Below are 55,964 nucleotides of genomic sequence, written 5' to 3' on the forward strand. Positions count from 1 at the left end.
ATCGGCGGCTCGGCGTGCTCGGGGAGATCGGGGAGAAGCGCGTAGACGCGGCCGCCGATCACGCTCACGAGCGCGCTCCGCCGGTACGCGGCGGTGTGCACGGTGATCAGGTGCACCAATTCGGCGCGCCGCAGCTGCCGGTCGCTCGCCGCCCGGTCGCGGGGCAGCGAAAACGCCAGCACCATGGCCGGTTTCCCGGGATCCGCGCCGATGTCGTCGGCCACGGACTCGGCGTCGAGACGGCCGTCGAGCAGCCCGGCCAGCAGGTCCTCGCGCAGCCGCAGTTCCGGGCTGGGCAGCGTGCGATGCCGGATCAGCTGGGGTGCGAGCGCCCGGCTCGCGCCGAGCAGCGCGACCTCCGCGCTTTCGGTGAGCGGATGCGCGCCCTCCTGGACCCAGATCGTGCCCAGTGCCTGCGAACCGGCGTGGATGCCTGCCGCGATCCGCCGCCGGATGCCGAGATCGGGCCGCTCCTCGATGCGGACGATCCCCTCCCCGGCGCGAAGCCGCTGGTAGACACCCCATTCGCGCAGCATCGCGAGGTAGCGCTCCGGACCCTCGCGGCCGAGGATCGAGAGCCTGCGCAGCTCGTCCACCTCGTCACCCGCCCGCGAGTAGGCCAGTACCCGGCTCGCGGTGTCCTCGATGCTGACCAGGCCGCCGGTCAGCGTCGCGATCGTCTGCGCGAGCGCGAACAGATCACCCAGCACCTCGCCGCTGTCGGCCTCGCCGCCCGCACGGGCCGCGTCGACGACGCCCCTGGCCAGCGCTTCGACCTGCTCCCAGCGTGCCTCGTGGCCGACCTCGATCAGCGCGATCCCGGCGTCGGCCGCGACGTTCACCACCGCCGAGCCGTTCTTGATCGCCACGGCGGCCGCGCCGGAGCGGCCCGCCGCCCGGATCGCCCCCGCCGCCGACCGGCCACGCGCCCCGATCACCAGCACGAGGTCACCCGGATGGGCGTCCGGCGGGTCTTCCGGGTCGTGGATGACGACGTCCTCCACCGCCACGCCGAGTCCGCCCGGCGCCGCGAGCACCCTGACCAGCGGTTCTCCGAGCGTGGCCAGGACGTGCCGCAGCGAGGCGACGGTGGTCGGTTGGGTAGTCGCTGTCATCACCGATTAAGCCGATCGGACAAGACGGTCACCCTGATTCTAGCCAGCCGGACAAGCCGTTGCGGAGACGTCCGGTCTACCGTTCGAGGGAGACCTCTAACCGGCGAAGTGAAGTCAGGAGCAGTCAGTGGACGCCGTGACCCAGACCCCCGCCCCGAAGAACGAGCCGGTGCTGAACTACGCACCGGGCAGCGCCGAGCGCGCTGAACTCGAGGGCGCGCTCAAGTCGCTGGGCGGCGCCGACCCCATCGACATCACCGCGACGATCGGCGGTGAGCAGCGCAAGGGCGGCGGCGAGAAGATCGAGGTCGTCCAGCCGCACAACCACCAGGCGGTGCTGGGCGTCATCCACAGCGCGACCGCGCAGGACACCCACGACGCGATCGCCGCCGCCAAGGCCGCCGCCCCCGGCTGGCGCGCGCTCTCCTTCGACGACCGTGCCGCGATCATCCTGCGCGCCGCCGACCTGCTGGCCGGTCCGTGGCGGGCCAAGCTGAACGCCGCCACCATGCTGGGCCAGTCGAAGACCGCCTTCCAGGCCGAGATCGACTCCGCCTGCGAGCTGATCGACTTCTGGCGCTTCAACGTCGCCTTCGGCCGCCAGATCCTCGCCGAGCAGCCGACCAGCTCACCCGGGATCTGGAACCGGATGGAGCACCGCCCGCTCGAGGGCTTCGTGTACGCGATCACGCCGTTCAACTTCACCGCGATCTCCGGCAACCTGCCGACCGCGCCCGCGCTGATGGGCAACGTCGTGCTGTGGAAGCCGTCGCCGACGCAGAGCTACGCCGCGCACATGCTCATGCGGCTGCTCGAAGAAGCGGGGATGCCGCCGGGCGTCATCAACCTGCTGCCGGGTGACGGCAAGGCCGTCTCCGAGGTCGCCCTGACCCACCGCGACCTGGCCGGGATCCACTTCACCGGGTCCACCGCGACCTTCCAGCACCTGTGGGGCACCGTCGGCGCCAACATCGGCGGCTACCGGACCTACCCGCGCCTGGTCGGCGAGACCGGCGGCAAGGACTTCGTGCTCGCGCACGCCTCGGCCGACGTCGACATCCTGCGCACCGCCCTGATCCGCGGCGCCTTCGAGTACCAGGGCCAGAAGTGCTCTGCCGCCTCGCGCGCCTACATCCCGCGCTCGGTCTGGAGGCGCCTGAAGGACGACCTGGTCTCCGAGACCGAGGCCATCACCTACGGCGACGTCACCGACCTGAGCAACTTCGGCGGCGCCGTGATCGACCGCCGCGCCTTCGACAAGCACGCCGCCGTGCTGGCCAGTGCCGCGGAGGACGCCGAGGTCGACGTCATCGCCGGTGGCACCGCGGACGACAGTGTCGGCTACTTCGTGCGCCCGACCATCCTCGTCTCGGACAACCCGGAGCACGAGATCTTCCGCACCGAGTACTTCGGCCCGATCCTCGCGATCCACGTCTACGACGACAACACCGACGACGCGTTCGACAAGGTGCTGAAGCTGGTCGACGAGACCGCCGCTTACGCGCTCACCGGCGCTGTCATCGCCAACGACCGCACGGCCGTCGCGAAGGCGTCCGAGGCGCTGCGCTTCGCCGCCGGCAACTTCTATGTCAACGACAAGCCGACCGGCGCGGTCGTCGGCCAGCAGCCGTTCGGCGGCGGTCGCGCGTCCGGCACCAACGACAAGGCCGGTTCGGTGTTCAACCTGCTCCGCTGGACGAGCCCGCGCTCGATCAAGGAGACGTTCGTTCCCCCGACCGGCGTCCGTTACCCCCACCAGGGCTGAGATCTCCAGGAGTCCGTGATGTTGCGTGCCCCGCTGCTCGCCGCCGCCCGATCCCGGCGGATGCGGAAGCTGGTCGAGGTCGTCCCCGCCACCCGATCGGTGGTGAGCCGGTTCGTCGCCGGTGCCGGGACGTCCGACGCCGCCCGGGTGGTTCGCGAACTGGCCGATGACGGCCTTCGGGTGACCCTCGACCACCTCGGTGAGGACACCACCGATGCCGAACAGGCCGCGACGACCGTTCGCGCCTACGAAGAGCTGCTGTCCGCGCTGGCGGCGGACGGCCTCGCGTTCGGCGCCGACGTCTCGGTGAAGCTGTCCGCGGTCGGCCAGTTCCTGCCGTCCGACGGCGAGAAGGTCGCGCTGGAGAACGCCCGCAAGATCTGCGCGGCGGCCGAAGCGGTCGGTGCCACGGTCACCCTCGACATGGAGGACCACACCACCACCGACTCGACGCTGGGCATCCTGCGGGAGCTGCGCACCGAGTACCCGTGGGTGGGCGCGGTGCTGCAGGCCTACCTGCGGCGGACCGAACAGGACTGCCGCGACCTCGCCGGGGAAGGCTCCCGCGTCCGGCTGTGCAAGGGCGCGTACGCCGAACCCGAGGAGGTCGCGTTCCAGGACAAGTCCGAAGTGGACAAGTCCTACGTGCGCTGTCTGAAGATCCTCATGCGGGGCAAGGGTTATCCGATGGTCGCCTCCCACGACCCGCGGATGATCGCGATCGCCGAGAAGCTCGCCATGGACGCGGGCCGCCAGGCGGACGACCACGAATTCCAGATGCTGTACGGGATCCGTCCCGACGAGCAGCGCCGGATCGCGGGCGACGGGAAGACGATGCGCGTCTACGTGCCCTACGGCGACGAATGGTACGGCTATTTCATGCGCAGGCTGGCGGAACGCCCGGCGAACCTGGCGTTCTTCCTGCGCGGACTCGCCACCCGGGGCTGACCCGGCCCCCGGTGGCGCTGGTCCGCTGTAAGACAAAGGGCCCCTTCCCGGCGAAACCCGCCGGGAAGGGGCCCTTCTCCATGCTCGTCAGGCTTCCTGGGCCTCTTCCTTGAGCTTGTCCATGTCGATGTCGCGTGCCTGCTGGATCAGGTCTTCGAGCGTCTTCTCCGGCAGCGCGCCGGGCTGCGAGTAGATGACCGTCTTGTCGCGGATCACCGCGAGGGTGGGGATCGAGCGCACGTCGAAGGCGGCGGCCAGCTGCTGCTCGGCTTCGGTGTCGACGCTGGCGAAAACGATGTCGTCGTGGTTGCCCGACACCTTCTCGTAGGTCGGTGCGAACTGGCGGCACGGCATGCACCAGCCCGCCCAGAAGTCGATGATCACGAAGTCGTTCTCGGACACGACCTGATCGAAGTTGGCGGCGGTCAGCTCCACTGTGCTCATGCCGGGCGTAACGAAACAGGCGTGGCGCACATTCCCGTGATTGCGCGTAGCGTCTCGGATGGAGCAACCAGGTTTCGCAGGAGGCGCAGATGGCCGACGGTGACATCCTCAGCCGGATCGACGAGCTGGTCAGCGAGGAGCACGAACTCCGTTCACGGGCGATCGGAACCGGGCTGAGCTCGGATGACCGGGCCCGGCTGGCGGGCGTAGAGCAGCAGCTGGACCAGTGCTGGGACCTGCTGCGGCAGCGGCGGGCGCGCGTCGAGTTCGACGAAGACCCGGAGCAGGCCGCGGCGCGGCCGATCTCCGAGGTGGAGTCCTACCGGCAGTAGTGGTTCAGCGCCGGGCTGCCCTCTCGTGCGCGCCATGAAAGGTCCTTTCCTTGCAAATTTTGCAAGGAAAGGACCTTTCATGGCGCGTGTGGGGAGTGGGCCAGGCCGCCGCTTCGGGCGCGTGAGATGAAGGGGCCTTTCCTTGCGAAAGTTGCGATGAAAGCGTCCTTCATCTCACGGCGGCCAGGACTGGATGGCGCGCGAGGAGGGTCAGGCCGGGCAGAGTGTGCCGTCGACCGGGATCTTCCCGTCGATCAGGAAGGCGCGTGTCGCGTCGGTGACGCAGGGGGACAGCGGCAGTGCCCCGTGTCCGGCGCCCTGCCAGGTGATGGTCACCGCGCTCGGCATCTGGTCGGCGGCCCGGCCGGTGCCCTGCTCCGGGGTGACCGGGTCGGTCGCGGTGCCCGCGACGAGGATCGGCGGAGCGCCGGGCGCACCGGCGGGCGGGAGCGGTTCGCGGCGGACGGGCCACGGGCTGCACCACGCCAGCTGTCGCGCGGCGAAGACGCCGAACTGGGGGTACTTGTCGCGCAGGGTCGTGGTCACCCGGGTGAGTTCTTCGGCCGAGAGCCGGGTCGCGCTGTCGTTGCACTTGGTCGCGAGCGTGCCGTCCAGCCGGGTCGGCCGGGCGCGGGAGTCCTTCAGCACCGGCTCGGCGAACGCGGCCAGCGGGGTGACGTCGCCGGTCTGCGCGGTCTTGAGCGCCTCGGCGAGCTCCACCCAGCGCGAGCGCTGGGCGAGCCCGGCATGGACGGCGTATATCGCGATCCCGGACGTGACCTCCACGCCGTCGGTGGTCGTCGCGGGAGCGCCGCGGAGCCGGTCCGCGACGGCGGTCACGGCCGCGCGGGCGTCGCCGATCGGGCAGCCCCTGGCGATGCAGTCGGCACCGAAGGCGTCGAGGGTGGCCTGGGCGCTCGCGGCGACGGACTCCTGGACGGCGGCCGCGTCGGCGGCCGGGTCGGGCAGCCCGTCGAGCATGACCCGGCCGACCTGCGCCGGGAACCGCACGGCGTACTCGGCGAGGACCTTCGACCCGTCACCGCGCCCCAGCGCGTGCAGTTTGTCCATCCCCAGCTGTTCCCGCAGTTCTTCGAGGTCGCCGGCCGCCCGCCAGCTGTCCATCGCGACCTGCGAGTCGTCCAGTTCGATCGCGCACTGCTGACCGGCCTTGCGCGCCGCGTCGACCACCGGTTCGAGGTCACCGGCGGCCGGATCGGCGCCGAGGAGCTCGGCGCGGATCTCTCCCGGGATGCACTGCACGGGCATGGACGCGCCCGTCCCGCGCCGGTCGACGCCGATCAGGGAGAACTTCCGCAGATACTCGGGCGGCAGCGCCGCGGCGAGCCGCGCGGCGTAGAGCGACCCCGGCTCCCCGTCGACGTCGTTGACCACGACCAGCGGGATGGGCCCGTCCCCGGTCTTGACCACCGACAGCCGCGAGAGCCCGCGCCCGGGCAGGTCCGGCGCGTCGAGCGTGGTGGGCACCCTGGCGCAGGAAAACTTCAGCGTGTCCGGCACGGACGGCAGGCCCAGCCGCTGCCGGGTCGCCTCGTCGCAGCCGTCCCATTTGATCGACGGCGACCGCGGCTCGGTCAGCGGTGGCAGCGGCACCTGCTGCGGCGCCGTCGAGGAGCCGGGCGTGGTCTTGCCGTCGTTGTCGATCACCGCCGGGCGCACCGACGGCCCGGCCGTGCAGCCCGCGAGCACGGCCGCGACGGCCGTCATGAGGATCAGCCGTGGCCTGCGGCGGACGGTGCTGGCGGGGCGCACGGGCTGGTCCTCACTTTCGGGCATGACAAAAGCTCGTAGGTGAGCTTCGCAGGTGGTGTGTCAGGCGCCGGTTAACGGGTCCGCTTGACCTCGCCGCGGAACACCGCGTCCAGGTCGTACCGGGCGACCTCGTCGAGCTGGGCGTAGGTGCAGGACTCCGGCTCGCGGTCGGGACGCCAGCGTTTGAACTGCGCGGTGTGGCGGAACCGCGACGGATATCCGCCTTCCGTGTGCTCGTAGCCGACCTCGACCACCTTTTCCAGCTTCAGCGGCACCCAGGGGGCTTCTTTGGCCTTCCATCGGGTGATCCCGCCGGGGATCCGCTGCTTCTCCCGGACGTTCTCCCCCAGCCAGGGGTGATCGGCCCCGTCGGTGATCAGCGGCGCCAGTTCCTCGGCCAGTTCACGCCGCCGGGTGACCGGGAACGACCCGACGACGCCGGGGTGGTGCAGCACGCCGTCTTCGTCGTACAGCCCGAGCAGGAACGAGCCGACCATCTCGCCCGGTTCGCCGTCGACGTGCCAGCGCAGTCCCGCCAGCACGCAGTCGGCGGTGCGCGAATGCTTGTACTTCAGCAGCACGCGTTTGCCGGGGCTGTACGGCTCGTCGAGCGGTTTGCCGATGACGCCGTCGAGGCCCGCGCCCTCGAACAGCTCGAACCAGTGCCGCGCGACCGCCGGATCCGACGTGGCCGGGGTCAGGTGGATGCCGTCCGAGGCCAGCTTTTCCAGACGTTCCCGCCGCTTCGACGTCGGTTCGTCCAGATAGGACTCGTCGCCGAGCGCCAGCAGGTCGAACGCGACGAACTCCGCCGGGGTCTCGTCCGCCAGCAGCTTGATCCGGCTTTCGGCGGGGTGGATCCGGTCGGTGAGCGCGTCGAAGTCCAGCTTCCCGTCCCGGCCGACCACCAGCTCGCCGTCGAGCACGATCCGTTCCGGCAGCGTCGCTTTCAGCCGCTCGATGACCTCGGGGAAGTACCGGTTGAGCGGCTTCTCCGACCGTGACTGCAAGGTCAGCTCGTCACCGTCGCGGAACACGAGGCAGCGGTAGCCGTCCCACTTCGGCTCGAACAGCAGACCGCCGGAATCGGGGATGGCTTTCGCCGGTTTGGCGAGCATCGGTTTGAGCGGCGGTGTCAAGGGCAGCGACATGACGGCCATTCTTGCCGCATCGGCGTGGTCAGCGCACCCGTTGCGGTGCTCCCGTGTCGAGTTCGAGCCGGACGGCGGTCGGCAGCACCTCGACCCCGAGCGAGTCCCGGGCGCGGGCCAGCACGGTGCGGTCGAGGTCCTCCCAGACCCGTTTGAGGTCGGTGCCCTCGGTCAGCCAGAGCGTGATCCGCAGCGCCGGGTCCTCGCCGTCGCCGACCGCGCGGACCCGGGCCCGCGCGACGCCGTCGACCGTTTCGGCGTCGGAACGGACGGCTTCGGAGATGGCGGAGGAGGTCACCACCAGGTCGTCGTCGAGTTCGAGGTCGGGACGGCCCTCCGGGCGCAGCGACCGGAAGAACCACCACAGTCCCAGCCACAGCAGAAGCGCCCCGAGCACCAGCGCGCCGACGCGGGCGGGAAGCGCGTTCTGCGTGAGCCAGTCGAGCGCGATCGGATCGACGAGCGGCCGGTCGGCGCGGTGCGTGCCGAGCCATCCCGCGCCGACCACGAGCACCGCGGCGCCGCCCAGCAGCGCGAGAAGTCCGATGAGGACGGTCAGGGTGCGTTCCGTGCCGGTGGACCGGCCGAGTGCCCTGGCGGAGACCGAACGGCTCATCGGCGGTCCTTCGGGGAGTCGACGACGACGGACACCTTCGGCCGTCGCACCAGTGGTATTTCGTCGAGCAGACCGGAAACCGTTTCCAGCAGCCGCGGCCGCAGCTCGCCTTCGGTCTCCAGCCTGCTGGTCGCGCGGACGCGGATCTTCTTGGCGGTGGCGATGACCTTGGCACCGGCGACGTTGTCCTGCGCGCGCACGGTCACCCCCACCAGCCTCGCCAGTGAACGCGGCGAGGTGATCACGCTGACCTCGTTCGCCGGATCGGTCAGCCGGACGGCGCGCCGCCCGGCCGAAGCCGCCGCGATGATCAGCAGGAGCCCCACCACGGCGACGATGATCGCGGTGAGCCGCACCGGGGAACCGCTCCAGGACAGTTCCGCGAGCCGGTCGCGCCAGTGGTCCCACGGCACGAACAGCGGCCCCCGCCCCGGCCGCCACCAGCCCCAGCCGACCTCCAACGCCAGCAGGACCCCGGCGGCGGCCAGCGCCAGCCCGATCAGGGCGGACAGCAGGCGGACGAACAAACGCATGCCTTGGCTCCTTCTAGCGGACGCGGGGCGCGATGTCGGGCAGGAGCGCGGAGACCGTCACGGAGATGTCGCGGACCCGGTACGAGGTGATCCGCTCGACCTCCTCGGAGACCCGGGCGCGCAGATCGCCGACGATGCGCCGCACCGGCGCCGGGTAGTTCAGCGCCACGTCGAGGACGAGATCGACGTCGTTGCCCTCACCGCCGACCTTCGCGCTCGCGCCGTGCGTGCCCAGCCCGAGTCCGGCGATCCGCCGTTCCGCCCGCGTGGTCCCGTCGACCTGGTCCGCGGCGTGCTGCGCGATCTTGCGGACCACGGCGGGGGCGATGGTGAGGGTGCCGCGATCCTCGGGGTCGGGCGGGACGGTCATTTGTCGCGGCCCCGGCCGAACAGATCGCCGAGGTCGAGTTCGCCGTCGAGGACCCGGCCGAGGACGAGACCGATGACGCCGACGGCCAAGGTCACCAGGAACGCGGTGAAGCCCTGTGTCGCGGCGAGGCCGAGGATGAGCCCGGCGAGCAGGCCGGTCTGGGTGCCGGTCATCATTCGACCCGCGAGGTCTCGGTCTCGCCGCCGTTCTCGTCGGGCAGGTGGATGTCGTTGACCGCGATGTTGACCTCGATGACCTCGAGGCCGGTGATCTGCTCGACCTGCCCGATCACGTTGCGGCGCACCGCACGCGCGACGTCCACGATGCGTGCGCCGTACTCGACGACGACGTCGAGGTCGATCGCCGCCTGCTTCTCGCCGACCTCGACCGTGACACCGGAGGTGGTGACCGTGCCGGAGCCGGGGATGCGCTCGCGGATCGCGCCGAAGGCCCGCGAAACACCGCCGCCCAGCGCGTGGATCCCGGTCACCTCACGGGTGGCGAGTCCGGCCACCTTCTGCACCACCACCGACGAGATGGTGGTCTTGCCGGCGGCTCCTTCCTCGTTGAGGGTCGATCCCGCCCCGACACCCGCCAACGCGGTCCCGGGCTTGCTCGCGCTCGGCTGCGCCATGAAGTTCGCTCCTTCTCGCACCTGCGCCCCGCGGCCTGCGCGCGCGGCGTTCCCTACGCTCTCACCGACCAGGACACGCGCGCATGCCGAGTCGTCCCGCGGTGTCACCCAAATGGGGTAATCCGAACCGGGGTTCGTCCGTCCGCGCGTGAGCTCAGTCGGGATGCACGTCGACGACGTGGATGTTGACCGTGGGCGGAGCCGAGCCCAGCTGGCCGGTCAAGGCCTCGGTGACCCGGCGGCGCAACAGGTCCGCGGCCGCCGCTTCGACGCCGAACCGGACCGTCACCAATACCTGGAGCACGTCGTCTTCGAGCGCGACGGCCGAGACGTGCACCCCGCCGAGGTCGCGCCCGATCTCCGCGGCGAGTTTCCTGGTCATCAGCACCAGGGCCCGCTCCGACACCTGGGTCTTCCCGCCCGCGGACGGCAGGTCGAGCGGCGGCGTGGTCCGTCCGCCGCGGACGCCGCCGACCGAGCGGAGCACCCGTTCGACGAGTCCTGGCGGCGTCGGCACCGGACGGCTCGCGACGGCGCGCACCTGCTCCCACCGGGGGTCGTCGCGCGGATCCTGGGTCATCACCGTTCCCCGGGTCGGAAGTTGTCGCCGAGTTTCGCCAGCAGCGCCACCCTGGCGCGGTGCAAACGGGCGCGCAGGGCGGGCACGCCGACCTCGAGGACCTCGGCGACCTCCTCGTAGGTCAACCCCTCGAATTCTCGCAGAATCAGCGGGATCCGCTGACCGACGTCGAGTTCGGCGATCGCGCGCAGCACCGCGCCGACCTGTTCGGCGCTCACCACGTGACCCTCCGGGCCCGGCACGACACCCGCGTCGCCCTCGTCGAGCGGCACGGTCGGTTTCCGGCGCCGGACCTGGCCGAGCGCGCCGTTGGTGGTCACCCGGTACAGCCAGGTGGACACCGCGGATTCGTGGCGGAAGCCCGGCAGCGCGCGCCACGCGGAAAGCCAGGCCTCCTGGACGACGTCTTCGGCCTCCGCCGAGCTGCCGGTGATCCGCAGCGCCACCCGGTACATCCTGGCCGTGTGCCGCCGCACCAAGGTGTCGAAGGCACCGTGGTCCCCGGCGGCGGCCCTGACCGCCAGTTCCTTGTCCGGAACCGGCGCGGGCTCGCTCACCCGCCCTCCCGGCGGCGGTAACGCAGCATGGTGAAACCGTCCTCGAACAGCACCGACGCGAGGTCCATCCGGCGTGGTTCCGGGGTGGGCCCGCCATCGGAAATCCGGCGCGCGCCGGCGCCAGCCAGCAGGGGAGCGACGGTGAGACACAACTGGTCGACGAGATCGGCCGCGATCAGGTCGCCGAACAGTTTCGGCCCGCCCTCACAGTCGACGCGGTACAGCCCGCGTTTCCCGAGGAGTCCGAGCGCGTACCGCAGATCGACGTCGTCGGTCCCGGCGACGAGCACGTCCGCGCCCGCGCGTTCCAGCGCGGCACGGCGACCCGTGGGCGCCTGCTCGGTGGTGAGGACGATCGGCGGCACTTTCGTGTCGGTGAACAGCGGCCCCGCGGGGTCGAGATCACCCGACCGGGTCACCACCGCGATCGGCGGGACCTCCGACAAACCGCGCGAAAGCCGGCGGGCGGCCCGTTCGGCGTTGATCCGCGCGCCGCGGTAACCCTCGGCGCGCACCGTGCCCGCGCCGACCAGGATGACGTCGGAAAGCAACCTTCCGAGCAGGAAGACGCGCTTGTCGGCGGGGTGCGAAAGCCCTTCGGACAGCTCGTCGACCGCGGCCGCGCCGTCGGCGGAGCTGACGAAGTTGACCTGGACCCAGGGACGGGTCAGGTCCTCGGGATATCCGTAGAGCCGCTCCAGGTCGGCGTCGGAGACGGGTTCCGCCGGTGTCGTTGGCCACAAAAGCTGCACCCGGCTATCCCAACACGCGCCCGACGGCACCGCTGAGCGGGGGATACGCCCGTTCAGGGAGGGTGAACGGCCACCGCCGGTGCCGTTACTCTCGGCGCATGCCCGCCCGCCTGATCGATCGCCGTCCGGAGCTGTCCGCCGACGAGCTGATCACCGCGCTCGTCCCGCCGCCCCGGTTCGACGCGGTCCGGTTCTCCACCTACGTGCCCGATCCGCACGAGCCGAGCCAGGCCGAGGCCGTGGACACCTGCGGCGCGTTCGCGAAACGCGTGGCGGAAGCCGCGGGCCGGAAGCCGAAGTCGAAGCTGCGCGCGTTGTTCGGCGGCGGGGACGAGGAGCCGTCCGGGCCGATGGGGCTCTATCTCGACGGCGGCTTCGGTGTCGGCAAGACCCACCTGCTCGCCTCGACGTGGCACGAGACTCCGTCGCCCAAGGCGTACGGGACCTTCGTGGAGCTGACCCACCTGGTCGGCGCACTGGGGTTCGCCGAGGCGGTGCGGCGGCTGTCCGAACACCGGTTCCTGGCGATCGACGAGTTCGAACTCGACGACCCCGGCGACACCATGCTCGTCACCCGGCTGCTGCAGGAGCTGATCTCGGCGGGCGTCTTCGTGGCGGCGACCTCCAACACGCTGCCGGACAAACTCGGCGAGGGCCGGTTCGCCGCGGCGGACTTCCTGCGCGAGATCCAGTCGCTGTCCGCCCGGTTCGGCGTCTGCCGGGTCGACGGCCCGGACTACCGCCACCGCGGTCTTCCGGACGCGCCGCCGCCCGCGACTCCCGAGGAACTGGAGTCGTCGGCCGGCGCCCATCCCGAGTCCACTGTGGACGATTTCGACGCGTTGTGCGACCACCTCGCCGGGTTGCACCCTTCGCGATACGGCAGGCTTCTCGACGGCGTGACCCGCGTGCACCTGCGCGACATCCACCCGGTTCCCGACCAGAACGTCGGACTGCGGCTGGTCGCCTTCGCCGACCGGCTCTACGACCGCGCGATCCCGCTGGTGGTCTCGGGCGAGCCGGTGCCGCTGTTGTTCACCGAGGAGATGGTGAACGGCGGCTACCGCAAGAAGTACCTGCGCGCGGTCAGCCGTCTGACCGCACTGGCGCGCGACGCCGTGCAGCCCAGGTGAGCAGCACCCAGGTCGCGCAGACGGTCGCGATGGCGAACAGTGCGCCGCCCACGACGTCGGTCAGGTAGTGGTAGCCGAGGCCGATCATGCCGATCGTGACCCCGACGAGCACCACCGCGCCCACGATCGCGATGACGGCCGTCGCGAGCCCGGGCCGGGCGAGCAGGACGAGCGCGGTCAGCACCGCGACCAGCGCGACGGTGTGCCCGCTGGGATAAGCGAGATAGGTGTTCTTCCAGCGGTCGAAAAGCGGTTTGAGCACCCAAGTGTTGGCGGCGATGGCGACGAGCGGGCCCACGATGGTCAGCGCCGCTTCGGGCTTGCGCCGTCCGAACAGGCACAGGACGGCGGCGAGGAGCGCGACCGGGATCAGCACGGCGGCCTCGGTCGGCAGGACGAGTAGCCGCAGAAGACCGGTGTCGGCGCCGAAGGTGCGCTCCACCCACTTGACGGCGAGGTCGTCCGGACCGGAAAGGCCTTCGCCGGACACCAGGAAGCCGAGTACGGCCATGATCGCGGCGCAAGTCACCGCGATGAGCCCGTACGGCGCTCTTCCGCTCATCCGGCGAGATTACGTGACAGGTGATCCGTCACCATGCAGGGACGGCGCACGAGGACGAAGGGGGCTTTCGATGCGGATCAGTGTGGTCGGCGGCGGCGTGATCGGGCTGAGCTGCGCGCACCGGCTCGCCGGGGCCGGGCACGACGTCACGGTGCTCACCGAGGCCCGGCCGGAGGAGACGACGTCGGCGGTCGCCGGTGGCGTGCTCTTCCCGCCGCCGGCGGCGAACTCCGGCCGGGTCGATCGCTGGACCGTGGCGAGTGTGCGGGAATACCGCTCGCTCGGCGCACCCGGTGTCCGCGTGATCCGGGGGACCTACTTCGTCCCGCGTGAGGCGCCGGTGCCGTCGTGGGCGTTCTCGATGCCGGACCTCGACCACGAACCCGGACGGCTCACCTTCACGACCGCGGTGATCGACACCCCGGTCTACCTCGCCTGGCTCGCCGGACGGGTCGCCGCCCTGGGGGCGCGCACCGAGTTCCGCACCGTCGCGCGGCTCGACGACCTCGACGCGGATCTGGTGGTGAACGCGGCCGGGCTCGGCGGCGGGCGGCTGGCGGGGGACAGCACCGTGGTGCCGGTCGGCGGCCACGTCGTCCATCTCGCCGATCCGGGGCTGACCGAGTGGATCGTCGACAGCTCCTCGCCGGTGCCGCGGCACGTGATCCCGCACGGACGGCACGTCGTCTGCGGCGGCACCCAGGAACCCGGACGCGCCGACGTCACGCCGGACCCCGGGGTCACCGCGGACATCGTGCGGCGGTGCCGGGAACTCGTGCCCGAACTGGCGGACGCGCCGGTATTGGGCGCGAAGGTGGGCTTGCGGCCGTTCCGGCCCGAGGTCCGGCTGGACCGCGAGGGCGACGTCGTCCACTGCTACGGGCACGGGGGCGCCGGGATCACACTGGCCTGGGGCTGCGCCGACGACGTCTTGAGCCTGGTGTGACCCCGCATTGAGAGGACTAAACGCGGGTGGTCAGAGGGCGGCGAAGGCGGCGAAGTCCGCTTCGGTCTGATCCGCGTACCGCACCGCGTAGGCCCCGATCGCCTCATCGAGGTCTTCGTCGTCCTCGAAGTATCCCGCCAGCAGCCGCGGATGCAGCGACCGCGCGTGCGCCCGCGCCAGCAACGCGCCCGCCAGCCGGCCGTAGTCGTCGAGGTGGTCCTTCTTCAGTTCCGCGGGATCGATGTCGCCCTTGAGGTTCCGGAACTGCCGCACGATGTACGGCAAGCCGTCGATGGTCGTCCAGCCGAGCAGGATGTCGGTCTCGGCCTGCACGAGCCGCGCCCCTTCGACGATCCGGCGGCCCTCGTGGTCCGGCGAAGCCAGCCCGAGATAGGGCGACAGTGCCGACGGGTTGGCCTGTTTCACTTGCAGGACAAGGTCTTCGCCGGAGTTGCCGTGCAGCAGCGCGACGTAGCTCCGCAATCCGACACTGCCGGTGCCGACCACCCGGAAGGCCACATCGGACACCCGGTACCGCGAGATCAGCGTCCGCCGCGACTCGCGCAGTGTGTCCACATAGGACACCAGTCCGGTGAGCACGGCTTCCGCCGTCGCGTCGTCGACGTGCGTGAGGACCGGCGGGTCTTCGACGAACCGGTGCCGTTCGAGACCGGTCCGGTGATCGTCGATGCGCCGGGTCCACTTCGCGGTGACCTTCGCGCTGGTGTTCTTCCGCGCCTTCTCGGCCGCTTCCTCGAAGTCGTCGATCAGGTCGTGCGCCTTGACCGCGCTCAGCACCGAGGCGTCCGGCAGCGCGTTCCACGACCGCAGGAACGGCAGTGCCGCGAGGCCCCGGATGGTGCGCCGGTAGGACTTCACCGCGTCCTCGGCGGCTTCGCGGCAGCCTGACTCGCCGATGCCGCCCTCGCGTCCGGCCAGTACGAGACTCGCGGCGAGGCGTTTGAGGTCCCATTCCCACGGGCCGGGCACGGACTCGTCGAAGTCGTTGATGTCCATCACGATCTGGCCCTCGGGCGTGCCGTAAAGCCCGAAATTCGCCGCGTGCGCGTCTCCGCAGAGCTGCGCCGTCAGCCCGGACGCGGGCGTCCCCGCCAGATCGGCGGCCATCAGCCCGGCCGCGCCCCGGTAGAAGGTGAACGGCGACGCGAGCATGCGCTCGCGCCGCAGTTCCACCAGTTCGGGCAGGCGGCCTTCGTTGCTCCGCGCGAAGAACTCCGCCACGGTAGGCCGGTCGGCGCCCGCCGCCGAGTGGTCGTGCGCGGACGTCGGCGCCTTGTCCCGCAGCGCCTTACCCCTCGCGGACCAGTCCTCCGGCGACACCGTTTCGGTGCCGACCAGCGGCCGCTCGACCCACTCCCGCTCGTCTCCCATGGACAGCCAACGTACCGGCCGCCCGAAAGGTTCACCGGGTCCCGACGACCTCCGTGATCGCGTCGATACCGCGGTCGAGTTCCTCGCGGGTGATCACCAGCGGCGGCGCGATCCGCAGCGTGTGGTCGTGCGTCTCCTTGCACAGCACGCCGCGTTCGGCCAGCTCGGTGGACGCCTCCCGGCCGGTCGGGCCGCCGGGCGCGATGTCGACGCCCGCCCACAGCCCGCGACCGCGGACCTCGGCCAGTCCGTCGCCGACCAGTTCCCCGAGCCGCGCGTGCAGGTGGGCGCCCAGTTCTCGCGAGCGCTCCTGGAACTCGCCGGTCTTCAGCAGCCCGACCACGGCCCGCCCGATCGCGCAGGCGACCGGGTTCCCGCCGAAGGTGGAGCCGTGCTCACCCGGCCGCAGCACCCCCAGCACGTCCTGGCCGCCGACGACCGCCGACACCGGCATGATCCCGCCGCCGAGCGCCTTGCCCAGGGTGTAGACGTCGGCGCGCACGCCTTCGTGGTCGAGCGCGAGGACGGTGCCGGTGCGCGCGAGACCGGACTGGATCTCGTCGGCGATCAGCAGCACGTTGTGCTCGTCGCAGAGCCGCCGCGCTTCGGCGAAGTAGCCGGCGGGCGGCACGATCACGCCCGCCTCACCCTGCACCGGCTCCAGCAGGATCGCGGCGGTGCGCTCGGTGATGGCGTCCCGCAGCGCGTTCGCGTCGCCGTACTTGACGGTGACGAAGCCCGGGGTGAACGGGCCGAAGTCGGCGCGCGCGGTCTCGTCGGTGGAGAAGGACACGATGGTCGTCGTGCGGCCGTGGAAGTTCGACCCGGCGACGATGATTTCGGCGGTCCCGTCGGGGACGCCCTTGACCCGGTAGGCCCACTTCCGGGCGATCTTCACCGCGGACTCGACGGCTTCCGCGCCGGAGTTCATCGGCAGCGTCATCTCGGTGCCGGTCAGCTCCGCGAGTTCCCGGCAGAAGAGCCCGAGCTGGTCGTGGTGGAAGGCGCGCGAGGTCAGCGTGACCCGGCCGAACTGCTCGACCGCGGCGGCGATGAGCCCGGGGTGGCGGTGCCCGAAGTTCAGCGCGGAGTAGCCGGAAAGGAAGTCGAGGTAGGTCTTGCCCTCGACGTCGGTGACCGAAGCGCCTTCGGCGGTGGCGATCACCACGGGCAGGGGGTGGTAGTTGTGCGTGCTCCACTGCTCGTCGAGCGCGATGAAGTCGGCGGTCGTCATGCGTTCAGGTTAGAGGGCCGTCCGTCCGCTTTCATCCGGGAAACGTTGCTTTGACCCGTTATTCGTTGCGTATCGACTCCGTTGAGTGGCGAAATCGTGCGCACGAGTACTCGATCACCACAGGCGGGACGGCCGGAGCGCGGTTATCGTCGCCGGATGGCGAAAAAGGACCGCGTCTCCGTCCGTGACGCGCTGAGGATCGGCAAGGGGACCGAGCGGCACCATCCGGGCTCGTTCCCGATCGGGCCGCGCAAGAAGCCGAAGGCGCTCAAGGACCTCGTCGACTCCGGCGACAGGCTCGCCAAGCTGCAGGAGGCCCTGTACGCGGAGGGCGTCGGCGGCGGCAACCGCAGCGTCCTGCTGGTGTTGCAGGGGATGGACACGTCGGGCAAGGGCGGCACCGTCGGGCACGTCCTCGGCCTGGTCAACCCGATGGGTGTGCGGTACGCGGGGTTCAAGAAGCCGACCGCGGCCGAGGCGCGCCACCACTACCTGTGGCGGATCCGCGAACAGCTCCCCGTGCCGGGGCAGGTCGGCGTCTTCGACCGCTCCCACTACGAGGACATCCTGGTCCCGCGCGTGCGGAAGCTGATCCCCGCCGCGGAATGGCGCAAGCGCTACGCCGAGATCAACGAGTTCGAACAGGAACTGACCGGCGCGGGCACGACGATCGTGAAGGTGTTCCTCGACATCTCACCGGAAGAGCAGCTCAGACGGCTCAAGGCGAGGCTGGAGACCCCGGCGAAGTGGTGGAAGTACAACCCCGCCGACCTGGACGCGCGCGCACAGTGGAACGACTACCAGAAGGCCTACGCCGACATCTTCGCCAACACCTCCACCCCGGCGGCGCCCTGGTACGCCGTCCCCGCCGACCACAAGTGGTACCGCAACTGGCTGGTCGCGCGGCTGCTGATCGAAACGATCGAGGAGATGGCCCCGAAGTTCCCCCCGGCGAACTTCGATCCCGGTGCGGAACTGAAGAAGCTGGAAGGCGTTGGCGTACCGGGATGAGTGTCTGAGAGAGTGCGGACGTGACCGACACCAGCCTCGAAGATCTCCCGTTCCTCCGCCGCCAGGCCCGCACCCAGCGCTTCACCCTCGGCGCGCCGAAAGAGTTCAAGGTCGCCCCGGACGCTTCCCGCATCCTGTTCCTGCGGACGGAGTCCGGCACCGACCCGCGGCACAGCCTGTGGTCGTTCGACGTCGCTTCGGGCGAAGAGACGAAGCTGGTCGACGCGGCCGAACTGCTGCCCGGTGAAGAGGACCTGCCCGCCGAGGAACGCGCCCGTCGCGAGCGCAGCCGTGAGACCGGCGGCGGTGTGGTCGGCTACGCGGTCGACGACGCCTTCACCGTCGCCGCGTTCTCGCTGTCGGGCAAGCTCCACACCCTCGACCTGACGACCGGCGCGGTGTCCGTACTGGTGGCGGGTTCGGTCGTCGACCCGCGGCCGAGTCCGGACGGCAGCCGGGTCGCCTACGTCCGTGACCGGCGCCTGCGGGTGATCGACCGGGCCACCGGCGAGGACACCCTGGTCGTGGAGGAAGAGGGCGAAGACGTCGCCTGGGGTCTCGCGGAGTTCATCGCGGCCGAGGAGATGGGCCGCACCCGGGGCTATTGGTGGTCCCCGGACGGGAAGAGCCTGCTGGTCGAGCGGTCCGACCGGGCGGCCGTGCCGCGCTGGACGATCGCCGACCCGGCCAACCCGCAGTCGGCGGCCAACGTCGTGGCGTACCCGGCGGCGGGGACGCAGAACGCCGACGTGACGCTGGCGATCATCGGGCTCGACGGCTCGCGGGTCGACGTCGCGAAGACCGAATGGGAGTACCTGGCCGCGGTGCATTGGTCGGCGGCGGGCAAGCCGCTGCTGTCGGTCCAGTCGCGAGACCAGCGCCGGCTCGAGATCCAGGCCGTCGACCCGGCGGACGGTTCGGTCGAGGTACTGCACACCGAGACCGACGAGCGGTGGGTCGAGCTCGTCGCGGGCGTTCCGGCGTGGACGACCGACGGGCGCCTGGTGCGCGAGAGCGCCGCCGACGGCGACCACCGGCTGATCGTCGACGGGGCCGCGGTCACCCCGCCGGGACTGCAGGTGCGCCAGATCCTGCACGTCGGCGACGAGGTGCTGTTCAGCGCGTCGGAGGCCGATCCGACACAGATCCACGTCTTCCGCACCGAAGGCGGCGAGCTCCGGCGTCTGTCCACTGAGGACGGTGTGCACGTCGGCGCCGGAACCGCTTCGCTGGCCGTGCTCTCCTCGTGGACCCTGGAGCGCAGCGGGCCGGTGGTGACCGTCGTGTCCGGTGAGAAGACGGTGGCGCGGATCGGTTCCTACACCGTGGATCCCGACGTCGTGCCGAATCTGACCTGGCTGACGCTGGGGGAGCGGGGCCTGCGCGCCGCGTTGCTGCTGCCGACCGGATACGAGGAGAGCGAGGGCAAGCTGCCGGTGCTGCTCGACCCGTACGGCGGCCCGCACGCCCAGCGCGTCCTGCAGACCCGCAACGCGTTCCTGACTCCGCAATGGCTGGCCGACCAGGGCTTCGCGGTGCTGGTCGCCGACGGGCGGGGCACTCCCGGCCGGGGCGCGGCGTGGGAGAAGGAGATCGCGGGCAAACTCGCCGACGTCACCCTCGCCGATCAGGTCGACGCCCTGCGGGCGGCGGCCGCGCTCCATCCGGAACTGGACACCGAGCGGGTCGCGATCCGCGGCTGGTCCTACGGCGGCTACCTGTCCGCGCTGGCCGTCCTGCGCCGCCCCGACGTCTTCCACGCCGGTGTCGCGGGCGCCCCGGTGACCGACTGGTCGCTGTACGACACGCACTACACCGAGCGCTATCTCGGGCTGCCGCAGGAGGAAACGGCATCGTATGAGCACAACTCGCTGATCGCCGACGCCGGTGACCTGTCCAGGGCGCTGCTGATCGTGCATGGCCTCGCCGACGACAACGTTTTCGTCGCCCACTCGTTGCGCCTGTCGTCGGCGCTGCTGGCCAAGGGACGCCCGCACGTGTTCCTGCCGCTGGCCGGCGCGACGCATATGACGCCGCAAGCCGAAGAGGTGGCGGAGAACCTGATGCGCACGCAGGTGGACTGGATCGTGCGCGAGCTGTCCGGTGACGCGGCGAAGAGCGAGGAGAACGCATGAAACGGTGGGGCATCACCATTCCGCTGACCGGGGTGCCGCTCGCGGCGCACCAGGAGCTGGTCGAGCAGCTGCCGGACCTCGGCTACACCGACGCGTGGTCGGCCGAGACGGCGGGCACCGACGCCTTCACCCCGCTGGTGCTGGCTTCACAGTGGGCGCCGCAGCTGCGGTTGGGCACCGCGATCGTCCCGGTGTACACCCGAGGACCCGGTCTGCTGGCGATGAGCGCGGCCACCGTCGCGGAACTGGCGCCCGGCCGGTTCGTCCTCGGCATCGGGGCTTCGTCGCCGGTGATCGTGAAGAACTGGAACGCCGCCGAGTTCGAGGCCCCGTTCGCGCGCTCACGGGACACCTTGCGGTTCCTGCGCTCGGCGCTGGCGGGGGAGAAGGTCACCGAGGAGTACGAGTCCTTCTCCGTCAGCAAGTTCCGGCTGGAGCGCCCCGCCGACCCGCCGCCGTCGATCATGCTCGCCGCGCTGCGGCCGGGCATGCTGCGGCTGGCCGCGCGAGAGGCCGACGGCGCCATCACCAACTGGCTCGCGGCCTCCGACGTGCCCAAGGTGCGCGAGGAGATCGGGCCGGACACCGAACTGGCCGCGCGGATCTTCGTCTGCCCCACCGAGGACAAGGCCGCCGCGCGCGGGCTCGGCCGGATGCTCATCTCGAGCTACCTGACCGTGCCGGTGTACGCGGCGTTCCACGACTGGCTCGGCCGGGGCGAGGCGCTCGCGCCGATGCACGAGGCGTGGGCAGCCGGTGATCGCCAGAAGGCCAACCAGGTCATCCCGGACGAGGTCGTCGACGACCTGATCGTCCACGGCAGCCTCGATTCCTGCCGCGAGCAGGTGCAGTCCTATGTGGACAACGGGCTGACGACGCCGATCATCGCGCTGCTGCCGACGGGTGAGGATCCGTTCGCTCAGGTTCGGGGACTGGCGCCTCGGTCTTGACTTGGGTCACCGAATGCTATGAAAGGACCTTTCCTTGCAAATTTCGCAAGGAAAGGTCCTTTCATAGCGCGCGCGGGGATACTCAGGCGACCTTGAAAAGCTCCTCGTACCGCGAAGCCATCATGTGCGAACCCTTGATCTCCGAGGTCGTCGCCGCGTCCAGGATCCCCACCTCCTCCGCGTAGGTCGCGCCACCGGCAGGACCGAGCGGCAGCGAGATCATCGGCCCGCCGGGCGTGTGGGTCCGCAGCTCGCCGCCCTCGACCAGCGCCCGGATGTTGGCGACCACGACCTCCGCGTGGTCACCGGCCACCTTCGCCAGTTTCCCCTCGGGCAGCGCGGTGATGTCGCCGAGCGCGAACACCCGTTCCTGTCCGGGAAGTCGCAGGTCGGCGGTCACGGCCACCTGTCCGTTCGCCTGCCGGGCGGCGGCGAGGTCGCCGTCGAGGTACGCCGTGTGCGGCGCGCCTCCGAAGCACTGGAACCACAGGTCGGCGGTCACCTCGCCGCCGGTGGTCAGCGCGGCGGTGAACGTCTTGGCCTGTCCGGGTTCCGAGACCGGTGACTCGGTCAGCGAAGTGCCGAGCAGGAGTTCGACGCCCAGTTCGTCGAGCTGACGGCGGATTTCGGCGCGGAAGTCGGCCGGGAAGCCCGGCAGGATCTCCTCGGCCGGGTCGACGATCGTCACGGCCTTCTCCGGCCAGACCGCCTTGATCTCGCCGGCCAGTTCGAGTCCCACCGGCCCCGCGCCGAGCAGCAGGACCTTCTCCGCGCCCGCGAGTTCTTCCCGCGTGGCATGGATTTTCGCCTTCGCCGAAGCGCTGTCCCGGAAATCGATCTTCGCCGGGAACGGGTACGCCGAACCGGTCGCCAGCACGATGTAGTCCGGGGTGAGCCGTTCGCCCGACGCGAGCGTGATGCCGCGCTGGTCCACGCTCACCGCGCGGTCGCGGATCACCCGTCCGCGTTCGAGGAGCCGGTCATAGGAGTAGAAGAGCCGGTCCGTCCACTCGGGATCGACGAGCCCGCGCAGCGCGGCGACGTGGTGGACGAAGTCCTCGCGCGGCTCGACGAGGACGACGTCGGTGCACGAGTCCAGTTCCTTGGCGACGGTGATTCCGCCGTATCCCCCGCCGATGACGGCCACGGTCGTGGTCATGAGCTCCCCTAGTTCGTAGTGCGGAATGTTGGTACTGCGAACTACAGTAGTTCGTACTCCGAACGATCGTCAAGTAGGCTTCGGGCATGAGCACGGCCGAAGACCTCGGATTCGCGACAGCGCTGGTCCGCCTCTCGCATCTGGTGCAGCGGGCGTTCATCGACGTCGGCCGCTCGCACGACCTCACCCCGCAGCAGGCGCAGCTGCTCTGTGTGCTGGCGCAGGGGGAGAAGGGCGTCGGGATGACCGAACTCGGCCGAATGCTGAATCTGGAGAAGTCCAGCGTCACCGGCCTGGTGGACCGGGTGCAGCGGCGCGCTCTCGTCGAGCGGGTCGCGGACGCCGGCGACCGCCGCGCGCTGAAGATCACGCTGACCGAGGAGGGCCTCCGGCTCGCGAACGCCGCGCACGAAGGCGTCGTGGAGAAGCTGGAGGAGATGGCTTCCGAGCTGCCGGTCGACCAGCGTGAAGCGGTCGCCGCGGCCGCGTGGCGGATGGCGCCCGAAGGCTGACTCAGTGCCAGAGGGCGGTGGCCAGCGCCAGTCCGGCCGTCGCGGCGCCGATCCCGGCGACCACGGTGACGCCGACGTTCAGGACGGCGCGCAGCCGCGCCGTCGCGGTGAACAGGCGCAGCGTTTCGTACCCGAAGGTCGAGAATGTCGTGAGCCCGCCGCAGAACCCGACGGCCAGTAGCGAGCGGACCGTATCCGGCTGGCCACCGTGCAGCGCCCAGCCGGTGAGGAAGCCGAGGACCGCCGAGCCCGCGACGTTGACCGCCAGTGTGCCCCACGGGAACGCGCCGCCCAGCCACGCTCGCGTCCGCAGATCGGTCAGGTAACGCAGGATCGCGCCGGCGCCACCACCGAGCGCGACGAAAAGAACGGTCATTTCACCACCGCACGGGTGATTGCGTGCCCGGCGTAGACCGCGATCAGTGCGGCGGCCACGGTACCGAGTGCGTAGGCCAACCCGGTGAACGGATGCCCGGTCGTCACAAGATCGAGTGTTTCCGTCGCGTAGGTCGAAAACGTGGTGTAACCGCCCAGGATCCCGACTCCGAGGAACGGGCGCAGCAGCCGGCGCGGGGCGGCCGTCGCGGTCAGCAGTGCCATCAGGACGCCGATCAGCAGGCAGCCGGAAACGTTGATGGCGAAGGTCGAAAGCGCGAATTGACCCCGGGAATGGGGGAGCGCGACCGACAGGCCGTAGCGCGTCAGGCTGCCCAGCGCGCCACCCGCGCCGATGGCCACGAGCACGTCCCAGCGCGGGCGCGGGACGGATGCCGGATCAGCCATGGATGGGAGCTTAGAACCGCTGTCCGGGTGAACCGGCGCCACGGTGTCGAAGATCGCTCGCAAGACCGTTTTTCCCTGCTGAGCGGTGATTTTTCGCCTGACGTGTCGTAGGCTTGGCGGCGCTCCAGACCGATTTTCGGTCCGTCCGCTCGGCTAAGCGAAGGTGGCAGGATGGCACAGGAACAGTCAGGTACGCAGGCTCCCGACAGCGGTTTGCTGCTGGAGGTGGAGAAGATCCCGACGGCGGTGGATCGCGGGAAGGCCAACGGCGCCGCCGCGGACAACGACGGCAACGACGGCTGAGTGCCCGAAACGCCGACGCTGGCTGACCTCGTGGCTCCGCTCGGGGTCAGCCAGTTCTTCCACGAAGTCCAGGGCCAGACCTACCGCCGTTTCGAAGGCCGCGCGGGCCGGTTCGCCGACCTGCTGCCGTGGCCGGCGCTGAACGCGATCCTCCGGCAGCACCGCCTGGAGTTCCCGCGGCTGCGCCTGGCGCTCGACGGGACGCCGGTCCCCATGGAGAGCTACACCGATCTCGTCCCCACCCGCCGCAGTGGCACCGTCCCCCGCCTGCGGGCCGCTCCGTTCACCGAGCAGCTCCGCGGCGGCGCGACGATGGTGCTCGACGCCATCCAGGAACTCAGCGACCCGATCGGTGACCTCGCCAGGCGTCTCGAACACGACCTCCGCGAGAGTGTGCAGGTCAACCTGTACGCCGGCTGGGGCGTCACCCACGGCTTCGACGTGCACTGGGACGATCACGACGCGTTCATCATCCAGGTCGCCGGCCGCAAACGCTGGCGGATGCACGGTCCGACCAGGCCCGCCCCGCTGCACCGCGACGTCGAACAGCCGGAGCGGCCCGGCGAGCCGATCGACGACTTCATCCTCGAAGACGGCGACGTCCTCTATGTCCCGCGCGGGCACTGGCACGACGTCACCGCGGTGGGGGAGATGTCGCTGCATCTCACGCTCGGTTTCAGCCCGGCGACCGGGATCGATCTGGTCTCCTGGCTCGCCGACAAACTGCGGGCGAGCACCGTGTTCCGCCAGGACCTCCCGAGGTTCGGGACGGCGGAGGACCGGGCCGCCCGCGCCGCCGCACTGCGCGAAGAACTGGAAGCCGCGCTGACCGAGGGCGTCGTCGGCCGGTTCCTCGCCGACCGCGACGCGTCGGCCCCGGCGCATCCGCGAGTGGGGCTGCCCTGGGCGGCGACCGCCGGCCTGCTGCCCGACGGCGACGAGACGGAGGTCCGGTTCCTCGTCCCGAGGGCGGTCCTCGAAGAAGGCGACGGCCGGGTGACGCTGCTGGCGGACGGTAAACGGTTCGTCTTCGCCGTCGCCGCCGCCCCGGTGCTGAAGGCATTGCTCGACGGCACTCCTCAGGCGGTCAAACGACTCGCCGAACTGTCGGAACTCGATCGGGGGACCGTGCGTGCCTTCCTCGGAGAGCTCACGGCGCAGGGGCTCCTCTCGGTCGGTTGAAAGTCACAAGGGACGAGAAGTGTGAAGGGTGGGTCGGCGGGGTAAGCTAAGGCATGCCTAAGGTCAAGTCCGGAGAGGTCAGCCGATGACCGCTCAGCTCTCGGACACCGCAGCGCCGCCCGCCGCTTTGCCGGGCTGCGCGACCGTCGCGCGCATGCTCGGCGCGAGCCCCGCCGGCACCGCCGCCGACATGCGCTGCTGGCTGCTGATCGAGCAGCCGGGCCCGTGGACGGCGGACGCGCTGGAAAAGCTCCTCGACGAGGCATTCCCCGCCGAGCGGCGTGAGCTGCTCGAGAACTTGAGACGCTCGCACGGCCTCCGTCCGCTGCTGATCCGCCGTCCCGGCAAGCACCAGCGCGATCCGGAGCGCCCTCGTTCGGTGTACGTCGGCGGCGGGGAACCAGGCAACCGCTGGCTGGAGCGGCTGGAGATCCGCGACCTGAGCGAACTGGCCGAACTGGACCTTCAAGCGGTCGCGGACGGCGCCGGCGGCCTCGGCACACGGGTGCGCGGGCCGCTGTTCCTGGTCTGCACGCACGGCACCAAGGACATGTGCTGCGCCGTGCTCGGCCGCCCGCTGGCCTCAACGCTCGACACCAACCACCCCGGCCGGGCCTGGGAGGTCAGTCACGTCGGCGGCGACCGCTGGGCGGGCAACCTCCTCGTGGTACCCGACGGTTTCCTGCACGGCCAGCTCAATCCGGCCGAAGCGGCGCTGGTCGCCAAGTCCGCGCTGCGCGGGCAGGTCGAACCGGAGCAGCTGCGCGGCCGGACGTCCGCGCCCACGGCGTGGTCGCAGTTCGCGGAGATCGCGATCCGGCGGCAGACGAGTCTGTCCGGTTTGGACGACGTGGTCGCCGTCCGGGAGGAGCCACTGCCCGAATCCGACGCGCGAGTGGTCACCGTGCGCGGCGGTGACGACTTCTACTCGGTGACGGTGCGCCGCCGGTCGGCGCCACCGCGCGGGGAGAGCCGGTGCGCCGGGCTCGTCCAGCCCGCCGGGTACGTCACGGAGAACATCGCGCAACTCTGACCCGCGTTTAGTCCTCTAAATGCGGTAGTTGCGTGTGCAAGTACCGCGTTCAGAGGACTAAACGCGGGAAAGATCACCCTCGTTCGAACACCTGTTTGACACCCGTCTAGAACGTGTGTTCGACTGGCCGGGTGCGATGGGATCGACAGCGGGCGGACGGCGGCGAGCCGGTCCTGCCCGGAATGGGCGGGCTGGGGCGGCCGGTGCGCGCACCCGAATTCGACGGCGTCACCTTCCACGAGGTGCACGCCAAATCCGTGCTGAACAAGGTGCCGGAGGGCTCGGGTGTGCCGTTCGGCTGGACGGTCAACCCCTACCGCGGCTGCTCCCACGCGTGTACGTACTGCCTCGAAGGCGGAACGCCGGTCCTGATGGCCGACGGCCGCACGAAACCGTTGGCGGAACTGGCGCCCGGCGACGAGATCTACGGGACACGCGGACGCGGCGCGGGACGCCGGCTGGTGCCGACGACCGTCCTCGCGCACTGGTCGACACTCAAACCGGCCTACCGCCTGACCCTCGACGACGGCACGTCCATCGTGGCCAGTGGCGACCACCGGTTCCTCACCGGACGCGGGTGGAAGCACGTCACGGGCACCCGGTGGGGCGCGGCGCAGCGGCCGCATCTGATCGGGGGCACCGAACTCGTCGGGGTCGGGAAGCTCGCCCGCACCCCGGACGACACCATCGGATACCGCGCCGGGTACCTCTGCGGGATGCTGCGGTCCGGCGGTTTCTCGGCCGAAAAGGACGCCGCCGACCGCGCGCTCAAGTATCTCCCCGATTTCGGGGCGTCGGTCGGTTTCGTCCAGGTGCCGCCGTCGCCGGATTCCCATTGGCAGCGCGGCTTCCTGGCCGGGTTGTTCGACCTCGCCGGTGGATACCGGCACGGCGCGCTGCGGGTCACCCACGACGAACAGGACATCGTCTCGACCTTCTGTGCCGCTCTCGGCAACTTCGGTTTCCGTTACGTGAAGTCCGAAAACGTCAAGTTCCGTCCGTTGTGGACGGTGCAGCTGCTCGGCGGGCCGTCGGAGGAGATGCGGTTCTTCCACCTCACCGATCCCGCGGTCGGCTGGAAACGGTCGCTCGACGGCCTCGCGATCGGCCGGACCAGGCGGAAGGTCGCGTCCATCGAGGCACTCGGCATCGAGCTCCCGCTGTTCGACATCACCACCGGCACCGGCGACTTCATCGCCGACGGCATGGTCACGCACAACTGCTTCGCCCGGAACACCCACACGTACCTGGATCTCGACGCCGGACGCGATTTCGACACCCAGGTGATCGTGAAGGTCAACGCGCCCGAAGTGCTGGCCGCGCAGCTACGGCGGCCGAGCTGGACACGCGAGCACGTCGCCATGGGCACCAACACCGATCCCTATCAGCGTGCCGAAGGCCGGTACCGGCTGATGCCGCGCATCATCACCGCACTCGCGGACTCGGGCACGCCACTGTCCATCCTGACCAAGGGGACCGTGCTGGCCAGGGATCTGCCCTTGCTGGAATCGGTGTCGAAGGAGGTGCCCACCGGGCTGGCGATCTCGCTCGCGCTGCTGGACGAGGAGCTGCAACACCGCCTCGAACCGGGGACGCCGAGCCCTCGGGCCCGGCTCGACCTGATCCGCAAGGCGCGGGACGCCGGGCTCCCGTGTTCGGTGCTGGTCGCCCCCGTGCTGCCCTACCTGACCGACTCGGTGGAGGCGCTCGACGCCTTGTTCACACGGCTGGCCGACGCCGGCGCCACCCGGGTCACCGTCCTCCCGTTGCATCTGCGGCCGGGCGCGCGGGAATGGTTCGCGCGCTGGCTGGGCCGGGAACATCCGGAGCTGGTGCCGAAATACCGCGAGCTGTACGCGCGCGGTGCTTATCTCCCGAAGTCCTATCGGGAGCGGCTGGGGACGCGGGTCGGCCCGTTGCTGCGCCGTCACGGCTTCGGTTCCCGCGCGGACGACGACGAACGCGGTCCGGTGACGGTGCCCGTGCAGCGCGCCGCGGAGGCCGCCGTCCCGGAGGTGGAGCAACTGAAACTGCTGTGAGGCGACCGCCGATGGCCCGCGGCGGACGACTCTCGATCCCCCTTGGGGAACTTCTTACGCAGCAACGGATTCGGCCGTTCGGCTCAGTCGCTTGGCGGAAGACCGTTTCGTGCTTAATCTCGGAGGGAGGAAGGCGAGGAGGTGCCTGTTGACCACCCGGACGGATCGCACCGCCGCTGTTCGCATCGCCTGGGCCGCGACCAAGCTGACCAGGGCGGGCAGGCACCCCATCGCCATCGGCAGACTCGCCGCGACCGTCGGCTTCGATCCCGGTGAGGCACACCGGCTGATGGAGCTGATGGGCTTCGACATCCGCGACGGCCTGGTCATCATGGACCGCGGCTCGCGTCCCGGCACGGCGGATCGCGCGGGTTCGGATCGCTACCGCGTCGACCTGTTCCTGCTGGCCATCGCCACGGGCGAACCCGTGCACGCGGACGCGACCTGCCCGGCGACGGGCGCGCGCGTGCGCGTGCACTTCACGCGTGACAGGGTGCTGAGCGTCGATCCGCCGCACGCCGTCGTCGCCGCGTCGAGACTGCCCGGAATCGACCTCACCCTCGGTCCGGACTACGTCGAGGCGCTGGTCTGCACGCAGTTCTTCGCCTCGAAGGAGGCGGCCGCGGGCTGGTTGCTGGAGAACATCGACGGCCGGGTCCTGTCCGTGCCCGACTATCTGGCGCATACGCGGCGGATGGTCGCCGCGCTGGAGTCCTGGCCGACGATCTGAGAACACCTGGTCGCGAGGCATCAGGGGCGATTCGTTAGCCTTTGACGTCGGCGAAAAGCCGTCGAATCGCAGAAACGTGATGCCGAAGGAGAGCACCCGCAGTGCTTCGCACCCACAAAGCCGGCACCTTGCGTGCCGAGCACGCCGGTCAGACGGTCACCCTCACCGGATGGGTGGCTCGGCGGCGCGATCACGGCGGCGTCATCTTCATCGATCTTCGTGACGCCAGCGGCGTGAGCCAGGTCGTCTTCCGCGAGGGCGAGATGGCCGAGCGCGCGCACCAGCTGCGCTCCGAGTACTGCGTCCGTATCACCGGTGAGGTGTCGAAGCGCCCCGAGGGCAACGCCAACACCGAGATCCCCACCGGTGAGATCGAGGTGCTGGCCACCGAACTCGAGGTGCTGTCCGAGGCCGCCGTGCTGCCGTTCCCGATCGACGACCGGGTCGACGTCGGCGAGGAGGTCCGCCTCAAGCACCGCTACCTCGACCTGCGCCGCAGCGGTCCCGCCGCGGCGATGCGGCTGCGCAGCGAGGTCAACCGGGCCGCTCGCGAGGTCCTGCACGCGCAGGACTTCGTCGAGGTCGAGACCCCGACCATGACGCGCTCCACCCCCGAGGGCGCCCGCGACTTCCTGGTCCCGGCCCGCCTCAAGCCCGGCTCCTGGTACGCGCTCCCGCAGTCCCCGCAGCTGTTCAAGCAGCTGCTCATGGTCGGCGGGCTCGAGCGGTACTACCAGATCGCGCGCTGCTACCGGGACGAGGACTTCCGTGCCGACCGCCAGCCGGAGTTCACCCAGCTCGACATCGAGATGAGCTTCGTCGAGCAGGACGACGTCATCGCGCTCGGCGAGGACATCGTGGCGGCGCTGTGGAAGCTGGTCGGCGCCGAGATCCCCCGGCCGTTCCAGCGCATCACCTACGCCGAGGCGATGGAGAAGTACGGTTCGGACAAGCCGGACCTGCGTTTCGACCTCCAGCTCACCGACATGACGGCGTTCTTCGCCGACACCCCGTTCCGCGTGTTCCAGGCGCCGTACGTCGGCGCCGTCGTGATGGCGGGCGGGGCCGACCAGCCGCGCCGCACCCTCGACGCCTGGCAGGACTTCGCCAAGCAGCGCGGTCACCGCGGCCTCGCCTACATCCTGGTGAACGAGGACGGCACGCTCGGCGGGCCGGTCGCGAAGAACCTGTCGGAGAAGGAGCGCGAGACCGTCGCCGAAGCCGCCGGTGCCAAGCCCGGTGACTGCGTCTTCTTCGCCGCGGGCAAGCCCGCCGACGCGCGTTCGCTGCTCGGCGCCACGCGGCTGGAGATCGGCAACCGCCTCGGCCTGATCGACGAGAACGCCTGGTCGTTCGTGTGGGTCGTCGACTTCCCGATGTTCATCTCCGCCGAGGAATCCGACGACGTCGCCGTCGGCAGCGGCAAGTGGAAGGCCCTGCACCACGCCTTCACCTCGCCGACCCCGGAGTGGATCGGCAAGCTCGCCGACGACCCCGGCGGCGCGCTGGCCTACGCCTACGACATCGTCTGCAACGGCAACGAGATCGGCGGCGGCTCGATCCGTATCCACCAGCAGGAACTGCAGAAGCAGGTCTTCGAGCTGATGGGCCTGACCGAAGAGGAGGCGCAGGAGAAGTTCGGCTTCCTGCTCGACGCCTTCGCCTTCGGCCCGCCGCCGCACGGCGGTATCGCCTTCGGCTGGGACCGGATCGTCATGCTGCTGGCCAAGGCCGAATCGCTGCGTGACGTGATCGCGTTCCCGAAGACCGGCGGCGGGTTCGACCCGCTGACCGCCGCACCGGCGCCCATCACGCCGGAGCAGCGCAAGGAGGCGGGCATCGACGCCAAGCCCGCGCCGCCCGCGAAGAACTGATGCTCCATCTCAGGGCCGTGTGCCCGCCGGACCGGACCGAAGAAGCGGTCAAGATCCTGCGGGCACACGCCGGGACCGCGCACCTCGTGGTGCATCACGGGGTGGCGGTCGAACCCGAGGGCGACCTGATCGAGGCGGACATCGCCCGCGAGGCGACCGACGAGATCATCGAATCGCTGTGCGGACTCGACCTCGACCACACCGGTGGCATCACACTGGAAGCGCTGGACACCGCGGTGTCCGACGCCGCGGACAAGGCCGAGGAGGCCGCGCCGGGCGAGGGCGCGGACGCGGTGGTGTGGCAGGAACTCGTCGGCCGCACCGGCGAGGAGTCCCGGCTCACCTGGACCTTCCAGGCGTTCCTGACCATCGCGTGCCTGCTGGCCGCGGTCGGGGTGATCACCAACTCGTCGGTCACCATCGTCGGCGCGATGGTCGTCGGGCCGGAATTCGGCCCGTTGGCGGCGATCGCGGTCGGGCTGGTGCTGCGCCGGGGAGACCTGGTGAAGCAGGGCGGGGTCGCGCTGCTCGGCGGCTTCCCGATCGCCATGGTGGTCACACTCGGTGTCGTGGTGGTGGGAAACGTGACCGGTGTGCTCGAGGTGGACAAGCTCGCGAACAACCACGAAGCGGACTTCGTTTACCAGGTGGGAATCGCGTCACTCATCATCGCGCTGCTGGCCGGCGCGGCGGGGATGCTTTCCATGACGTCGGCCAAATCCGCCGCGCTGGTCGGCGTGTTCATCTCGGTGACCACCGTCCCGGCGGCCGGGTACGCGGTCGTCGCCGCGGTTGCCGGTCAGTGGGACCGGTGTCTTTATTCGGCCGGTCAACTGCTGGTCAATCTCATCGGAATCGTTGCAGCTGCGGCCATTGTGCTGACCTTGCGCCGTCGCGGGCAACGATCGAGGGTGACGGAACGTCCGCTTTCACGCGGATGAGTCCCGGATCGCGTCACTGCGCGCGATTGCCCGGATCTCAGTGGTCATGGTTGCTCAGTCACGAGTAGGGTCGGTGGCAATGACAGTCGATACCTCCTCTGCCGATGATTCGACAGTCGGAGCCGAAACTTTGGCCGTCGCGGCGGCGGTCGCCGCCGGCGAGTCGGTTCTTTCACGCCGATTCGGCAGCGCGATCACCCTCGTCGCCCCCGAGGACCTCGCCGGCAGTGGTCCGGCGACGGTGGTGCGGGCGCGGGTGGCGACGTCACCGTTCGCGCTGCCGCGGACCTTGGTCATCAAGCACTATCCCGATCCACCCGAACCCGGCCGTCCCGATCCGTTCGCGCAGGAGGCGGTCAGCTACCAGCTGTTCACCGCGCTCGCGCCCGAGGACCGGATGTGCCCGGAACTGCTGGCACACGACGGCCGCGATCGCGTTCTGGTGCTCGAGGATCTCGGCGGCGTCCCGACGCTGCACGACAAGCTCCACGCCCGTGACGCGCGCGGCGCCGAACGCGCGCTGCTGTCCTGGGCCCGGTCCCTGGGCAGGCTGCACGCGAGCACCGCGAGCCGCGAGGCCGATTTCAACGCGCTGCTGCGCCGTCTCGGTGGCCCGGCGAAGCACGAGGACGTGCCGCTGCCCGCGGTCTGCGCGCAACTGCCGGATCTGCTCGAGGAACTGCTCGACGTCGAGACGCCGGAGCCGGTGCAACGGCGGGTGATGAAGGTCGCCGAGCGGGCCGGTTCGCCGTCCTTTCGCGCGTTCAGCCCGGTCGACCTCAGCCCGGACAACAACCTCGTGACCAGCGACGGAGTGCGTTTCCTCGACTTCGAACGCGGCCGCGTGCGCAGCACGCTGATCGACGCGGCGTACCTGCGGCTGCCGTTCGCGTCCTGCGCGGACGCGCTGGCCCTGCCGCCGGGGATGAGCGAGGCGATGATCGCCGCCTGGCGGTCCGAGGTCGTCTCGGTCTGGCCCTCCCTCGCCGACGAGGACGCGCTGGCCGAGCACCTGATGGACGGTCAGCTGCTGCTGTTGTGGTTCCTCACCTGGGAGATCCTCCCGGAGCTCGACCTGAGCAGGCACGCGACGCCCATCAGCCGGGAGGCCGCGCTGGTGACCTGGTGGCGGGAGCTGGCCAAGCATTCGCTGCGTGCCCGCCTGACGGACATCTCCGAGCACGCCACCCGGGTGGCCGCGGCACTCGGGGCCCGGCTGGGGCCGCACGCGGACCTCGCGTTCTACCCCGCGTTCCGGTAACCCGCACGCACGGACTTTTCGCTCGCGCGTCCTCGTCGCGTTACCCAGGCATCACCGCCGGTGAGTCTGCGTGGCCGATGGTGGCTACCGTGACCGTGATCAGTGTCGAAGTCACTCCGAGTCCCGAACCCGACCACTCCCTTCTTCCTCCCGTCACCGGCGTGCCCCGGTCCGCTCGCAGACTGGTCGTGCTCGGCGATTCCACCGCCGTGGGCCTGGGTGACCCGTTGCCGAACCGAGGTGGCTGGCGCGGGGTCGGCCGCTCGTCGCCGAGGCGCTGGGCGTCGATCCGGACGGCTACCTGAACCCCTCCTTCACCGGAGCCCGCATGAGCTGCGTGCTGACGAAGCAGCTTCCCGCGGCCGTGGCGCATCGCCCGGACGTCGCGCTGGTGGTGGCGGGGATGAACGACACGCTGCGGCCCGATTTCAACGCCGGGAAGATCGCCGCGGACCTCACCGAGGTGATCCGCTCGCTGGCCGCCGTCGGCACCACCGTGGTGCCGGTGCGCTACCACGACCACGGCAAGGTGTTCCGGCTCCCGCCGTCACTGCGGCGGGCGCTGAGCGAGCGGGTGGCCGAACTGAACGCCGCCATCGCCGGGGCCGTCGAGCGCGAGGGGGTGCCTTGTCTCGACCTCGAACTGCTGCCCGGCGCCTACGACCTCGCCGCGTGGAGCGTCGACCGGCTGCACCCCTCGGAACTCGGGCACCGGATGCTGGCGACCGGATTCACCGAACGGCTCGCCGAGGCCGGGTTCGCGGTGCCGCGGCCGGTCAGCCTGACCTGCTCGGGAGGCGTGGAACCGAGCACCGCCGGCCATGTCGGCTGGCTGGTGCTGAAGGGGGTGCCGTGGGTGTGGCGGCGCGGACGCGAGTTCGTGCCGTACGCGGCCGTCATCATGTGGCACGCGTTCCGGGAGCGGCTGCGCTGACCTGTGGCGAACAATGTCGGTGGCAACGGCTACCGTCGACACCGTGGCACAGGACGAACTCTTCACCGTGAACCCCGACCTCGGGCCGCCTCCGGAGCAAGCCGAGCCGAGGGAGGTCGCCGTCCCGGCCGGTGCGCCGCTGGCCGTGCGGATGCGGCCGCGGTCGCTCGGTGAGGTCGTCGGTCAGCAGCACCTGCTGCGCGAGGGGGCGCCGCTGAGGCGGCTCGTCGAGGGCGCGGCTCCGGCTTCCGTGCTGCTCTACGGCCCGCCGGGAACCGGCAAGACCACGCTGGCGAACCTCGTGTCGGCCGCGACCGGGCGCCGGTTCGTGGCGATGTCGGCGCTCTCGGCAGGGGTGAAGGAGGTGCGCGGGGTCATCGAAGAGGCCCGGCGCCGCCGGAACTACAACGCCGAGAACACGGTGCTCTTCATCGACGAGGTCCATCGGTTCTCCAAGACGCAGCAGGACGCCCTGCTCGGCGCCGTCGAAGACCGGACGGTCCTGCTGGTGGCGGCCACCACGGAGAACCCGTCGTTCTCGGTGGTTTCCCCGCTGCTCTCGCGATCGCTGGTACTGCAGCTGCGGCCGCTGACCGACGACGACATCGTCGCGTTGATCGAGCGCGCGCTGGTCGACGAACGCGGCCTCGGCGGCGAACTCACGTTGACCGAAGACGCGCGGGCGCATCTGGTGCGGCTGGCCTCCGGTGACGCGCGGCGCGCGTTGACCGCGCTGGAGGCCGCCGCGGACGCGGCGAGCGCGACCGAGGCCAAGACGATCGATCTCGCCATCGTCGAGTCCACAGTGGACAAGGCGGCGGTACGCTACGACCGGGACGGCGATCAGCACTACGACGTCATCAGCGCGTTCATCAAATCGATCCGCGGGTCCGATGTGGACGCGGCGTTGCACTACCTGGCGCGGATGATCGAAGCGGGGGAGGACCCGCGGTTCCTGGCGCGGCGGCTGGTGGTGCACGCGAGCGAGGACATCGGCATGGCCGACCCGACGGCGTTGCAATCGGCCGTCGCCGCGGCGCACGCGGTGCAATTCATCGGGATGCCGGAAGGCCGTCTCGCGCTGGCGCAGGCGACCGTGCACCTGGCGACGGCACCGAAGTCGAACGCGGTCATCACCGGGATCGACGCCGCGCTCAGCGACGTCCGGTCCGGGCGGATCGGGACGGTACCGCCGCATCTGCGCGACGGGCATTACGCGGGCGCGGAGAAACTCGGGAACGCGAAGGGCTACCGGTACCCGCACAATGTGCCGGAAGGTGTTCTGCCGCAACAGTATCCGCCGGACGAGCTGGTCGGGCGGGACTACTACGAGCCGACCCAGCGTGGAGCGGAGCGGACCTTGTACGAGCGGGTGCCGAAGCTGCGGCGGACCATCCGGGGAGAGCGCTGAGGTTCGGCGCGCCAGGCGCAATGAAGGGCCTTTCATCCGGAGGTTCCGAGGTTGTGAGTGGCGATTCGGGTTATCGGGGGGTAAGCCGGATATGGCGCGTCCTGGCGTGGATCCGGAACTGCTACCGGAAGCCGAGACGATGGCAGAGTGTCCACAAAGGACGCCTTTGGGCGGGCTGGTGGCCGACTTGAGCGGTATGCGTGGGCCCCAAGTAGTGTCTATTGAGCGATAAAACAAACGGGCGTGTCTCGGCGTGGGTTCAGACTGGCTGACCCGCGCCTTGCCGGGAGTCTCATGATTGTCGCCAGTCGGCGAAGGCCTCTTCTTCTACCTTGAGGGCAGGACAAGGGCCGAGGGTATCGACTGGGTGGATTTCGGGACGTTGGATGACCGGAAATCCACACACCCCTCACCCTGAGTGGCAACTAACGCTCTCGTCGATCCGACACGTTCGCCCTTCCCTCAGTAACCCTTATTGCCGCTCACGACCCCGCGAAACCGCACATGCAGGGCAGGCGGACGACGTTGACCGTCCGGACCCTGCGCGACGACGGCGCGGAGATCGACCGGTTCACCGTCCGCCGCGCCGCCGGTCTCCACTTCAAGCCGGAGTACATGAAGGTCCCCTTCCTTGCGCTAGGCGCAAGGAAGGGGACCTTCATGTACTTGACCGCGCTGTCGGGGTCTGTCAGGCGGATGCCCAGAGCGCGGGCACGTTCGGCGGTTCCCAGCCTGGCAGGGACCGATGGCCCTGGCGGCAGACGTAGGACGCGCCGTTGTAGGTCACCTTGGCGCCGGTGGCGTAATCCACGTTCGGCGCCCAGGCGCCCGACGGGACCGAGGTGGTCGTCGTCGGGGTGGTGGTGGTCGTCCGGGTCGTCGTGGTCGGACTGGTCGTCGTCGTGGGTGAGGGGGTCGTGGTGCCGGTGGTGGGTGTCGTGGTCGTCGTCGGCGGGGCGCCACCGCCACGCGGGTGGTCCGACGTGATCGCGTACGTCGTCCCGCCGAAGGTGAAGGTGAAGTTCGACGGTGACGCGATCGGCATGTAGTAGTTCAGCCGGATCTCGACCGTGGCCCCCGGCGCGATGGTCTGCCAGCTCGGCACGGTCACCGCGACATGCTGGAAGTCCCCTTTCAGACCGCCGACGTTGGGCCCGCTGTGGCCCTTGCTCGTGACGGCGAGGCCGAAGCCGGATTGATCGGACATGCTGCCGGGCGCGCTCGTGCCGTAGTCGAACTCGATCTTCGTGCCACCGGGGATGGTGGTGGTCGAATTGTTGGTCACGCGCATCCGCGGGGTGATCGGGTAGTTCGCGTCGCCCAGCGCGAACCCGGTCAGGTTGACGTTCACGTCGAGCACCGACGAGGGAGCCGCGCGCGAGGACTTGGTGTTGCCGTAAGGGGCCGCGCCGCGCAAGCCGTCGTTGATCTTCGTGATCAGCGTGTCGCCCATGAAGTACTGGCCCTTGGCGTTGTCGAACGCGTAGTCACCCGCCAGTTCCCAGATCATGATGCCGCCGATGCCCTTGTCGGCCACGTACTTGGCCTTCGTGGCGAGCGAGGCTTCGTCCTCGGTGGACAGGAACACCTTCTTGTCGTTGTTCCACAGCCACGGCGTCACCATCGTGTTGTCGTAGAACCGGTTGTAGGTGCCCGAGATCCGGTCCGTCGGGTCGGTCTTGGGAGTGAGCCCGTACGCCTCCAGGTAATCCGGGGTGATCTCGTTCTCGAGGTTCTTGGCGTGCCACATGGGGTTCGCGCCCGCCGGTACCTCGCCGCCCGCCAGGCCGAGGTCGTGCCAGAGGTTGTCGATGCCGATGGCGCCGTTACCGCATGGCACGGTCGAGCCGACCTGGGATCCGGTGCCCGGTGGACATTGTTTCTGATCCGGCAGGGGCGCCTTGCCCCACAAGCCGTTCGTCCCGCCGGACACGCCTTGCCAGCCACGGGTGTAGAACCCGACCCCGATGTTGATCCGGCCGGCCTGCATGGCGCCCCGGAAATAGTGATAGGCCCAGTCGGTGTTGAGATAGCCCTGTCCGTCGTACTGCGGTGTCGTGTACACCTGCCAGTGCGCGAGTTCCGCGTCGTTCCCCGCGTCGTAGAGCGCGGCGTTCGGCCCGGCGAACTGGTTCCACGCGCCGTGCAGGTCGTAGCTCATCATGTTGGCGTAGTCGAGATAGCGCGTGACGCCGTAGACCTCCTGGCCGCGCAGCAGCCAGCCGGACGCGGGCACGGCCGCGGTCAGCAGGTAGTGCTTGCCGTCGGCGGCACTGGCCCGGTCGAGCTTCTCGCGCAGGGTCCGCATCAGGTTCTCGTATCCGGCCCACAGGGTTCCGCGGTTGGCCTGTGCGATCCAATAGTCGTCGGGGTTTCCGGCGTAATTGGCCGAGGTAGCGTACTCGTAGTCGATGTCGGCGCCGTTGAATCCGTATGTGCGCAGGAACTGCACGACGGAATCCGCGAACACGTCGATGCCCGCCTGGGTCTGCGTCATCTTGTAGAATCCGCCCGAGGCGTTGCGCGTGCCGTCCGGGTTCAGGAAACCGCCGGTCTCGGCCCAGCCGCCGATCGAGATCAGCGTCTTCACGTTCGGATTCTGCTTCTTGTACTTGTTCAGCAGATTGAAATGCCCCTTGTAGGGCAGCGACGGATCCATCTCCGCGCCGGGGACGCCCGGCCATTCCATGCCGATGGACTCGTTGGCGGGGCTCGGGGCACCGACCGAAACCTTGTTCTGCGCGTCGACGTGGGCGAACGCGTAGTTGAGGTGGGTGACCTTCGACCACGGGATGTTGTTGACCAGGTAGGCCGGCGCGCCGTTCTTCCCGGTGCGCCAGCTGGTGAAGTAGCCGATCACGCGACGGGAATGCCCGTCTCCCAGCGATTCCCGGCCGGTCGTGTCGTAGACGGTGCAGTAGGGGGTATCGACGCCGGGTGTCCGGTAGAGGCCGTCGGGACGGCAGTCCTCGTGGCCCGCCGCGCTCGAGGTGGACGGGGTGATGACGACGATCATGAGTCCGGCCAGCGCGATGAGCGACGCCAGCAGGGGGAGTAGTTTCCTGGTTCTCCTTGGCACGCCGAACCTCCGACAGTGGAAGATGGCCCTCGGTCCCAGCAGCTTGAGCCGCTGACCTGCCGCGCGTCAATAGGTGTAGACCAATTTCCATCCGGTGCCGTACGGCCGGACGTACCTGCGCTTCGTCAGGTCCGGTCTTCGTCGAGGAGTGAGGGCGGTTCGGGTGCCGGGGTATAGGTCAATCCGGTCAACAAGGTTCGCGGGTGGCCATACTCCCGGCCACATCCCGTGAGTGCTATGACCCCGTGCCCTTCGACACGGGTGTGCGGGCCGATTTCGCCGGGGTGCACCGAAAGCGCTTCGGCGATCGTGTCCGCGTCGCAGTGGTCCGGGAGCTCGAGTTCCGCCTTGAGCCGCCGGTAGCGCCGGACCCATTCACGTTGCCAGTCCAAGGGATTTTCGGTGTGCGGGATGTCGTCGGACCACCCCTCGGGCAACGGGGTGTCTTCATGGGGGAGCAGGTAGCCGTTCTCCGCCGCGAGTTCGCCGACCGATTCCTCCGGCGCGGCATTGGCGTAGAGCCGGACCAGCGCGCCGTTTTCGGCGATGCACCACGATGTCATCGAATCACCGTGACTGCGGTAGTAGTGATGCGCCGCGCCGAACCTGTCGCTCAGTGCGACGCATCTGTCGCGAACCACGTCGCGCCGCACCTTCTCGTTCGCGACCATGGCCTGATAGTGCTCGCGCGGGTCGGTACTCCAGGAGCTCTCCTCGGTGATGCCCGCGGGGTGCTGATCTTCCGACGGCTCGCCGAAGACGAGCGTCCACCCGTCGAGGGCCGGGCTGACGTAGACCCGGGCGCATCGCTGGTGTCCCGCACCGAGGTAGTGCTGGTTCCAGATCTCGGTGCCCAGTGCCATGGTCACCGGTTCCGGATCGGACAGTCCGAACGCGTCGAGCACCGCCGCTTGGTCCGTGGCCGGGATGGCGTACCAGAACTCGCAACCCCGCATCGCGACGGGAACTTCGCCGTCGATCTTGCTCCGGATCAGGCGGCGGAAGAGCGCGAGGTCGTACTCGCCGAGTGCTTCCGGACCACCCAAAGCGAACAGCAGAGCGCGTGCCGCGTTGCGCAGCGCCGGACTCCCGGTTCGCCGGATTTCGCGTAGTTCGGGAAAATCGTCCGGCCCTGCCTTGTCCAGGTCCCAGACGCTGAAGCGTTCCCCGGCGACCAGCGCTTCGGCCGCGGCTCTCATGTCCATGGCGCGGAGGTTAGCCGGGCACCACGACAGAAAACTCGTTACCGTCGGGGTCGGCCATTTCCACCTGCCCCCCTTCCCCGGCGCCGAGCCGGGTCGCGCCGAGCGAGACGAGCCGATCGACGTCCGAAAGCAGACCGCTCACAGCGAACCGCACACGTCTTTTCGCGGTCTTGGGATCGAAAGGCGGGCCGCCCCAGGTGATCTTCGGGCCGCCGCGCGGGGACCGGATCGCGGTCTCCTGGTCCCGGTCCCACACCAGCGGCCAGTCCAGCGCTTTGCTCCAGAAATACCCGACCTCCTGCGAACCGTCGCACGCGAGCGCTCCGACGAAGCCGCAGCCGGCCAGGAAATCGTTGCCCGGTTCGATGACGCAGAACTCGTTGCCTTCGGGATCGGCGAGCACCACGTGCTCTTCCTCGGGGCGCTGGCCGATGTCGACATGCCGACCGCCGAGTTCGATGGCCTTCGCCACGGTCCGCCGTTGATCCTCGGCGGAGGTACTCGTCAGGTCGAAGTGCGCGTGGTTCTTGCGTGACTTCTTTTCTCCCGTATGGGTGAAGCGGATCCGGAAACCGGTGTCGTCGGTCGGCACCAGCACGGTGCCGTCCGTTTCCCAGCCGAGGATTCCGGCCCAGAACCGCGTGAGGCGGTCCGGGTCGTTCGCGTCGATACAAACGGCGTGCAGGGTGGCGGTCATCGGCGAGGCCAACTCGTGAGTGGTAATGACGGTCAGACCATCATTACCACTCACGAGTGATCAACGCCGCCGGTTTTCCACCTTCCCCGCCAACGTGCGCAGGAACGCCGGGTCCCCGTCGGCGGTGACCTTCACGTCGTACCAGCCGTTCGCGACCGGCCAGTCCACCGTGACCGAACGCCCGGCCCCGACCCGCACCACGCGCGTGAAGCGCGACGACGTCAGCCGCAGTGTCAACGCCGACGAGCCCGAGTTCGACAGCTTGAACTCGACACCCGAACGCCAGGTCAGGAACCGCGTCCGCACGTCGACACCCGCGGCCGCGCCCTGGCGGTTCCCGCGCAGTTCCCACCACGACCGGTTCGGCCCCTGGACGACGACCCGGTATTCGTCCCCCGGCAGTGGCACGGTTTCGGCGGCTTCGCCTAGGACATCGCGGTGCGCGGGCTCGGCGAATTCGCCCTTGTACGGGTACAGCGCGAAATGCGCCGACGACGAGCCGCTGTTCGCCAGCGACAGCGCGAGCGAACCGGACTTCACGACACCGGACACCGAAACCTGGTACGGCAGCGGACGTGCCGGGCGGTCGCCGGGCTCCGCGACCGGCAGGGCCTGCTTCGACGGCGCGGACGGGCGCCAGCGGCTGATCGGAGCGGGCACCGGGCCAGGGCGGGTGACGCGCGGCCGGCGTCCGGCCCGCGAGAAGTCGAAGGCGCCGGTGAGGTCGCCGGCCACGGTCCGGCGCCAGTCGCTGATGTTCGGCTCGGCGATCCCGGTCCAGCGTTCCAGGAACCGCAGCACGGAGGTGTGGTCGTAGACGGTCGAGTCGACGTGGCCGCCGATGGACCACGGCGAGACGACCGTCATCGGGACACGCGGGCCGAAGCCGAGCGGCTGGCCGTTGAAGTGGTCCGCGTCGTTGGCCGCGTTGCCGGGCGGAACCGGCGGCGGGACGTGGTCGAAGTAGCCGTCGTTCTCGTCGAAGTTGATCAGCAGCACCGTTTTCGACCACGTTTCGCGGTCGGAGGCGATGGCGTCGAGCACGCGGTAGATCAGGTTCGCGCTGCCGACCGGCGTGGACGCGCCGGGGTGCTCGGAGTCGACGGCCGACGGCACCAGCCAGGACACCGCGGGCAGCCTGCGCGCCTGGATGTCGGCCTTCAGCCGGGTCACCAGCGTCTCCGGCTCGCTGCGGTACATCGCCTTCTGGAACAGGCTCCGCTCGGCCGGCGTCAGCGCGGCGACCCCGGCGTCGAACTGCTTCAGCAGCTTCGCGCGCTCCTCGGGGGTCTTCTTGGGGAGGTTGTCGTAGAACTCCTCGGTGGTACGGAACTTCCCGTCGACCTTGGCGAGGATCTTCGTGCCGACCTTCTTGAACGGGACGAAGTACTCCACGGCGTTGTCGGTGAAGTTGTCCCACTCCTGATAGATCCGCCACGACACCCCGGCCGCTTCGAGGCGCTCGGGGTAGGTCGTCCAGTCGTAGCCCTTGTGGTCGTAGGAGTACGCCGCGTTCGTGACCGCGCGATTCGTGGTGCTGCCCGGTTCGAAGCCGGTGGTCCCGGTCCAGAGGAAGTTCCGGTTCGGGTTGGTCGAGCCGAAGATCGAGCAGTGGTAGGCGTCGCAGATGGTGAAGGTGTCCGCGAGCTCGTACTGCAGCGCGATGTCGCGGCGCTCGTAGTACGTCATCGTGGCCGGGGTCTTCGCCCCGATCCAGCCGTTGTTCCAGCCGCGCGCCCACGCCTTGCCGCTGCCGTTCCAGCTGTGGTCGAGGTCACCGAGGTACTGGATGTCGTCCGGGCTCCGGCCGGCGAGTTCGGCCGCCTCCCGCACCGAGAACGGCAGCACCGTGCCGCCGGCGGGGTTCGGCTGCTCGAACACCGATCTCCCCGACGGCAGTTCGAGCGGACGGGCGTCGGAGAAGCCGCGGACACCACGCAGGCTGCCGTAGTAATGGTCGAACGACCGGTTCTCCTGCATGAGCACGATGACGTGCTCGACGGCGTCGAGACCGCCGCGGCGCATGGGCTCGGCCATGGCGGCGTGCACGGACGGGGGCAACAGTGTGGCGGCGGCCGCGGCGCCGGTGGCACCCAGCAACGTACGGCGTGACAGTTCAGGCATGCGCGCGACCTTGGCCGAGCAACGTGAACGGCATAAGAACCGAATGGGTCGTGTGCGCGGCGAACATCGTTCGCCACGCTCCCCGGCCCGCTTCACTGCGCTGAGTGACGGTCCGGCGGGGTGACACCGCCGAACGGCTGGCGGGGCGGTAACCTCACGGGCACCAAGACCGCAGACCCTTGAGGAGGGCCCGTGTCGGCAGGGCAGATCGCCGCATTGATCGCCGCAGGAGCATTCGTCGTACTCGTCGTGCTGCTGGCGATCGTGCTGTTCAAGCTCGGCCGGACACTGGACGAGGCCACGATCGCGATTCGCAAGGCGCATGAGAACACCGATCCGCTGCTGATCGGCGCGAACGAGACGATCACGCACGTCAACACGCAGCTGGAGCGGGTCGACGGCATCACCGCGAACGCGCAGGCCGTCAGCGGCAACGTGTCCGCCCTGACGTCGGTGTTCACCGCGACGCTCGGCGGTCCGCTGGTGAAGACCGCCGCGTTGTCCTACGGCCTCAGCAAGGCCATCAAGGCCCGCCGCAAGAAGGCGGAGGCGAAGGCGGCACGCCCGGCCCGGAAGCGGGGCCGCAAGTGAAGCGCCTGTTCTGGCTCGGCGTCGGCGTGGCCGCCGGCGTAGCCCTGTCACGTAAAGCGACCGAAACCGCTCGCCAGGCCACGCCCGCGGGGTTAGCCTCGAACCTGGGCGACGCCGTGCGGGAACTCGCGGGCGCCGTCGGTTCGTTCGGCGCGGAGGTCCGCGCCGGGATGAGCGAACGGGAACAGGAGCTGCACGACATGGTGTCCGAACGCACCGGTTTGAGCACGGCCGTCGACGGCCCTGCGGGCAGGCACGCGGCGTCGCCGCGGCGCCCGGCCCGTCGAGCTCGCCGGGCGGAGGGCTGATCGGGTCGCGTCCGCGACCGGAAGATCACGAGCCCTCCGCCGTTCCCGCCTGCCCTCGAATCCCCGCGCCTTCGCGCGAGCCCGCATCCAAGGACGAACCCGTGGAAACACACGAAATCACCCAGCGTTTTCTGAGCCATTTCGAGCACAAGGGGCATACCCGTGTCCCGAGCGCCCCGCTGATCCTCGACGACCCGAACCTGCTGTTCGTCAACGCGGGCATGGTCCAGTTCAAGCCGTACTTCCTCGGCGAGGTCCCGCCGCCGTACCCGCGTGCCACCAGCGTCCAGAAGTGCGTCCGGACCCCGGACATCGACGAGGTCGGCAAGACCACCCGGCACAACACGTTCTTCCAGATGGCCGGGAACTTCTCCTTCGGCGACTACTTCAAGGAAGGCGCCATCGAGGCGGCGTGGGAGCTGATCACCAAGCCCCAGAGTGACGGCGGCTACGGTCTCGACCCGTCGCGGATCTGGGCGACCGTCTACGAGGACGACGCCGAGGCGGCCGGGCTGTGGAAGAAGCTCACCGGCCTGCCCGGCGAGCGCATCCAGTCGCGTGACGGCAAGGACAACTACTGGGACATGGGCGTGCCCGGTCCCGGCGGCCCGTGCTCGGAGATCTACTACGACCGCGGCCCCGCCTACGGCCGCGAGGGCGGGCCGGTCGCCGACGAGGACCGCTACATCGAGATCTGGAACCTCGTCTTCATGCAGGACGTGCGGGGCGACAAGAGCCCGAAGCACGGCCACAAGCCGATCGGTGAGCTGCCGAAGAAGAACATCGACACCGGCATGGGTGTCGAGCGCGTGGCGACGATCCTGCAGGGTGTCGAGAACGTCTACGAGACCGACCTCGTCCGCCCGGTGATCGGCCGCGCCGAGGAGTTCTCCGGCCGCCGCTACGGCGCCGACCACACCGACGACGTCCGCTTCCGCGTCATCGCCGACCATGCCCGCACCGGCGTCCTGCTCATCGGCGACGGCGTCACCCCCGGCAACGACGGCCGCGGCTACGTGCTGCGCCGCCTGCTGCGCCGCATCATCCGCTCCGCGCGCCTGCTCGGCGTGCACGAGCCCGTGCTGCCCGCCTTCGCCGCGGTCGTCCGGGACACCATGGGCCCGACCTACCCCGAGCTGCTCTCCGGCTTCGACCGGATCGAGGACGTCGTGCGCGTCGAAGAAGAGGCCTTCCTCTCCACGCTCACCAGCGGTTCGCGCATCTTCGACCTCGCGGCCGAGGAGACCAAGCGCTCCGGTGGCTCGCTACTGGCCGGCGACAAGGCGTTCCAGCTGCACGACACCTACGGCTTCCCGATCGACCTGACCCTGGAGATGGCGTCCGAGCAGGGGCTGACCGTCGACGAAGAGGGCTTCCGCACGCTCATGAACGAGCAGCGGCAGCGGGCGAAGGCCGACGCGGCGTCGCGCAAGACCGGCCACGGCGACCTGTCCGAGTACCGCAAGGTGCTCGAACAGCACGGCGAGACCGAGTTCCTCGGCTACCGCGACCTGCAGGCCGACGCGAAGGTGGTCGCGCTGCTCGAGGACGGCGTCCCCGTCCGCAGCGTCGGCCCGGGCAAGAAGGCGGAGCTGGTCCTGGACCGCACGCCGTTCTACGCCGAGAGCGGTGGCCAGGTCGCCGACACCGGCGTGCTGCTCGGCGAGGGCGTCGAACTCAAGGTCCACGACGTGCAGAAGATCGTGCCCGGCTTGTTCGTGCATCGTGTCGAGGTGCTCGACGGCGAGGTCGGCATCGGCAGCGCGGTGACCGGTTCGGTCGACCAGCACCGCCGTCTGTCGATCGAGCGGTCCCACTCCGCGACGCACCTGGTCCACGCGGCCGTGCGCGGCGCGTACGGCAAGCGCGCGGCCCAGGCCGGTTCGCTCAACTCGCCGGGCCGGATGCGGTTCGACTTCACCACCTCCGGGTCGGTCTCGGCCGACGTGCTGACCGAGGTCGAGGAGGAGGTCAACGACTACCTCCAGACCAACGTCGAGGTCGACACCTTCGTCACCACGAAGGACAAGGCCCTCGAACTGGGCGCGGTCGCGCTGTTCGGCGAGAAGTACGGCAACGACGTCCGCGTCGTCGACATGGGCGAGTACTCCCGCGAGCTGTGCGGTGGCACCCACGTCGACCGCATCGGCCAGCTCGGCCTGGTGAAGCTGGTCGGCGACTCGTCCATCGGCTCCGGGGTGCACCGCGTCGAGGCGCTGGTCGGCTCGGACGCGCTCAAGTACGTCCGCAAGGAGCAGCTGCTGGTCTCGCAGCTCGCGAGCACCTTCAAGGTGCCGTCGGACCAGCTGCCTTCGCGGATCGACGACGTGCTCACCCGGCTCAAGAACGCGGAGAAGGAGATCGAGCAGCTGCGCACGCAGCAGGTGCTCGGCTCGGCCGGTTCCCTCGCGGACAAGGCCGAGGACATCGGCGGTATCGCGGTCGTCGCGGAGAAGCTCGGCGAGGGCGTCGACTCGAACGGCCTGCGCGCGCTGGCCTCCGACATCCGCGGCAGGCTCGGCGCCCGTCCCGGTATCGTCGCGCTCTTCGCGCCGCAGGGCGAGAAGATCGCGTTCGTCGTCGCGACCACCAAGACGGCTCAGGAGAAGGGCGTCGCGGCGGGCAAGCTCGTCCCGTCGTTCGCCGAGGCGATCGGCGGCCGCGGCGGTGGCAAGCCGGACATGGCCCAGGGCGGTGGCACCAACCCCGCCGGGGCGGACCAGGCCATCGCCTCCCTGCGCGCGGCGGTCGCCCAAGTTGGCTGACGACGCCGTCGGACGGCGCCTGGATCGGCCTGGGGAGTCCGATCCGGGGCGCGGCAGGCGACTCGGCGTGGATGTCGGATCCGTCCGGGTCGGGATCGCGCTCAGCGATCCCGACCCCATCCTCGCGAGCCCGCTCGTTACCCTCACTCGCGACGCGACTGGCGACAAGGACGTCGACCAGCTCGTCGAACTCGTCACGGAACACGACGTGGTCGAAGTCGTCGTCGGCTTGCCGAGGACGCTCAAGGACCGGCACGGCCCGGCTGCCGAGGCCGCGCTCGACTACGCCGACAAGGTCGCCGCGAGGATCGCTCCGGTGCCGGTGCGGCTGGCCGACGAGCGGTTGACCACGGTGACGGCATCCAGGATGCTGTCGCAGCGTGGGGTGAAGGGACGCAAGCTTCGTGCCGTCGTCGATCAGGCGGCCGCGGTCGAGATCCTGCAGGCGTGGATCGACGCGGTAGCGGCACATCGCGCACGGAAGGGCGATACATGACCGAGCCCCACGGCGGACCCGAACGCCGTCAGGGCGGCAGACGACGGTTGCGGGAGCCTGAGGAGGCCATCCAGCCGCCGGCCCCGCCCCGTCGAAGGCCCGAACCCCAGCCGCCCGCCCGGACCGGGCACGTGCGCCGCGATATGCCCGAGGCCCCGCCCGCGGCACCCCGCGGCCGCCGGACCGCCGAGGAGCCGCCACCGCGGGTCCGCCGCGCCGCCGCCGAGGAGCCACCCGCGCCCCGCGTACCGCGTCCGGTCCCGCCGAGGCGGACCCCGGAACAGGCGGTACCCCCGCCACCGCCTCCCGCGCCGCCCCGGCGGTCCCCCCAGCCGGGTGACCGCGGTCTCGGTCTGCCCGCCCGTGCCCAGGAGGAACCGCGTCCCGGCCGCCGCAGGCGCCATGAGGACGACGGCCCGTACCCGGACGAGCGCCCGACCGACATCATTCCCACCGTGCAGGAGACGCCGCTGGCCCGGCGTCCCGGAGCGGCGCCTCCTCCGCCCCAGGGCAGCGAGGAGGAATATGACCAGATCTTCGGCGACGACGACGCGTACGACGAGTACGAGGACTACGACGAGTACGACGAATACGAAGACGACCAGGACTTCGAGGACGAAGATCGCGCCGAGCCCGAGCGCATCGAGGACGAACGCCCGGAACGTCAGGGACCGCCGCCCAAGAAACGCAAGAAGAAGCGCGCGCTGAGCTGGATCGCCGCGCTGGCCGTGCTCGTCCTGCTCGCCGGTGGTGCCTACTACGGCTTCACCGAGATCTTCGGCTACGACGACTACGAAGGCGCCGGCGAGAGCGACGTCCTCGTCCAGGTGGAGAAGGGTGACTCGACGTCGGCGATCGGCAATCGGCTCCAAGCGGCCGGTGTGGTCGCCAGCGGCAAGGCGTTCGTGAAGGCGGGGGAGGACAACACCGCCGTCTCGCGGCTGCAGCAGGGCTACTACGTCATGAAGACGAAGATGTCCGGCGCCAGCGCGGTCGAGAAGATGACCGCCCCCGGTTCGAAGGTCGGCCAGGTCGAAATCCGGCCCTACACCCAGTTCCACGACATCACCCAGCCGGACGGCAAGGTGACGCCGGGGGTGTACTCGTTGCTGTCCAAGGCTTCCTGCGCCGATTTGAACGGCAAGAGCACCTGTATCCCGGTCGAAGAACTGCGCAAGACGATCGAGACCGCGGATCTGGCGCAGCTGGGTGTCCCGCCCTGGGCCGTCGAGGCCGCTTCGAAGGCCGAGCACAAGGACCGGCGGCTCGAAGGGCTGATCGCGCCGGGCATCTTCAACGTCAAACCCGGTTGGACGGCCGAGGAACTGCTCGCCGACGTCGTGAAGATCTCGGCGGAGCGCATCCTCAACGCCGGGCTGAGCGAGCAGTCCAAGGGCGAGGGCAAGACGCCGTACGAGACGCTCATCATCGCCTCGATCATCGAACGCGAGGCGGTGAAGGCCGACTTCGGGAAGATCTCGCGGGTCGTCTACAACCGGCTCGACGAGAAGATGCGGCTCGAGATGGACTCGACGGTCAACTACGTCCTCGACCGGCCGACCCTGCTCACGAAACCCGAGGAACGGGAAAAAGCGGGCGCGTACAACACCTACAAGTCCTTCGGCCTGCCTCCGACACCGATCGCGGTGCCCAGCGCGGAAGCGATCCAGGCCGCGCTCAAGCCGGTCGCGGGAGACTGGATCTTCTTCGTCAAGTGCGAGAAGAACGGGCTCTCCTGCTTCGCGGTGACGAACGACGAGCACAACAAGAACAAGCTGGACGCACAGAGGCGTGGTGTCTACTAACCGCAGAGCCGCGATCCTGGGAAAGCCGGTCGAGCACTCGCTCTCGCCCGTGCTGCACGGCGCCGCCTTCCGCGCGCTGGGGCTCGAGGGCTGGACTTACGAACGCGTCGAAATGGACGGCGAGGGCCTGCCGGAGTTCGTCCGGAGGCTCGGTCCGGAGTGGACCGGACTCTCGGTGACCATGCCGGGGAAACGGGCCGCGCTGGAGTTCGCCGACGAGGTGACGCCGCGCGCTGCGGCGGTCGGCGCGGCGAACACCTTGGTGCGCAGGGAAACCGGCTGGCTCGCCGACTGCACCGACGTCGACGGGATCACCGAGGCACTACGGATCGCCGGTGGCTACTCGCCGGACCCGGACGACGAGGCCATCGTCCTCGGCGCGGGCGGCACGGCCGCGGCGGCCGTCGTCGGACTCGCGGCGCTCGGCGTCCGGACGGTCCGGCTCGTCGTGCGCGAACCCGCGCGGGCGACGGAAACGGTCGGGGCGGCGAAGCGGGCCGGTCTGGACGTCGAGGTCCTTCGCTGGGCCGACACCGACTTCGGGAAGATCGCGGCGGCCTCGGCGGTACTGGTGAACACCGTGCCCCCGGACGCCGTCCGGCCGCACCTGGCGGAGCTGGCCGGGATCGGCCGCGTCCTCGACGTCATCTATCACCCCTGGCCGACAGCGCTCGCCGAAGCGGTCGCCGACCGGGGCGGTCGGCTGGCCACCGGGCTGGACATGTTGCTGCATCAGGCCTTCGGGCAAGCCGAATACTTCACCGGGCGGCCCGCGCCGCGCGAGGTGATGCGGGACGCGTTGCGGGAGGCGACCGGCGGGATCCTTTCCCTGCCGATCCGTTGACAGGTCCGTGAAGGCCTCCTTACCTACCCTGAAGGCAGGGAAGGAGGCCTTCACTACCGGCCGATGTCGCGAAACCGCCTGACAAGATCGTCCCGGTTCGATAATCTGGCCGACTGCCTTGAGGAAGGAACAAGGGGTCAATGCCTAAACCCGATCGTGACGACTACACCGAAGAAGACATCACCAGCGCGTGGGTCGATCAGGCTCCGGTACTGAATTCCACCGTCACCCTGGCCGAATACGACCCGGAGTGGCCCGAACTGTTCGAACGGGAAGCCAAGCGCGTCCGGGGAATCCTGGGGGAGCGAGCGCTGGTCCTGGAGCACGTCGGCTCCACGTCGGTGCCCGGGCTCTGCGCGAAGCCGATCATCGACATCATGCTCATCGTCCCCGACTCGGACGACGAGGACAGCTACGTGCCGCCGCTGGAGGCGGCGGGCTACAAGCTCACGATCCGCGAGCCGGACTGGGAGAAGCACCGCTGCTTCAAGGGCCCGGACACGAACATCAACCTGCACGTCTACTCGCCGGACAACGGTCAGACCGAGCGGTACCGGCTTTTCCGCGACCGGCTGATCGCGCACGAAGACGAGCGGAAACTCTACGAGGCCAAGAAACGCGAGCTGGCCGCGCGCACCTGGAAGTACATCCAGCACTACGCCGACGCCAAGACCGAGGTGATCGACGAGATCATCGAGCGGGCGCGTGCCGCCCAATACGACGGCTTCTCCCGGCTCTACGCCGCGCACGCCGAAAGCAGCAGCACCAACGCCCACTACGACCGGCCCGCCATCGTCGAGCTGGCCGGTGACGTGGCGGGCAAGCGGGTGCTCGACGTCGGCTGCGCGGCGGGACACCTCAGCGCGCTGCTCGCCGCGAAGGGCGCCGACGTCCTCGGCGTCGACGCCAGCAAAGGCATGGTCGCCGTCGCCCGGGAGAAATTCGGAGCCGTCGCGAGATTCGAGACGGCGGACGTGTCCCGGCCGCTGACGTTCGTCGAGGACGGCTCCATCGACGTCATCACGGCGTCGTTGGTGCTGCACTATCTGAAGGAGTGGGCCCCGGCGCTGGCCGAGTTCCGCCGCGTGCTGAAGCCGGGCGGGATCCTGGTGTTCTCGGTGCACCATCCCGGCGAGGACTGGCGCTGGTTCGGCAAGGAGAACTACTTCCAGCTCGAACTGCTCGACGACGAGTTCCCGCTGGGGGAGCACAAGCAGAAGGTCCAGTTCTACCGGCGGCCGCTGAGCTGGACCTTCGGCGCGGTGCGGGACGCCGGGTTCGCCGTCGACAGGCTGGTGGAGCCGATGCCGGAGGAGGCCCTCGCCGAGTCCGATCCGCGCTGGTACGCGAACCTGCGGACCAAGCCGCGGTTCCTGTACTTCCGGGCCGTGAACTAGGCCCCGCCGAACGCGTCTAGTCCTCTAAATGCGAGACACCCCCAAGAGCATTCAGAGGACGAAACGCGTTCTCACGCGGCGTCGTCGCGCTTCGAGAGGTCCCGGATCAGCGACACGATCTCACGGCTGACCGGCCGCAGCACCCGCAGTCGCGACAGCCCCACCAGCCGGGCGATCAGCGGCACCGTCCGCTCCACCAGCACCCGGCTGCGCTTCTGGCCCGCCGACCGGTCGTGGACCCAGAACAGCACGACCCCCATCTGGTACAGCCACAGCAGATCGGGCAGGTCGTCGCGCAGGTCCGGGTCGAGTTTGGCGTCGGAGTCGGCGATGACGTCGCGCATCAGCCCGATGGAGGCGTCCCGCGCGGGCGTCGACTCCTCGCTGAACGGGCTCAGTGGCGAGTCCGGGTCGGCGGCGTTGACGAAGAACTGGGTGCCGAAGCGGTGGTACGGCTCCGCGACGTCGAGCCAGGTCAGCAGGACGGTCTTGAGCCGTGCGCTGAAGTCCCGCTCACCTTCGATCGCCTGGCGCGCCGTCGTGAGGTGCGCCTTGGCGATCTCGTCGTAGAAGCCTTGGATAAGCTGGTCTTTCGAGGCGAAGTAGTAGTACGCGTTCCCGACCGAGACACCGGCTTCGGCGGCGATGGCCCGCATGGTCGTGCGGTCGTAGCCGTTCTCGGCGAACAGCCGCAACGCGGTCGCCACGATCAGTGACCTGGTTTCCTCACTCTTCGCCACCAGTGCACGTTATCCGGTCAGGGCGCCGGATGTGGAGCGGGCGCCGGGTAACCGGGGTAGGGCGGCGGCACCGGCGCGGGCCGCGTGGTGCCGTGGTTGAGGTGGCGACGCCGGATCCCGTTGAACACCAGCACGTTGCCGACGTGCATCACGCCGAGTACGAGCGCGACGGTGCCGACCTTCACCGACAGCATCTCGAAGACGTCGCGCGCGTCGAGGACGGTGTCGTTGCTGGTCAAGAACAGGGTCACGAAGCCGAGGCTGACCAGATAGAAGCCGGCGACCAGCAGCTGGTTGACCGAATGGGCCAGGGCTTGTTTGTCCTGGAAGACGTCTTCCAGGAATGTCTTGCCGTGCTTGCTCAGCGTGCGGGCGACCAGCACGGTCAGCGGGACGGTGATGACCAGGTAGAGCGCATAGGCCACTACGACAGGTTGCATGGGGGACCTCCGTTTTGAACGTGTTCAAGACAAACGGTAGCCGATGTTTTGAACGCGTTCAAGAGTCGCTGTTCACCGGAAGCTCACCAAGGGGACCGCGGCGGCCGCGTAAGGTCTGGCCAGAACTGGGTCGTCAAAGCAAAGCGGGGAGTACAGGACCTTGAAACGCATCGCCGCCGTGCTCACCTCGGTCGCCCTGCTGGCCGGGACGCTGCCGGCCGCCACCCCGGCGGAGGCCGCCGTCGGGCAGAGCGTCCGCTTCGCGACGTACAACGCTTCGCTCAACCGGGGAGCCGCGGGGCAGCTCGTGACCGACCTGTCGCAGCCCGGCAACGCGCAGGCGAACGAAGTCGCCGAGGTGGTCCAGCGCTCCCGGCCGGACGTGCTGCTGATCAACGAGTTCGACTACGTGCCGGAAAACCGCGCCGCGGACCTGTTCCGCGAGAACTACCTGAAGCGCGGCCAGAAGGGCGCCGCCCCGATCGACTATCCGTACGCCTTCACCGCGCCGTCCAACACCGGTGTCGCGACCGGCTTCGACCTCGACCGCGACGGCCGGGTCGGCGGCGGCAACGACGCGCACGGCTTCGGCCTTTTCGAGGGCCAGTACGGCATGCTCGTGCTGTCCAAGTACCCGATCGACACCAAGAACGCCCGGACCTTCCAAAAGTTCCTTTGGAAGGACATGCCGGGCGCGCTGCTCCCCGACGACCCGGCCACCCCGGCGCCGAACGACTGGTATTCGCCGCCGGCACTCGACGTCCTGCGCCTCTCGTCGAAGTCCCATTGGGACCTTCCGATCCGCGTCGGCCGCTCCACCGTGCACTTCCTCACCGCGCACCCGACGCCGCCCACCTTCGACGGCCCCGAAGACCGCAACGGCACGCGCAACAACGACGAGATCCGCTTCTGGGCGGATTACGTGACCCCGGGCAAGGGCCGCTACATCCACGACGACCGCGGTCACCGCGGCGGGCTGGGCGCGCACGAGAAGTTCGTCATCGCCGGCGACCACAACTCCGACCCGCTCGACGGCGACAGCGTCCCAGGCGCGATCTCCCGCCTGCTGAACGCCCCTCGCGTCCTCGAGACCCGCCCGGGCAGCGAAGGCGCGGTGCGCGCCGCACAGGACCAGGCAGGCGCCAACATCGGCCAGAAGGGCGACCCCTTCTTCGACACCGGCGATTTCAACGACAACGCGCCGGGGAACCTGCGGATCGACTACGTCCTGCCGTCGAAGGGCCTGTTCCCCTGGCACGCCGAAGTCTTCTGGCCGCTGCCCGACTCACCGCTGGCGCGGCTCAACGACGCGTCGGACCACCACCTGGTCCGCGTCGACGTGTTCGTGCCACGCTGGTAGGAAGCCGCCCGATCAACGCCGACTGAGTGCTTCGACCGCCGCTTCGGAGGTCTCTATGACGATCGAGTGGTAGTTCTCGATCCGCGAAACGATCTCCTCGCGCGGGCCGTTCAGCCAGGCCTCGCTGCCGTAGAACTCGCGTTCCTGCCGCTCGTGCGCTTCCAGCGAGGCGAACGCCCGGATCAGGTAAGCCTCTTCCTGGCCGTCTTCGGCGACCAGGGAACGACCGCAATCGACGACGCGCAGACCCGCGCTTTCCAGGAGGGGGAGGCAAACCTCGCGCATGACGCGGAGGAAATCCTCACTCGTCCCGGGCTTCAGTCGGTATGTCCGGAATTCGAGGATCACGGCGGCCTCCCTGCGCATGGTTACGGAAGCGACCCTAGCCTGGGCTCCATGAAGATCGCGATTCTCGACGACTACCAGGAAGTGGCACTCGGCTTCGGGGACTGGGACTCCCTCGGCGCCGAGATCGAGGTGTTCACGGAGCCGTTCGCGGATCCCGCCGACGTGGTGGCCCGCCTGCGGGACTTCGACGTCGTGGTCGCGATGCGCGAGCGCACCCGCTTCCCGGCCGAAGTGCTCGACCGGCTCCCCGCGCTCAAGCTCCTGGTGAGCACCGGGCACCGCAACGCCGCGATCGACGTGGCCGCCGCCCGGCGCAACGGCGTGGTCGTCTCCTCCACCGGGTACATCGCGGCCCCGGCGGCCGAGCACACCTGGGCGCTGATCCTCGCCGCGGCGCGGAACGTGCCGGTGGAGTCGCGGAACATGCGCGAGGGCGGCTGGCAGACCACGGTCGGCACGATCCTGCACGGCAAGACCCTCGGGCTGCTCGGCCTCGGCAGGCTCGGCGCGGGCGCGGCCGAGATCGGCAAGGCGTTCGGTATGGAGACCATCGCCTGGAGCCAGAACCTGACCCAGGAGAAGGCCGATCCCCACGGCGTGACGGCGGTGTCGAAGGACGAACTGTTCGCCCGCTCGGACGTGCTGTCGGTCCACCTGGTACTCAGCGACCGCACCCGCGGACTGGTCGGCGCGCCCGAACTCGCCGCGATGAAGCCGACGGCGATGCTCGTCAACACCTCGCGCGGTCCGATCGTCGACGAAGCCGCCTTGGTGGACTCCTTGCGCCGCAGGGAGATCGCGGTCGCCGCACTCGATGTCTACGACGTCGAGCCGCTGCCTTCGGAGCATCCGCTGCGGACGCTGGACAACGTCGTGCTCACCCCGCACATCGGCTACGTCACCCGCGAGGCCTACGAGATCTTCTACCGCGACGCCGTCGAGGACATCGCGGCCTTCCGGGCGGGTTCACCGCTGCGTGTCATGGAGTGACGTCGCGCAGCTCGGCGAGCACGGCGTCGGTGTAGGGCGGCCACACCTCGGCCGCCCACGGGCCGAACGCGCGGTCGGTGAGCGCGACACAGGCGGCGCCGGCGTCCGGATCGACCCACAGGAACGTCCCGGACTGTCCGAAGTGGCCGAAGGTCCGCGGTGAGCTCGACGTGCCGGTCCAATGTGGACTCTTGTGGTCGCGGATCTCGAAACCGAGGCCCCAGTCGTTCGGCTTCTGATGGCCGAAACCGGGCAGGACACCGGAAAGTCCGGGGAAGACCACGGAAGTCGCCTCGCGCACCGTCTCGGCGGCGATCAGCGTCGGTGCCTGCAGTTCGGCGGCGAACGCGACCAGGTCGTCCACAGTGGACTCCGCACCCGAGGCGGGTGAACCGGTCAGCTTGGTCGCCTTCATGCCCAGCGGCTGGAAAAGTGCCTCCGCCTGGTAGTCGGCGAAGGGGATGCCGGAATGCTCGGTGAGCGCGTCGGCGAGTTGTTCGAAGCCGGCGTTGGAGTACAGGCGCCGGTTGCCGGGCGCGGCCATCGGCTTGTGCTCGTTGAAGGCCAGTCCTGAGGTGTGCGCGAGCAGATGCCGGATCGTCGACCCCTTCGGCCCGGCGGGGGTGTCGAGCTCGACGACGCCCTCTTCGATGGCGATCAGTGCGGCGTAGGCCGTCAGCGGCTTCGTCACCGACGCCAGCTTGTACACCTTCGACGTGTCGCCGTGCGTGCCCAGCACGTCACCGGCGGCGGTCACCACGGCCGTGGCGGCGTTGTCCACCGGCCACTCTTCGATCCCACGCACGCTGTCCATGCCCCACACCCTACGAAGCCCGGGCCGGTCGGGGCGGCCCGGGCTTCGCGGAATGAGGAATCAGGCGTCGAGGTCGGTCGCCACCAGCTCGGCGATGGCGTCGACGGCCGCCTCGGCCCCCTCGCCCTCGGCACTGATGATGACCTCGTCGCCGTAACCGGCGGCGAGCGTCATCAGGTTCAGCACGCTGCCGGCCGCGACCGGGTCACCGCCCGCCTTGGCGATCTTCACCGCGACGGGCTGCGCCGCGGCCGCCTTGGCGACCGTCGCCGCGGGCCTGGCGTGCAGGCCCACCTTGCTGGCCACGGTGACGCGTTTCTCCGGCATGTTCTTTCCCTTTCGTGCCTTCGGTTCCGCTGAGCTGAAACTACTTGATGGGCTTGGCCGCGGTGGCTTCGAGATCGGCCTCGATCGCGTCGTCCTCGCGGCCCGGGGTCCGCAGGTTCCACTTCTTGATCACGAACCGGAAGATCACGTAGTAGACGACCGCGTAGGCCAGGCCGATCGGGATGAGCAGCCAGACGTTGCCGCTCGCCGCCGGGTGGTTGAAGTTGAGCCCGAAGTCGATCGCGCCCGCGGAGAAGCCGAAGCCGAGGTGGATGTCGAGCGCGTTCACCAGTGCCAGCGACGTACCGGTCAGGACCGCGTGGATCAGGTACAGCGGCCACGCGACGTACATGAACGAGAACTCGATCGGCTCGGTGATACCGGTCAGGAACGAGGTCAGCGCACCGGCGATCATCACACCGCCGACGATCTTCTTCTGGCTGGGCTTCGCGGTCTGCCAGATCGCCAGCGCCGCGGCGGGGATGGCGAACATGAAGATCGGGAAGAAGCCGGTCATGAAGGTGCCGCGGGTCGGGTCG

56 protein-coding genes and 1 pseudogene (2 of these 57 only partly in view) are annotated in these 55,964 nt (G+C 69.6%); 28 read left to right on the forward strand and 29 right to left on the reverse strand.

Annotation, left to right across the window (positions count from 1 at the left end; all coding sequences use genetic code 11):
- Nucleotides 1-1,115, reverse strand: partial view of a PucR family transcriptional regulator gene (locus AVL48_RS31200; protein WP_143104704.1) — the 5' portion only. It extends 478 nt beyond the left edge of the window; 1,115 of the gene's 1,593 nt are visible here — the first part of the coding sequence; it begins with the start codon at nt 1,113-1,115; its stop codon lies off the left edge, out of view.
- 127 nt (nt 1,116-1,242) lie between these two features.
- Here AVL48_RS31200 and pruA point away from each other — a divergent pair, with 127 nt between their 5' ends.
- Together pruA and AVL48_RS31210 are read left to right on the forward strand one after the other, a co-directional pair.
- Nucleotides 1,243-2,880: an L-glutamate gamma-semialdehyde dehydrogenase gene (gene pruA, locus AVL48_RS31205; RefSeq protein ID WP_061988769.1), complete on the forward strand. Its 1,638-nt coding sequence runs from the start codon at nt 1,243-1,245 to the stop codon at nt 2,878-2,880.
- Nucleotides 2,881-2,898: 18 nt separating this feature from the next.
- Nucleotides 2,899-3,828, forward strand: a complete 930-nt coding sequence (locus tag AVL48_RS31210; RefSeq protein ID WP_061988771.1) for a proline dehydrogenase family protein — start codon at nt 2,899-2,901, stop codon at nt 3,826-3,828.
- A gap of 87 nt (nt 3,829-3,915) precedes the next feature.
- Here AVL48_RS31210 and AVL48_RS31215 read toward each other — a convergent pair whose 3' ends face one another.
- Nucleotides 3,916-4,272 carry a thioredoxin family protein gene (locus tag AVL48_RS31215; protein WP_037303795.1) on the reverse strand — a complete coding sequence of 119 codons (357 nt, stop codon included), beginning with the start codon at nt 4,270-4,272 and terminating at the stop codon, nt 3,916-3,918.
- Between the two features lie 89 nt (nt 4,273-4,361).
- Here AVL48_RS31215 and AVL48_RS31220 point away from each other — a divergent pair, with 89 nt between their 5' ends.
- Nucleotides 4,362-4,604, forward strand: a complete 243-nt coding sequence (locus AVL48_RS31220) for a DUF2630 family protein (protein WP_061988773.1) — start codon at nt 4,362-4,364, stop codon at nt 4,602-4,604.
- A 210-nt stretch (nt 4,605-4,814) separates the two neighbouring features.
- Here AVL48_RS31220 and AVL48_RS31225 read toward each other — a convergent pair whose 3' ends face one another.
- The 10 genes from AVL48_RS31225 to AVL48_RS31265 form a co-directional block, all read right to left on the reverse strand.
- Complete coding sequence (locus tag AVL48_RS31225) at nt 4,815-6,401, reverse strand: alpha/beta hydrolase (RefSeq protein ID WP_425319898.1); 1,587 nt, start codon at nt 6,399-6,401, stop codon at nt 4,815-4,817.
- A gap of 47 nt (nt 6,402-6,448) precedes the next feature.
- Complete coding sequence (locus tag AVL48_RS31230) at nt 6,449-7,528, reverse strand: ATP-dependent DNA ligase (RefSeq protein ID WP_061988836.1); 1,080 nt, start codon at nt 7,526-7,528, stop codon at nt 6,449-6,451.
- A gap of 28 nt (nt 7,529-7,556) precedes the next feature.
- Entirely contained in the window at nt 7,557-8,144 is a 588-nt protein-coding gene (gene amaP, locus AVL48_RS31235; protein WP_061988775.1) for an alkaline shock response membrane anchor protein AmaP, read from the reverse strand.
- Nucleotides 8,141-8,677, reverse strand: a complete 537-nt coding sequence (locus AVL48_RS31240) for a DUF6286 domain-containing protein (protein WP_061988777.1) — start codon at nt 8,675-8,677, stop codon at nt 8,141-8,143. Before AVL48_RS31240 ends, amaP begins: the two co-directional genes overlap by 4 nt.
- Nucleotides 8,678-8,690: 13 nt before the next feature.
- Nucleotides 8,691-9,047 (reverse strand): Asp23/Gls24 family envelope stress response protein, encoded by a 357-nt coding sequence (locus tag AVL48_RS31245; RefSeq protein ID WP_061988779.1) that lies wholly within the window; start codon nt 9,045-9,047, stop codon nt 8,691-8,693.
- Complete coding sequence (locus AVL48_RS39295) at nt 9,044-9,220, reverse strand: hypothetical protein (protein WP_143104690.1); 177 nt, start codon at nt 9,218-9,220, stop codon at nt 9,044-9,046. The genes AVL48_RS31245 and AVL48_RS39295 overlap by 4 nt, the downstream gene beginning before the upstream one ends.
- Nucleotides 9,220-9,681: an Asp23/Gls24 family envelope stress response protein gene (locus tag AVL48_RS31250; RefSeq protein ID WP_061988783.1), complete on the reverse strand. Its 462-nt coding sequence runs from the start codon at nt 9,679-9,681 to the stop codon at nt 9,220-9,222. The genes AVL48_RS39295 and AVL48_RS31250 overlap by 1 nt, the downstream gene beginning before the upstream one ends.
- Before the next feature lie 154 nt (nt 9,682-9,835).
- Nucleotides 9,836-10,261, reverse strand: a complete 426-nt coding sequence (locus tag AVL48_RS31255) for a hypothetical protein (RefSeq protein WP_061988785.1) — start codon at nt 10,259-10,261, stop codon at nt 9,836-9,838.
- Complete coding sequence (locus tag AVL48_RS31260; RefSeq protein ID WP_061988787.1) at nt 10,261-10,818, reverse strand: RNA polymerase sigma factor; 558 nt, start codon at nt 10,816-10,818, stop codon at nt 10,261-10,263. Before AVL48_RS31260 ends, AVL48_RS31255 begins: the two co-directional genes overlap by 1 nt.
- Nucleotides 10,815-11,570 carry a pyrimidine reductase family protein gene (locus AVL48_RS31265; protein WP_061988789.1) on the reverse strand — a complete coding sequence of 252 codons (756 nt, stop codon included), beginning with the start codon at nt 11,568-11,570 and terminating at the stop codon, nt 10,815-10,817. The genes AVL48_RS31260 and AVL48_RS31265 overlap by 4 nt, the downstream gene beginning before the upstream one ends.
- A gap of 98 nt (nt 11,571-11,668) precedes the next feature.
- Between AVL48_RS31265 and zapE the strand changes: the two genes are divergently transcribed.
- On the forward strand, nt 11,669-12,703 hold the full coding sequence (zapE, locus tag AVL48_RS31270; protein ID WP_061988790.1) for a cell division protein ZapE: 1,035 nt from the start codon (nt 11,669-11,671) through the stop codon (nt 12,701-12,703).
- Here zapE and AVL48_RS31275 read toward each other — a convergent pair.
- The gene (locus AVL48_RS31275; RefSeq protein ID WP_061988792.1) at nt 12,657-13,265 is read right to left on the reverse strand and encodes a phosphatase PAP2 family protein; all 609 of its coding nucleotides are present in this window, start codon (nt 13,263-13,265) and stop codon (nt 12,657-12,659) included. The two genes, zapE and AVL48_RS31275, sit on opposite strands and share 47 nt — an antisense overlap.
- A 70-nt stretch (nt 13,266-13,335) precedes the next feature.
- On the opposite strand from AVL48_RS31275, the gene AVL48_RS31280 reads away from it, so the two are divergent.
- Nucleotides 13,336-14,211, forward strand: coding sequence for an FAD-dependent oxidoreductase (locus AVL48_RS31280; RefSeq protein WP_061988794.1), 876 nt, complete (start codon nt 13,336-13,338; stop codon nt 14,209-14,211).
- Nucleotides 14,212-14,241: 30 nt separating this feature from the next.
- On the opposite strand, the gene AVL48_RS31285 is transcribed toward AVL48_RS31280, so the two are convergent.
- Complete coding sequence (locus AVL48_RS31285; RefSeq protein WP_061988796.1) at nt 14,242-15,603, reverse strand: DUF2252 domain-containing protein; 1,362 nt, start codon at nt 15,601-15,603, stop codon at nt 14,242-14,244.
- A gap of 31 nt (nt 15,604-15,634) precedes the next feature.
- Complete coding sequence (gene rocD / locus AVL48_RS31290) at nt 15,635-16,837, reverse strand: ornithine--oxo-acid transaminase (RefSeq protein WP_061988798.1); 1,203 nt, start codon at nt 16,835-16,837, stop codon at nt 15,635-15,637.
- Nucleotides 16,838-16,993: 156 nt separating this feature from the next.
- Here rocD and AVL48_RS31295 point away from each other — a divergent pair, with 156 nt between their 5' ends.
- From AVL48_RS31295 to AVL48_RS31305, 3 genes are read left to right on the forward strand one after another with little or no spacing between them, the layout of a single operon-like run.
- Nucleotides 16,994-17,848 carry a PPK2 family polyphosphate kinase gene (locus AVL48_RS31295; protein WP_061988800.1) on the forward strand — a complete coding sequence of 285 codons (855 nt, stop codon included), beginning with the start codon at nt 16,994-16,996 and terminating at the stop codon, nt 17,846-17,848.
- Between the two features lie 20 nt (nt 17,849-17,868).
- Nucleotides 17,869-19,983 (forward strand): S9 family peptidase, encoded by a 2,115-nt coding sequence (locus AVL48_RS31300; RefSeq protein WP_061988802.1) that lies wholly within the window; start codon nt 17,869-17,871, stop codon nt 19,981-19,983.
- A complete protein-coding gene (locus tag AVL48_RS31305) occupies nt 19,980-20,933 on the forward strand; it encodes an LLM class F420-dependent oxidoreductase (protein WP_061988804.1) in 954 nt (317 codons plus the stop codon). The genes AVL48_RS31300 and AVL48_RS31305 overlap by 4 nt, the downstream gene beginning before the upstream one ends.
- 82 nt (nt 20,934-21,015) lie before the next feature.
- On the opposite strand, the gene AVL48_RS31310 is transcribed toward AVL48_RS31305, so the two are convergent.
- Nucleotides 21,016-22,092, reverse strand: a complete 1,077-nt coding sequence (locus AVL48_RS31310) for an NAD(P)/FAD-dependent oxidoreductase (RefSeq protein WP_061988806.1) — start codon at nt 22,090-22,092, stop codon at nt 21,016-21,018.
- A gap of 86 nt (nt 22,093-22,178) precedes the next feature.
- On the opposite strand from AVL48_RS31310, the gene AVL48_RS31315 reads away from it, so the two are divergent.
- The gene (locus AVL48_RS31315) at nt 22,179-22,604 is read left to right on the forward strand and encodes a MarR family winged helix-turn-helix transcriptional regulator (RefSeq protein ID WP_061988808.1); all 426 of its coding nucleotides are present in this window, start codon (nt 22,179-22,181) and stop codon (nt 22,602-22,604) included.
- 1 nt (nt 22,605) lies between these two features.
- Here AVL48_RS31315 and crcB (AVL48_RS31320) read toward each other — a convergent pair whose 3' ends face one another.
- Entirely contained in the window at nt 22,606-22,980 is a 375-nt protein-coding gene (gene crcB, locus AVL48_RS31320) for a fluoride efflux transporter CrcB (RefSeq protein ID WP_061988810.1), read from the reverse strand.
- Nucleotides 22,977-23,387, reverse strand: a complete 411-nt coding sequence (gene crcB, locus AVL48_RS31325) for a fluoride efflux transporter CrcB (RefSeq protein WP_061988813.1) — start codon at nt 23,385-23,387, stop codon at nt 22,977-22,979. Before crcB (AVL48_RS31325) ends, crcB (AVL48_RS31320) begins: the two co-directional genes overlap by 4 nt.
- A 171-nt stretch (nt 23,388-23,558) precedes the next feature.
- Between crcB (AVL48_RS31325) and AVL48_RS40635 the strand changes: the two genes are divergently transcribed.
- From AVL48_RS40635 to AVL48_RS31370, 10 genes and pseudogenes are all read left to right on the forward strand, one after another.
- Nucleotides 23,559-23,690, forward strand: coding sequence for a hypothetical protein (locus AVL48_RS40635; protein ID WP_005157133.1), 132 nt, complete (start codon nt 23,559-23,561; stop codon nt 23,688-23,690).
- Nucleotides 23,691-24,872, forward strand: coding sequence for a cupin domain-containing protein (locus AVL48_RS31330; RefSeq protein WP_061988814.1), 1,182 nt, complete (start codon nt 23,691-23,693; stop codon nt 24,870-24,872).
- Nucleotides 24,873-24,957: 85 nt separating this feature from the next.
- Nucleotides 24,958-25,905 (forward strand): ferredoxin family protein, encoded by a 948-nt coding sequence (locus tag AVL48_RS31335; protein ID WP_061988816.1) that lies wholly within the window; start codon nt 24,958-24,960, stop codon nt 25,903-25,905.
- Nucleotides 25,906-26,036: 131 nt separating this feature from the next.
- Nucleotides 26,037-27,944: an intein-containing Rv2578c family radical SAM protein gene (locus AVL48_RS31340; protein ID WP_208616310.1), complete on the forward strand. Its 1,908-nt coding sequence runs from the start codon at nt 26,037-26,039 to the stop codon at nt 27,942-27,944.
- Between the two features lie 148 nt (nt 27,945-28,092).
- Nucleotides 28,093-28,674, forward strand: coding sequence for an organomercurial lyase (merB, locus tag AVL48_RS31345; RefSeq protein WP_061988820.1), 582 nt, complete (start codon nt 28,093-28,095; stop codon nt 28,672-28,674).
- A 101-nt stretch (nt 28,675-28,775) separates the two neighbouring features.
- A complete protein-coding gene (aspS, locus tag AVL48_RS31350) occupies nt 28,776-30,548 on the forward strand; it encodes an aspartate--tRNA ligase (RefSeq protein WP_061988822.1) in 1,773 nt (590 codons plus the stop codon).
- On the forward strand, nt 30,548-31,489 hold the full coding sequence (locus tag AVL48_RS31355; RefSeq protein ID WP_061988824.1) for a DUF389 domain-containing protein: 942 nt from the start codon (nt 30,548-30,550) through the stop codon (nt 31,487-31,489). Before aspS ends, AVL48_RS31355 begins: the two co-directional genes overlap by 1 nt.
- A 79-nt stretch (nt 31,490-31,568) precedes the next feature.
- Nucleotides 31,569-32,750 (forward strand): hypothetical protein, encoded by a 1,182-nt coding sequence (locus tag AVL48_RS31360; RefSeq protein ID WP_061988826.1) that lies wholly within the window; start codon nt 31,569-31,571, stop codon nt 32,748-32,750.
- 77 nt (nt 32,751-32,827) lie between these two features.
- A pseudogene (locus AVL48_RS31365) lies at nt 32,828-33,684 on the forward strand (SGNH/GDSL hydrolase family protein).
- A gap of 43 nt (nt 33,685-33,727) precedes the next feature.
- Nucleotides 33,728-35,095: a replication-associated recombination protein A gene (locus AVL48_RS31370; protein ID WP_082857828.1), complete on the forward strand. Its 1,368-nt coding sequence runs from the start codon at nt 33,728-33,730 to the stop codon at nt 35,093-35,095.
- Between the two features lie 482 nt (nt 35,096-35,577).
- Here AVL48_RS31370 and AVL48_RS40640 read toward each other — a convergent pair whose 3' ends face one another.
- From AVL48_RS40640 to AVL48_RS31390, 5 genes are all read right to left on the reverse strand, one after another.
- Complete coding sequence (locus AVL48_RS40640) at nt 35,578-35,712, reverse strand: hypothetical protein (protein ID WP_279626678.1); 135 nt, start codon at nt 35,710-35,712, stop codon at nt 35,578-35,580.
- A 71-nt stretch (nt 35,713-35,783) separates the two neighbouring features.
- The gene (locus AVL48_RS31375; RefSeq protein ID WP_061990042.1) at nt 35,784-38,174 is read right to left on the reverse strand and encodes a chitinase C-terminal domain-containing protein; all 2,391 of its coding nucleotides are present in this window, start codon (nt 38,172-38,174) and stop codon (nt 35,784-35,786) included.
- Nucleotides 38,175-38,299: 125 nt separating this feature from the next.
- The gene (locus AVL48_RS31380) at nt 38,300-39,379 is read right to left on the reverse strand and encodes a hypothetical protein (RefSeq protein WP_244162684.1); all 1,080 of its coding nucleotides are present in this window, start codon (nt 39,377-39,379) and stop codon (nt 38,300-38,302) included.
- Between the two features lie 10 nt (nt 39,380-39,389).
- Nucleotides 39,390-40,076, reverse strand: a complete 687-nt coding sequence (locus AVL48_RS31385; RefSeq protein WP_061990040.1) for a VOC family protein — start codon at nt 40,074-40,076, stop codon at nt 39,390-39,392.
- 60 nt (nt 40,077-40,136) lie between these two features.
- Nucleotides 40,137-42,200, reverse strand: a complete 2,064-nt coding sequence (locus tag AVL48_RS31390) for a phosphocholine-specific phospholipase C (protein WP_061990038.1) — start codon at nt 42,198-42,200, stop codon at nt 40,137-40,139.
- 192 nt (nt 42,201-42,392) lie between these two features.
- On the opposite strand from AVL48_RS31390, the gene AVL48_RS31395 reads away from it, so the two are divergent.
- The 7 genes from AVL48_RS31395 (at nt 42,393) to AVL48_RS31425 (ending at nt 50,406) form a co-directional block, all read left to right on the forward strand.
- On the forward strand, nt 42,393-42,791 hold the full coding sequence (locus AVL48_RS31395; RefSeq protein WP_061990036.1) for a DUF948 domain-containing protein: 399 nt from the start codon (nt 42,393-42,395) through the stop codon (nt 42,789-42,791).
- The gene (locus AVL48_RS31400) at nt 42,788-43,099 is read left to right on the forward strand and encodes a hypothetical protein (RefSeq protein WP_061990034.1); all 312 of its coding nucleotides are present in this window, start codon (nt 42,788-42,790) and stop codon (nt 43,097-43,099) included. Before AVL48_RS31395 ends, AVL48_RS31400 begins: the two co-directional genes overlap by 4 nt.
- Before the next feature lie 101 nt (nt 43,100-43,200).
- Nucleotides 43,201-45,864 carry an alanine--tRNA ligase gene (alaS, locus tag AVL48_RS31405; RefSeq protein ID WP_061990032.1) on the forward strand — a complete coding sequence of 888 codons (2,664 nt, stop codon included), beginning with the start codon at nt 43,201-43,203 and terminating at the stop codon, nt 45,862-45,864.
- A 67-nt stretch (nt 45,865-45,931) separates the two neighbouring features.
- On the forward strand, nt 45,932-46,360 hold the full coding sequence (gene ruvX, locus AVL48_RS31410) for a Holliday junction resolvase RuvX (protein ID WP_244162683.1): 429 nt from the start codon (nt 45,932-45,934) through the stop codon (nt 46,358-46,360).
- A gap of 353 nt (nt 46,361-46,713) precedes the next feature.
- Entirely contained in the window at nt 46,714-48,165 is a 1,452-nt protein-coding gene (gene mltG, locus AVL48_RS31415) for an endolytic transglycosylase MltG (RefSeq protein ID WP_061990054.1), read from the forward strand.
- Complete coding sequence (locus AVL48_RS31420; protein ID WP_074038192.1) at nt 48,152-49,009, forward strand: shikimate dehydrogenase; 858 nt, start codon at nt 48,152-48,154, stop codon at nt 49,007-49,009. Before mltG ends, AVL48_RS31420 begins: the two co-directional genes overlap by 14 nt.
- Nucleotides 49,010-49,149: 140 nt before the next feature.
- Complete coding sequence (locus AVL48_RS31425) at nt 49,150-50,406, forward strand: GrpB family protein (protein WP_061990029.1); 1,257 nt, start codon at nt 49,150-49,152, stop codon at nt 50,404-50,406.
- Nucleotides 50,407-50,477: 71 nt separating this feature from the next.
- Here AVL48_RS31425 and AVL48_RS31430 read toward each other — a convergent pair whose 3' ends face one another.
- Both AVL48_RS31430 and AVL48_RS31435 read right to left on the reverse strand, forming a co-directional pair.
- A complete protein-coding gene (locus AVL48_RS31430; RefSeq protein WP_061990027.1) occupies nt 50,478-51,146 on the reverse strand; it encodes a TetR/AcrR family transcriptional regulator in 669 nt (222 codons plus the stop codon).
- Between the two features lie 17 nt (nt 51,147-51,163).
- Entirely contained in the window at nt 51,164-51,586 is a 423-nt protein-coding gene (locus AVL48_RS31435) for a hypothetical protein (RefSeq protein WP_061990025.1), read from the reverse strand.
- A 160-nt stretch (nt 51,587-51,746) separates the two neighbouring features.
- Between AVL48_RS31435 and AVL48_RS31440 the strand changes: the two genes are divergently transcribed.
- Nucleotides 51,747-52,946: an endonuclease/exonuclease/phosphatase family protein gene (locus AVL48_RS31440; protein WP_061990023.1), complete on the forward strand. Its 1,200-nt coding sequence runs from the start codon at nt 51,747-51,749 to the stop codon at nt 52,944-52,946.
- Nucleotides 52,947-52,958: 12 nt separating this feature from the next.
- Here AVL48_RS31440 and AVL48_RS31445 read toward each other — a convergent pair whose 3' ends face one another.
- Nucleotides 52,959-53,312, reverse strand: coding sequence for an NIPSNAP family protein (locus AVL48_RS31445; protein WP_063816612.1), 354 nt, complete (start codon nt 53,310-53,312; stop codon nt 52,959-52,961).
- Nucleotides 53,313-53,342: 30 nt separating this feature from the next.
- On the opposite strand from AVL48_RS31445, the gene AVL48_RS31450 reads away from it, so the two are divergent.
- Entirely contained in the window at nt 53,343-54,284 is a 942-nt protein-coding gene (locus tag AVL48_RS31450) for a D-2-hydroxyacid dehydrogenase family protein (RefSeq protein ID WP_061990021.1), read from the forward strand.
- Here the strand turns inward: AVL48_RS31450 and AVL48_RS31455 are convergent.
- The 3 genes in view from AVL48_RS31455 to AVL48_RS31465 are tightly spaced (at most 60 nt apart) and all read right to left on the reverse strand, a layout consistent with a single transcriptional unit that may run on beyond the window.
- The gene (locus AVL48_RS31455; RefSeq protein WP_061990019.1) at nt 54,274-55,098 is read right to left on the reverse strand and encodes a serine hydrolase domain-containing protein; all 825 of its coding nucleotides are present in this window, start codon (nt 55,096-55,098) and stop codon (nt 54,274-54,276) included. The two genes, AVL48_RS31450 and AVL48_RS31455, sit on opposite strands and share 11 nt — an antisense overlap.
- Before the next feature lie 60 nt (nt 55,099-55,158).
- The gene (locus AVL48_RS31460) at nt 55,159-55,425 is read right to left on the reverse strand and encodes an HPr family phosphocarrier protein (RefSeq protein WP_044850409.1); all 267 of its coding nucleotides are present in this window, start codon (nt 55,423-55,425) and stop codon (nt 55,159-55,161) included.
- A gap of 40 nt (nt 55,426-55,465) precedes the next feature.
- Nucleotides 55,466-55,964, reverse strand: the final stretch of a protein-coding gene (locus tag AVL48_RS31465) for a PTS transporter subunit EIIC (protein ID WP_061990017.1). It continues 758 nt past the right edge of the window; the window shows 499 of its 1,257 coding nt (coding positions 759-1,257); the start codon falls outside the window, past its right edge; it ends in the stop codon at nt 55,466-55,468.

This window comes from Amycolatopsis regifaucium (assembly GCF_001613935.1).
Taxonomy (GTDB): Bacteria; Actinomycetota; Actinomycetes; order Mycobacteriales; family Pseudonocardiaceae; genus Amycolatopsis; species Amycolatopsis regifaucium.

Bases quoted from the DNA above. Each gene is read 5' to 3' on its own strand.
- AVL48_RS31255 (WP_061988785.1), bottom strand. From the start codon at position 10,261: ATGACCCAGGATCCGCGCGACGACCCCCGGTGGGAGCAGGTGCGCGCC.
- AVL48_RS31460 (WP_044850409.1), bottom strand. From the start codon at position 55,425: ATGCCGGAGAAACGCGTCACCGTGGCCAGCAAGGTGGGCCTGCACGCC.
- AVL48_RS31315 (WP_061988808.1), top strand. From the start codon at position 22,179: ATGAGCACGGCCGAAGACCTCGGATTCGCGACAGCGCTGGTCCGCCTC.
- AVL48_RS31210 (WP_061988771.1), top strand. From the start codon at position 2,899: ATGTTGCGTGCCCCGCTGCTCGCCGCCGCCCGATCCCGGCGGATGCGG.
- AVL48_RS31310 (WP_061988806.1), bottom strand. From the start codon at position 22,092: ATGACCACGACCGTGGCCGTCATCGGCGGGGGATACGGCGGAATCACC.
- AVL48_RS31450 (WP_061990021.1), top strand. From the start codon at position 53,343: ATGAAGATCGCGATTCTCGACGACTACCAGGAAGTGGCACTCGGCTTC.
- crcB (WP_061988810.1), bottom strand. From the start codon at position 22,980: ATGACCGTTCTTTTCGTCGCGCTCGGTGGTGGCGCCGGCGCGATCCTG.
- AVL48_RS40635 (WP_005157133.1), top strand. From the start codon at position 23,559: ATGGCACAGGAACAGTCAGGTACGCAGGCTCCCGACAGCGGTTTGCTG.
- AVL48_RS31280 (WP_061988794.1), top strand. From the start codon at position 13,336: ATGCGGATCAGTGTGGTCGGCGGCGGCGTGATCGGGCTGAGCTGCGCG.
- AVL48_RS31360 (WP_061988826.1), top strand. From the start codon at position 31,569: ATGACAGTCGATACCTCCTCTGCCGATGATTCGACAGTCGGAGCCGAA.
- AVL48_RS31295 (WP_061988800.1), top strand. From the start codon at position 16,994: ATGGCGAAAAAGGACCGCGTCTCCGTCCGTGACGCGCTGAGGATCGGC.
- AVL48_RS31305 (WP_061988804.1), top strand. From the start codon at position 19,980: ATGAAACGGTGGGGCATCACCATTCCGCTGACCGGGGTGCCGCTCGCG.
- AVL48_RS31390 (WP_061990038.1), bottom strand. From the start codon at position 42,200: ATGCCTGAACTGTCACGCCGTACGTTGCTGGGTGCCACCGGCGCCGCG.
- crcB (WP_061988813.1), bottom strand. From the start codon at position 23,387: ATGGCTGATCCGGCATCCGTCCCGCGCCCGCGCTGGGACGTGCTCGTG.
- AVL48_RS31355 (WP_061988824.1), top strand. From the start codon at position 30,548: ATGCTCCATCTCAGGGCCGTGTGCCCGCCGGACCGGACCGAAGAAGCG.
- AVL48_RS31385 (WP_061990040.1), bottom strand. From the start codon at position 40,076: ATGACCGCCACCCTGCACGCCGTTTGTATCGACGCGAACGACCCGGAC.
- AVL48_RS31250 (WP_061988783.1), bottom strand. From the start codon at position 9,681: ATGGCGCAGCCGAGCGCGAGCAAGCCCGGGACCGCGTTGGCGGGTGTC.
- AVL48_RS31275 (WP_061988792.1), bottom strand. From the start codon at position 13,265: ATGAGCGGAAGAGCGCCGTACGGGCTCATCGCGGTGACTTGCGCCGCG.
- zapE (WP_061988790.1), top strand. From the start codon at position 11,669: ATGCCCGCCCGCCTGATCGATCGCCGTCCGGAGCTGTCCGCCGACGAG.
- AVL48_RS31285 (WP_061988796.1), bottom strand. From the start codon at position 15,603: ATGGGAGACGAGCGGGAGTGGGTCGAGCGGCCGCTGGTCGGCACCGAA.
- rocD (WP_061988798.1), bottom strand. From the start codon at position 16,837: ATGACGACCGCCGACTTCATCGCGCTCGACGAGCAGTGGAGCACGCAC.
- AVL48_RS31225 (WP_425319898.1), bottom strand. From the start codon at position 6,401: ATGCCCGAAAGTGAGGACCAGCCCGTGCGCCCCGCCAGCACCGTCCGC.
- AVL48_RS31215 (WP_037303795.1), bottom strand. From the start codon at position 4,272: ATGAGCACAGTGGAGCTGACCGCCGCCAACTTCGATCAGGTCGTGTCC.
- AVL48_RS31455 (WP_061990019.1), bottom strand. From the start codon at position 55,098: ATGGACAGCGTGCGTGGGATCGAAGAGTGGCCGGTGGACAACGCCGCC.
- AVL48_RS31220 (WP_061988773.1), top strand. From the start codon at position 4,362: ATGGCCGACGGTGACATCCTCAGCCGGATCGACGAGCTGGTCAGCGAG.
- AVL48_RS39295 (WP_143104690.1), bottom strand. From the start codon at position 9,220: ATGACCGGCACCCAGACCGGCCTGCTCGCCGGGCTCATCCTCGGCCTC.
- AVL48_RS31230 (WP_061988836.1), bottom strand. From the start codon at position 7,528: ATGTCGCTGCCCTTGACACCGCCGCTCAAACCGATGCTCGCCAAACCG.
- AVL48_RS31245 (WP_061988779.1), bottom strand. From the start codon at position 9,047: ATGACCGTCCCGCCCGACCCCGAGGATCGCGGCACCCTCACCATCGCC.
- AVL48_RS31240 (WP_061988777.1), bottom strand. From the start codon at position 8,677: ATGCGTTTGTTCGTCCGCCTGCTGTCCGCCCTGATCGGGCTGGCGCTG.
- AVL48_RS31445 (WP_063816612.1), bottom strand. From the start codon at position 53,312: ATGCGCAGGGAGGCCGCCGTGATCCTCGAATTCCGGACATACCGACTG.
- AVL48_RS31425 (WP_061990029.1), top strand. From the start codon at position 49,150: ATGCCTAAACCCGATCGTGACGACTACACCGAAGAAGACATCACCAGC.
- AVL48_RS31435 (WP_061990025.1), bottom strand. From the start codon at position 51,586: ATGCAACCTGTCGTAGTGGCCTATGCGCTCTACCTGGTCATCACCGTC.
- AVL48_RS40640 (WP_279626678.1), bottom strand. From the start codon at position 35,712: ATGTACTCCGGCTTGAAGTGGAGACCGGCGGCGCGGCGGACGGTGAAC.
- AVL48_RS31335 (WP_061988816.1), top strand. From the start codon at position 24,958: ATGACCGCTCAGCTCTCGGACACCGCAGCGCCGCCCGCCGCTTTGCCG.
- AVL48_RS31380 (WP_244162684.1), bottom strand. From the start codon at position 39,379: ATGGACATGAGAGCCGCGGCCGAAGCGCTGGTCGCCGGGGAACGCTTC.
- amaP (WP_061988775.1), bottom strand. From the start codon at position 8,144: ATGAGCCGTTCGGTCTCCGCCAGGGCACTCGGCCGGTCCACCGGCACG.